This window comes from Pseudomonas kulmbachensis (assembly GCF_963681935.1).
In the GTDB taxonomy this organism is placed as follows: domain Bacteria; phylum Pseudomonadota; class Gammaproteobacteria; order Pseudomonadales; family Pseudomonadaceae; genus Aquipseudomonas; species Aquipseudomonas kulmbachensis.
On the sequence record NZ_OY817088.1, the window covers coordinates 1,936,084 to 1,992,859 of the forward strand.

The window sequence follows — 56,776 nt, forward strand, 5'->3', positions numbered from 1 at the left end:
TTCCAGGTCATGTTCAACCATCAGCAAAGTCGCCCCGGCGCACTCGGCGGGATGCTTGCCGGGCTTGAGGTTCAAAGCCTGGCGTGGCCGGGGCGCACGGCGCAGTTTGACCTGCAACTGGATACTCACGAAGAAGGCGAGCGGCTGCTGGCCAGCCTGACTTATGCCACCGATTTGTTTGATACCGAGCGCATCGAGTGCCTGGCCGGGCACTGGCGCAACCTGCTGGGAAGTATCGTGGCCGATCCCGAATGCGCGATTGGCGAACTGGCGATGCTGTCGGCGGCTGAAGTCGAGGCCACCTTGCTCGGCCTGAATGCCACGCAGCAGGTCTATCCCGGCCCCGAGTGCGTGCACCAGCATATCGAGGCGCAGGCTGGCGCGACCCCGGATGGTTGCGCGCTGGTGTTTGGCCAGCAGCGTCTGAGTTATGGCGAGCTAAATCAGCGAGCCAATCGTCTGGCGCACCATTTGCGTGAATTGGGCGTCGGCCCGGAAGTCCGGGTCGGGGTTGCCTGCGAGCGCTCACTGGAACTGGTAATCGGCCTGCTGGCGATCCTCAAGGCGGGTGGTGCCTATGTGCCGCTGGACCCGCAATACCCGGCCGAGCGACTGGCCTATATGTTCGAGGACAGCGGCATCAGCCTGTTGCTGACCCAGACACCGGTGTTGGCCAACCTGGCGCTACCGGTGGGGCTGGCCAGTCTGTGCCTTGAAAGCACGGCGCATTGGCTGGCCGAGTACAGCGCCGCGAACCTGGCAAATGTGGCCAGCGCACAAAACCTGGCCTATGTGATTTACACCTCGGGCTCCACCGGTCGCCCGAAAGGCGCGGGCAATAGCCATGGCGCCTTGTATAACCGTCTGGCCTGGATGCAACAGGCCTATGAACTGAACACCGCGGATCGGGTGTTGCAGAAAACCCCGTTCAGCTTTGACGTGTCGGTGTGGGAGTTTTTCTGGCCGCTGATGCACGGCGCAACCCTGGTGGTGGCTGCTCCCGGCGCTCATCGCGACCCGCAGCAACTGGCGGCATTGATCGTCGAGCAGGCGATCACCACTCTGCATTTTGTTCCGTCGATGTTGCAAGCCTTTATCAGCGCTGACGAAGCGGCGCAGTGCAGCTCGTTGCGGCGCATTGTGTGCAGCGGTGAAGCGTTGCCGATGGCGTTGCAGCGCCAGACTCTTGAGCGCCTGCCGCATGCGCAGTTGTACAACCTGTACGGGCCGACCGAAGCCGCCATCGACGTAACTCACTGGACTTGCGTCGAGGAGGGCCGCGACAGCGTGCCGATCGGACGGCCAATCGCCAACCTGCGCACCTATATTCTGAGTGCCGAGCTGCAGCCATTGCCGAACGGTGCGATTGGCGAGTTGTACCTGGCGGGCGCCGGGCTGGCGCGGGGTTATCATGCCCGCCCGGCTCTGACTGCCGAGCGCTTTGTGGTCGACCCGTTGGGCAGTGGCGAACGCTTGTATCGCACGGGCGATCTGGCGCGCTATCGCGTTGACGGCGCTATTGAGTACTGCGGTCGCATCGACCACCAGGTGAAAATTCGCGGGCTGCGTATCGAACTGGGCGAAATCGAAGCGCGCCTGCAAGAGCATCCCCAGGTGCAAGAGGCCGTGGTGCTGGCGTTGGACAACCAACTGGTGGCGTATCTGGTGCCGGTTGTTGCCCCGCAAGATCCGGCCAGCTGGCGCGAAGAACTGAAAGCGCATTTGCTGGTGAGCTTGCCGGATTACATGGTGCCCACGCACCTGATGCTGATCGATTGCATGCCGCTGAGCCCCAACGGCAAGCTGGAACGCAAATTGTTGCCGTCGCCGCTGATTAATGTCAGCCAGCGTATTTTTGAAGCGCCGCGCAGTGCCAATGAACGGCAGTTGGCGGCAATCTGGCAAGACGTGCTGGGCCTGGAGCAGGTCGGGCGTCAGGACAATTTCTTTGAGCTGGGTGGCGACTCGATCATCTCCATTCAAGTGGTCAGCCGCGCTCGCCGCGCGGGTCTGGGTTTGCAGCCACGTGATCTGTTTCAGCAACCGACCCTGCATGCGCTGGCCGCGGTGGTTAGCCAGCAAGTCGCGGCGCCAATCGCCCAGGGCCCGGTGTTGGGCGCACAAGTGTTGACCCCGGTGCAACAGTGGTTCTTTGCCCAGCAGACGGTGCAAAACCAGCACTGGAACCAGTCGGTTTTGCTTGCCGTGCGTGAGCCGCTCGACTTGCTGCGCCTGCAAACTGCGCTGCAACAGGTGCTGGCCCAGCATGACGCGCTGCGTTTGCAGTTCCGTCAGCAGGACGGGCAGTGGGCCGCGCACTACCGGCCATTGGACGGTGTGGCCGCCACCGATTTGCTGTGGACCGCACAAGTGCAAAGTGACGAGGCCCTGCAAGGTCTGTGCGACGAAGCTCAGCGCAGCCTGTCGCTGCACGATGGCCCATTGCTGCGCGCGGTGCTGATTGATCATGACGACGGCAACCAGCGTTTGCTGCTGGTGATCCACCACTTGGTGGTCGATGGCGTGTCCTGGCGGGTGCTGCTTGAAGACCTGCAAGCGGCTTATGCCTCTCAGGCGCTGGGGGAAAAAACCAGCTCGCTGCAGGATTGGGCGTTGCAGTTGAATGCTTATGCGCAAAGCGAGGATCTGGCGGCGCAATTGCTGTGGTGGCAGCAACAGTTGCAGGGTGTCAGCGGCGAGTTGCCGGATGCGCGTGCCAACGCCAGTCAGGCAGTGCGGCATCGGCAGGTGGTCAGCCTGGGGCTGGATCGCGAACAAACCCGCCAATTGCTGCAACAGGCGCCAGCGGCCTATCGCACCCAGGTCAATGATTTGCTGCTGACCGCCCTGGCCCGTGCATTGTGCGACTGGACCGGCGAACCGACGGCGTTGATCCAGCTCGAAGGTCACGGGCGTGAGGACTTGTTCGAGAACATTGACCTGACCCGTACCCTGGGCTGGTTTACCAGCCTGTTCCCGGTGAAGTTGACCCCGGCAGCCGGACTTGGCGAGTCCATCAAGGCAATCAAGCAGCAACTGCGTGAAGTACCGGGCAAGGGCCTGGGGTTTGGATTGCTGCGCTATCAGGGGGATGCGCAGGCACAAGCCAGCCTTGCGGCTTTGCCAGCAGCGCGGGTGACGTTCAACTACCTGGGCCAGTTCGACCAGAGCTTCAGCGAGGACGCGCTGTTTGTGCCGGCCCAAGAGGCCAGCGGCGCCGCGCAAAGCCCCGATTCGCCGCTGGCCAACTGGCTCTCGGTGGACGGCCAGGTGTTTGGCGGCGAATTGAAACTGGACCTGAGCTTCAGTCAGGAGTGCTTCGACAAACATCAGATTGAGGGCCTGGCCGCGGGCATTCAGATGCATTTGCAGGCGCTGGTAGAGCATTGCCTGAACCCGCAGCACAGCGGCGTGACCCCCGCGGACTTTGCGCTGGCGAATTTGACCCAGGCGCAACTGGACCAACTGCCGGTCACGCCACGGCAGATTGAAGACCTGTATCCACTGTCGCCGATGCAGAGCGGTTTGCTGTTTCACAGCCTGTACGAGCCGCAGGCTGGGGCTTACGTCAATCAACTCAGCGTGGAGGCCAAAGGTCTGGACGCGGCGCGCTTGGCCCAAGCCTGGCAAGCGACGCTGGATGCGCATCCGATTTTGCGCAGCGGGTTTCACTGGCCTCAGGGCGCAACCGCCCCGGTGCAACTGGTACAGCGTTCGCTGCAATTACCGCTGACCGTGCTCGACTGGCGCGGGCGTGCCGATCAGGCTAGCGAATTGCAATTGTTGGCCCGCAGCGAGCGTTTGCAGTTCGATCCGGCGCAGCCGCCGCTATTGCGTCTGGCGCTGGTGCGCCTTGACGAACAACGTCAGCAGTTGATCTACACCCACCACCACTTGTTGCTCGATGGCTGGAGCAATGCGTTGCTGCTCGGCGAGGTGTTGCAGCGCTACGCCGGGATAGAAGTAGCTCCCGCGCAGGGCCGCTTTGGTGACTATATCGGCTGGCTGCAAGCCCAGGATCCGGTGGCCGACGAAGCCTTCTGGCGCGCGCAACTGGCGCCACTGCAGAGCCCGACCCTGTTGGCGCAGAGCCTGCCCCATACGCCTTCAAACGGTGTCGACTACGCCGACCATCACCAACTGTTCGATACACAACTGAGCGCCGACTTTGCGGCGTTTGCCCGCCAGCACAACATCACCCTCAACACGCTGGTGCAAGGCGCCTGGGCCGTGCTGTTGCAGCGCTATAGCGGCCAGCAGAGCGTGGCATTTGGCGCCACTGTGGCGGGGCGGCCGGTGGATTTACCGGGGGCGGAGCACCAGCTCGGGCTGTTTATCAACACGTTGGCGGTGATCACTCAACCGCAAGCGGCCGAGAGCGTGGCGCACTGGTTGAGCCGCTTGCAGGCACACAACCTGGAACTGCGTGAGCATGAATTTACCGCGCTCAGTGATGTGCAGCGCTGGGCGGGACGCGCCGGTGAGCCGCTGTTCGACAGTTTGCTGGTATTTGAAAACTTCCCCATTGGCGAGGCCTTGCAGCAGGGTGCGCCACAGGGGTTGAGCTTTTCGTTGCCGGACAACCATGAGCGCACCAACTACCCGCTGACCCTGGCCGCGGTCAGTGAAGGCCAGTTGCGCCTGACCTGGAGCTTTTTACTCAGTCACTTTACGCCGTCAGTGATTGCCCGCATGAGTGAGCACCTGGCCTGCCTGCTGCGGGGCATGATTGCCGCGCCGCAAGCCAGTCTTGGCGAGTTGCAGTTGTTGAGCGCTGCCGAACAACACCAGCAATTGCAGGACTGGAACCGCCAGCCGGGAGCCGCGAGCGAGCTGTGCGTGCATCAGTTGATCGAAGCGCAGGCGGCTATTCGCCCTGAGGCAACGGCGTTGATCTTTGACCGGACTACGTTCACCTACGCCGACCTCAATCAGCGCGCCAACCGTTTGGCCCATCGCCTGCGTGAGTTGGGAGTGGGCCCGGAAGTGAGGGTGGGGCTGGCGTTGGAACGCTCGCCACAGATGATTATCGGCTTGCTGGCAATTCTTAAGGCCGGTGGCGCCTATGTACCGCTGGACCCGGCTTACCCGGCCGAGCGCCTGAGCTATTTGATGCAGGACAGCGGTATTGCGTTGTTACTCAGCCAGTCCTGGTTGCGCAAGGGACTGCCGCATATCGACGGTTTGCCGGTGCTGGAGCTGGACCGCGAAGACATCGCTTGGCTGCCTGCGAGCAATCCGCCCAACCTCACGCAACCACAGAACCTGGCCTATCTGATCTACACCTCGGGCTCCACTGGCCGCCCCAAAGGCGTGAGCGTGGCCCACGGTCCGCTGGCCATGCATTGCCTGTCAATTGGCGAGTTGTATGGCATGACCCCGGATGACCGCGAGCTGCAATTTGCCTCCATCAGTTTCGACGGTGCCCACGAGCGCTGGCTGACCCCGCTGGTCTTCGGCTCGGCGTTGATGCCGCGCGATGACGAAGTATGGAGCGCCCAGCGCACCTGCGAAGAAATCGAGCGCCACGGCATCACAATTGCCTGTTTTACCCCAAGTTACTTGCTGCAAATGGCCGATTACATGGGCGAAGCCGGGCGCAAGCTGCCGATTCGTTCTTACACCGTGGGCGGTGAAGGCATGCCCAAGCACGCGTTTGATGAGGTGCAGCGAGTGCTGCAACCACCGCGCATTATCAACGGCTACGGCCCGACCGAAACCGTGATTACGCCGCTGATTTGGTGCGCCTACCCGGACACCCGATTCGAGTCGGCGTTCTTGCCCATAGGTCGCCCGGTGGGCGAGCGCAGTGCCTATGTGCTGGACGCCAGCTTGCAGCCGCTGCCGGTAGGGGTGGCCGGTGAGTTGTATCTGGGTGGCGAAGGTGTCGCCCGTGGCTACCATCAGCGCCCGGCCCTGACCGCCGAACGCTTTGTGCCCGATCCATTTGTGGCGGGCGCGAGGCTGTATCGCAGTGGCGACCTGGCACGGTTGCGTGACGACGGTGTGGTCGAGTATCTGGGGCGTATCGATCAGCAGGTGAAAATTCGCGGGTTCCGCATCGAACTGGGCGAAATCGAGGCCTGCCTGTTGGAGCACGATGGCGTGCGCGAGGCCTTTGTAGTCGATCGCGATGGCCCGGTGAGTCGTCAGTTGGTCGGTTATATCGTGGCCCGTGATCCGCTGGCCGACGAGGTCGGGTTGCGTGAACATTTGATTGCTCATCTGCGCAGCCGCTTGCCGGCGCATATGCTGCCCGCGCACCTGATGTGCCTGGCGGCCTTGCCGTTGACCCCCAACGGCAAGCTTGATCGTCAGGCCCTGCCTGCCCCTGAGGCCAGTCGCCAGGTGCTTGACCGAGTGCTGCCGGAAACGGCGGCCGAAGTACTGTTGGCCGATATCTGGCAAGACTTGCTGGGGTTGGAGGCAATCAGCGTCACGGAAAATTTTTTTGAACTGGGCGGCGATTCGATTATTTCGTTGCAGGCGGTGAGCCGTGCCGGGGCGCAAGGGTTGGTCTTTACTCCCAAGCAACTGTTCGAAGCACAAACCATCCGAGCCTTGGCGGCGGTTGCGATCAATACCGGGCCGCAAGCGCTGCAGCGCATCGAGACCTTGCCCTTTGCCCTGGTGCCCCATGCCGTGGCGGTGGACCGCAGTGCGCTGGATGATCTGTATCCGCTGTCGCCGATGCAGCAGGGCATGTTGTTCCACTGTATTGAATCGCCAGAGCTGAACCTTTACGTCAACCAGCTCAGCGTGGCGGTAGAGGGGTTGCAGGTGCAGCGGTTTTGCAGCGCCTGGCAAACCCTGCTGGAACGTCACGAAGTGCTGCGCACCGCCTTTATGTGGCGCGACGGCCTGGCTGACCCGTTGCAGGCGGTGTATCAGCACGCCGAGTTGCCGATTGTCGAACTGGACTGGCGTGAGCATGCGGCCCCTGAGTCGGCATTGCTGGCGTTGGCGGCTGATGATCAGGCCCGGGGTTTTGACCTCAGCTGCCCGCCGTTGATGCGCTTTACCCTGGTGCGTCTGGACGACAACCGGTTCCAGATGATCTGGACCTACCATCATTTGTTGCTGGACGGTTGGAGCGCTTCGCGCCTGCTCGGCGAAATGCTGCGCTTGTACGCCAAACAAACACTGCCGTGCATGAGCGGGCGTTATGCCGACTACATCAGTTGGCTGGCGCGCCAGGACGTGACGGCAGCCGAAGGCTTCTGGCGTGAGCGTCTGGACGTATTGCAAGCGCCGACAATCCTGGCCAATGCGGCCAATACCGATGGCAGCGGGCATGGTGTGCTCTACAGCTATCTGGATAGTGCTGCGAGCCGTCGATTGCATGCATTTGCCAGCAGCCAGAGAGTGACGCTGAACACGGTGGTGCAAGCAGCCTGGCTGTTGCTGCTGCAACGTCACACCGGGCAACGCAGCGTGGCCTTTGGTGCCACGGTTGCCGGGCGGCCGACGCAACTGGCCGGGGCGCAAGACATGCTCGGGCTGTTTATCAATACCCTGCCGGTAATTCAGACCCTCGATCCGCAACAGGCGCTGGGCGACTGGCTGCGCCAGTTACAGGACTACAACCTGGCGATCCGCGATTTTGAACATACGCCGCTGGCGGATATTCAGCGCTGGGCCGGGCAGGGCGGGCAAGGGTTGTTCGACAGCATTATCGTGTTTGAAAACCACCCGGTGGACCGTGCCTTGCGCGGCGAGCAGGACGGCGAGCTGAAGTTTGCCGAGGTGGGCAGCGGTGGGGTGACTAACTTCCCGATGGACTTGATGATCAGCGCCACCGACCAGGGGCTTGAGGTGGAATACCTGTACCTGCGCGAGCGTTTCGATGCTGTAACGGTAGAGCGCATTCGCAGCCAGTTTGAAGGCTTGCTGGCGCGCTTGCCGCTGGATGGCAATTGCCTGATCGGTGAGATCGGCCTGCCCCATGGACGGATCGAAATGGCGCAGGTCCCGGCGCCAGTGCGGGATCTGGTGCAGGGCTTTATGGCACAGGTTGCAGTGCAGCCGCAGGCGTTGGCCTTGATCTGCGATGGCCGCGAGTTGAGCTATGCCGAACTTGACCGTCAGGCCGATGCGCTGGCGCTGCACTTGCAGGCGCGGGGGATTGGGCCGGAGCAATTGGTAGCCGTCGCACTGCCGCGTTCGGAGCAAACCATTGTGGCGTTTTTGGCGGTGCTCAAGGCAGGGGCAGCCTACTTGCCGCTGGACCTGGATTACCCGGCCGAGCGCCTCGGGTTTATGTTGGCAGACTCGGGAGCGAGCCTGTTGCTGTGCCACAGCGATGTCGATCAACGCGTGGCGTTTAACGGCGTCACGCCACGGCTGTTGCTCGATCAGTTGCCGGTACGGGATGGCACGCCGCGTGCGGTGCGGTCGTTGCCCGGGCATCTGGCGTATCTGATTTACACCTCGGGTTCTACTGGCCAGCCCAAGGGCGTGGCGGTGGCCCGCGAGCCGATTGCGCGGCATTGCCAAGGGATTATCGACCTCTATGAGTTGAGCCCGGCCAGTCGCGAACTGCACTTTATGTCGTTCGCCTTTGACGGTGCCCAGGAGCGCTGGCTTGGCGTGCTGCTGGCAGGCGGTAGCCTGGTGATTCGCGACGACAATCTGTGGACCCCGGAGCAGACCCTGCAGGTATTGCATCAGCAGCGGGTGACCGTGGCGTGCTTCCCGCCAGCCTATCTGCAACAACTGGCTGAAGTGGCCCTGGCGCAGGGCAATCCACCGGCGGTGCACACTTATTGCTTTGGTGGCGATGCAGTACCGCACGCCAGTTTTGAGCTGGTCAAACGTGCCCTGCAACCCCAGCGGCTGGTCAATGGTTATGGCCCGACCGAGACCGTGGTTACGCCTTTGCTGTGGCGGGCCGAAGCGAGCGAGTGTTGTGACGCCGCTTACGCCCCGATTGGCCGCAGTGTGGCCGGGCGGGGCGTGTATGTACTCGATGCGGACATGAATCCGTTGCCGGTGGGGGTCAGTGGTGAGTTGTACTTGGGCGGCGAATGTCTGGCCCGTGGCTACCATCGCCAGCCGGGGTTGAGCGCCGAGCGCTTTGTACCAGATCCGTTCGTCGCCAGTGGCGGACGCATGTACCGCACTGGCGACCTGGTACGCCAGCGTGAATGCGGGCTGATCGACTATCTGGGCCGTCTGGACCAACAAGTAAAAATTCGTGGCTTCCGTATCGAACCGGGGGAAATCGAAGCGCGTTTGCGTCAGTGCGACGGTGTGCAGGATGCGGCGGTCAAGGTCATCGAGGGCGCGAGCGGCAAACAGTTGGTGGGCTATGTGGTGGCGGCGCGCGGCACGATTTCGGAGCGCCAACTGAAAGCGCAATTACAGGCACAACTGCCGGACTACATGGTGCCCAGCCATATCGTGCTACTGGAGCGTTTTGCGCTATCGGCCAATGGCAAATTGGATCGCCGTGCATTACCCGAGCCGCAATTGCTTCAGGGCCACTATCGAGCACCGCGTAATGCGCTGGAACAGGCGTTGGCCGGGATCTGGCAGGAGGTGCTGGGGCTGGAGCAGGTGGGCATCGACGATAACTTCTTTGAGCTGGGTGGTGATTCGCTACAGGTGCTTAAGGTCATCTCGCGAGTGCGCAATCAGCCAGAGTTGGGTTTGAGCCTCAAGCTGCGCGACCTGATGCAAAAGCCGTGTATTGCCGAACTCAGCGGCTTTGAACCTGTGGTTACAGGCCAAGCACCTGATCCGTTGCTGGCACTTAACAGTCGAGTCGAAGCAGTGCCGCCGTTGTTCTGCCTGCATGCAGGTTTTGGCACGGTGTTCGACTACGAACCGCTGGCGCGTAAATTGGACGGGCGGCGCAGCGTCTATGGAGTGCAATGCCGCATGTTGCTGGACCCCGAATGGCAGGATGGGTCGTTGCAGAGCATGGCGCAGGCCTATGCCGAGCGCATCCGCCAGCAGCAGGCGCACGGCCCCTATCACTTGCTGGGCTGGTCACTAGGCGGGGCGTTGACGGTGCTGGTGGCCCAGGCCCTCGAGGCTCAAGGTCAGCAAGTGGCATTTGCCGGGCTGGTAGACAGCTATGTAGCGGGCACTGCTGAAGCCAGTGACGGGCGTGAAGACTTGCAGGACTTTTTGCGCTTTGTGCTGGGCGTGCCGCAAGCCGAGGCGCAGCTGTTGACGGCGACTGGCGCCGGTGCCGAGCAGGTGATCGAGGCGGCCATGGCTGAGCCGCGCAGCAATCTGGGTGAGCATGGATTACTGGGCGCGGCGGAGTTGAGTCACATCTTTGCCGTGGGTACACGTCTCAAACAATTGGCCCTGGACCAGCGCTCACTGCCTCGGACTCGGGTAGCGGCACATCACTGGTGGGTGGTCGGGCGTGAAGACGAGCGTCGGGTACATGCGGCGCAAATGGGTCCCGGGGCGGGGCATGAGGTGTTGAGCGGTGGCCATTATGAGCTGCTGCGTCACGCCACCTTGCTCAAGCAACTGGATGAATTGTTGGAGCCTGAACTGGCTTGATCTTTGTTGAGCAAGAAGGAAACCGAAATGCCTGTATTACCCGAACTGGAAGCGTTTTTGGAACTGGCTGAATTCAGCCGCATGACCGGCAAGAGCCAGCCCATGCACACGCTGACCCCGGCCCAGGCCCGCAGTGAATTTGAGCTCAGCTCGGGGGTATTTGATGTGCCAGTGCCCGAGGTCGACAGCTACGACCTGCGCATCCCGGCGCGGGATGGTTTCAGTCTGCCTGCGCGGTTGTATCGTGGTGCGCAGCTGGATGGTTCGCGGCTGCCGGTAGTGATTTATTTTCACGGTGGCGGCTATGTGATCGGCAGTCTCGACAGTCATGACGCGCTGTGCCGACGTTTGGCGGCAGCGGGGCACTTTGCAGTGCTGGCGGTGGATTACCGGCTGGCGCCGGAGTGGGTATTCCCCACGGCACTGCACGACGCCTGCGATGCGGTGAACTGGCTGCTGCGCGACGGTGCCAGGCACGGGCTGGATGCCACGCGAGTGGCGTTTGCCGGAGACAGCGCAGGGGGCACGTTGAGCACGGTACTCGCGATTCTGGCGGTGCGCGAACCGCAGGAAGTCGCCATCGTGCCGCGTGCGCAGGTGCTGCTTTACCCGGTGACGGATGGCAGCTGCAAGCGTGATTCCCATGTGCGGTATGCCGAGGGCTACCTGCTCGAAACCGCGTGCATGGACTGGTTTTACCGGCTCTACAGTCGCACTCCGGCTGACGTGCAGGATTGGCGTATTTCGCCCTTGCTGGCACCGGATGTCAGTGGCCTGGCCCCGGCGCTGGTGTACCTGGCCGGTTACGATCCGCTGCACGACGAAGGGTTGGCCTATGCGGAAAAACTCAAGCGGGCGGGCAATCAAGTGCTGCTGTGCGAAGAGCCCGGCATGACCCACGACTTTATGCGCATGAGCGGGTTGCTGGAGGAGGTGCCGGTGATTCATGGACGGGTGGCGAGCTGGCTGGATGGGCAGCTCGGGTGTTAGTCCCCGAACCCGAGCTGCGCAATCAGCCAGACGTTGGCGCAGCTGATCAGCGCAAACAGAAACCAGGCCAACAACCGGGTTGGTAGGCGGTTGGCGAAGGGGCCCATGAGTTTCTGGTCGCTGGTCATGCGGATCAGCGGGTACAGCGCAAACGGCAATTGCAGGCTGAGCACGACCTGGCTGAGTATCAGCAACTTGCCCACTGCGCCGTCGCCCATCAGCCAGACCCCGAGAAACGCCGGGATCAGCGCCAGTCCGCGGGTGATCAGGCGGCGTTGCCAGCAGGGGATATGCAGGTCCAGGTAGCCTTCCATGATCACCTGCCCGGCGATGGTGCCGGTGAAGGTCGAGCTTTGCCCGGAGGCCAGCAGCGCCACGCCGAACAGGACACTGGCCATGGCGCCGCCCACCAGCGGGTCGAGCATGCGGTAGGCGTCCTGGATTTCGACCACATCGCTGTGACCGGTCTGGTGAAAGGCGGCAGCCGCGAGGATCAGGATCGCCGCGTTGACCAGCAACGCCAGGGCCAGCGAGCCGATGGTGTCGATGCGTGACAGGCGCACCGCGTCCAGTTTGCTGGCGTAGTCGGTGCCGGTCAGGCGTGTTTGTACAATGGAGCTGTGCAGGTACAGATTGTGCGGCATGACGGTGGCGCCAATGATGCCGATGGCAATGTACAGCGGCGCTGCGTCACTGATGGCTGACAGTGACGGTTTGAAACCTTGGAACACGTCCGGCCAGTAAGGCTTGATCAGCACCAGTTCGACAAAAAAGCACCCGACGATAGTCAACACCAGCGCCAGCATGATGGCTTCCAGGCGGCGGAAACCCTTGCCTTGCAAGGCAAGCACCAGCAGCGTGTCGAAGGCAGTGAGGGCGATGCCGACGGTCATCGAACAACCCAGTAGCAGGTGGAAGGCCAGCGCGCAGCCGAGCACTTCGGCGAGGTCGGTGGCGATGATCGATATTTCCGCCAATAGCCATTGCACTCGTGCCGAGCGCTTGCTGTAGCGTTCGCGGCACAGTTGCGCCAGATCGCGGCCAGTGGCGATCCCGAGTCGCGAACACAGGCACTGCACGGCCATCCCGGCGAGGCTGGCGAGCAGTACCACAAACAACAGGTTGTAGCCGTATCGCGAACCGGCTTCGATGGCGGTGGCCCAGTTGCCGGGGTCCATGTAGCCGATGCTGATCAGCAAGCCGGGCCCGGCAAAGCGCAGTACGCGTTTAAACAACGGCGCGCTGGCATCGACGGCAACGCTACCGCTGACTTCGGAAGGGCAGAAGGGCGCGGTGGCGGTTTTAGGCAGGCTGAATTTCAAGCTCGGGCTCCACTGGACAGTCAGACAGGCGTGGGCAACCGCACAGGTGTGAGGACCGGTTGCCCGGAGAAATACGCCAGCAGGTTGTTGACGACCAATTGCACGGTGCCTTGTGCGGCTTCTGGCGATTGACCGCCCATGTGCGGGGTCATGACCACGTTGCCGAGGGTTTTGAGGGCATCGGGAACCTGGGGTTCGTGATCGAAGACGTCGAGCCCGGCGCCGGCGATTCGGGCGCTGGCCAGTGCAGCAATCAGCGCGTCGGTGTCAATCACGCTGCCGCGCGCAATATTGATCAGGTAGCCATGCGGCCCCAGGGCATCGAGCACCGGGGCATCGACCAGATGCCGGGTGTCGCTGCCGCCCGGTGTGGCCACGATCAGGAAGTCCACGGCAGCGGCCAGTTCGGCCACGCTGGCGCAGTAGGTATAGGGGGTGTCAGGTCGCGGCTGGCGGTTGTGATAGCTGATGCTCATGTCAAAACCGTTCGCTGCACGCTTGGCAATGGCCAGCCCGACGGCGCCCAGCCCGATGATACCCAGGCGTTTTGCGGCCACAGAGGGCTGGCGCAGTTTGTTCCATTCACCCCGGCGGATACCGGCATCGGCCTGGGGAATGCCGCGTACCAGTGACAGCAGCAGCGCCATCGCATGGTCGGCCACGGACGAGGCATTGGCTCCGGCGCCGTTGGTAACGGTAATCCCTCGATTGCTGGCGGCTTGCAAGTCCACTTGCTCATAGCCTGCACCGATCACGCAGATGATCTTGAGCAAGGGCAGGGCGGCCATTTCTTCGGCGAACAGGCCCAAGGGGCCGCGGGTTAAAACGGCATCGATACGTGCGCCATGTTCGGCAATTGCCGCCGCGCGGCTGGCCATGGTCGGTGCAAGGATCAGCTCGAAACCCTCATGTTCGAGCAGTGGCAGGTAATCGTTAACGGTTTCAACCAGCACCAGTACAACGTGGGACATAGGTGTCTCCAGCCAGAGAATGTCGGGAATGGTCCGAGATTAGCACCACTGCCGGGTGCTTTTCCCTGTATCAATTCGATACAAACGCTCTATTTCAGGTTTTTTCAGCCGTGTGGCGGCTGGGCCGAGTCCTGCGCTGGAGCCAAGCAGGGTCGGCCTGTTACCATTCGCCCTTTGTTTTATCTCCATTTCGAGACCGCCCATGACCACCGTTCGCACGCGCATCGCGCCATCGCCTACCGGCGACCCCCACGTCGGCACCGCTTACATCGCTTTGTTCAACTACTGCTTTGCCAAGCAGCATGGCGGCGAATTCATCCTGCGGATCGAAGATACCGACCAGTTGCGCTCGACCCGCGAGTCCGAGCAGCAGATCTACGACGCCCTGCGCTGGTTGGGTATCACCTGGAGCGAAGGCCCGGACGTTGGCGGCCCGCACGGCCCGTACCGTCAAAGCGAGCGTAGCGAGATCTACAAGAAGTACACCCAGCAACTGGTCGAAATGGGCCATGCCTTTCCGTGCTTCTGCACCAGCGAAGAATTGGACCAGATGCGCGCCGAGCAAATGGCCAAGGGCGAGACCCCGCGCTACGACGGTCGAGCGCTGCTGTTGTCCAAGGAAGAAGTCGCGCAGCGCTTGGCCGCTGGCGAACCGCATGTGATCCGCATGAAAGTGCCGACCGAAGGCGTATGCGTGGTGCCGGACCTGCTGCGCGGTGATGTCGAGATCCCGTGGGATCGTATGGACATGCAAGTGCTGATGAAGACCGACGGTCTGCCGACGTACTTCCTGGCCAACGTGGTCGACGATCACCTGATGGGCATCACCCATGTACTGCGTGGCGAAGAATGGCTGCCATCGGCACCCAAGCTGATCCTGCTGTACGAATACTTTGGCTGGGAACAACCGCAGCTGTGCTACATGCCGCTGTTGCGTAACCCGGACAAGAGCAAACTGTCCAAGCGCAAGAACCCGACTTCGGTGACGTTCTACGAGCGCATGGGCTTTATGCCTGAAGCGATGCTCAACTACCTGGGCCGTATGGGCTGGTCGATGCCGGACGAGCGCGAGAAGTTCTCGCTGCAGGAAATGGTCGACAACTTTGACCTGTCCCGCGTCTCGCTGGGCGGGCCGATCTTTGACGTTGAGAAACTGTCCTGGCTTAACGGCCAATGGTTGCGCGATCTGCCTCTGGAAGAGTTCGCCAGCCGCGTGCAGCAATGGGCGCTGAACCCTGAGTACATGATGAAGATCGCGCCGCTGGTGCAAGGCCGGGTTGAAACCTTCAGCCAGATCGCGCCATTGGCCGGGTTCTTCTTCTCCGGCGGCTTGCAGCTGGATGCCAAGCTGTTTGAGCACAAGAAGCTGTCCAATGAGCAAGTGCGTCAGTTGATGCAACTGATCCTGTGGAAGCTCGAGAGCCTGCGTCAGTGGGAAAAAGACGCGATCACGGGGTGCATCCAGACCGTGGTTGAGTCCCTGGAGCTGAAGCTGCGTGATGCCATGCCGCTGATGTTCGCCTCGATCACAGGGCAAGCCAGCTCGGTGTCGGTGCTGGACGCGATGGAGATTCTGGGACCGGACCTGACCCGCTTCCGTCTGCGTCAGGCGCTGGACCTGCTGGGCGGCGTGTCGAAGAAAGAAAATAAAGAGTGGGAAAAGCTGTTTAACGCGATTGGTTAACTGCTTTTATTTGTAGCCGCTGCCGCAGGCTGCGATGGACTGCGCAGCAGTCCTGAGGGGGTGAAGGTCCTTCGGCCCTTATCGCAGCCTTCGGCAGCGGCTACAGATTTCGTGGGTTTGGCCCAGTATTTACAGGGCGGGGAGGGTAAGTGGTTGTTCTCACGGCAAATTTTTTTAAAAAACTTTGAAAATAAGTTTGACAGCCTACCCATCCAGTCTTAATATGCGCCCCGTCCACACAGCAACACGAAACAAGCAGCAAGAAACACGCTGCAGTGTCTGTTTGGGGCTATAGCTCAGCTGGGAGAGCGCTTGCATGGCATGCAAGAGGTCAACGGTTCGATCCCGTTTAGCTCCACCAATTTACAGTTCAATGCCTGGCCACACCGGCATTGAATCGATCAACACTCAGTGTTGATCAGTTAGAAGGTTTGTGTCCCCTTCGTCTAGTGGCCTAGGACACCGCCCTTTCACGGCGGTAACAGGGGTTCGAGTCCCCTAGGGGACGCCAGTTTTACAGAAGCAGCACTTCGGTGATGCTCCGCCGCCAGGCGATAAATCGGGGCTATAGCTCAGCTGGGAGAGCGCTTGCATGGCATGCAAGAGGTCAACGGTTCGATCCCGTTTAGCTCCACCAATTTACAGTTCAATGCTTGGCCACACCGGCATTGAATCGATCAGCACTCAGTGCTGATCACTGTTAGAAGGGTTTGTGTCCCCTTCGTCTAGTGGCCTAGGACACCGCCCTTTCACGGCGGTAACAGGGGTTCGAGTCCCCTAGGGGACGCCACGATTACCCGCTTTGCGGGATTTATAAGGGTCATTCGATTATTGAATGACCCTTTTGTTTGTCTGCAGTTTTTATATTCCTCGCCTGCAAGCTTGCAGCAGCCCCCTCTGCGTTACACTGCTCTCCTTATTTGTGTACCGGGAGACAAGGCATGAGTTGGGATTTGGCAGCGCCGTTTATCATTGACCTGCACGTGCAGGCTGAAGACATCGACGGGTTTGGCCATGCCAATAACGCGGCCTATGTGGTCTGGCTGGAACGTTGTGCCTGGCGCCATTCGCAGCGCCTGGGGCTGGACCTCACCGAGTACCGTCGTCTTGATCGCGCCATGGCGGTATCCCGGCATGAAATCGATTACCTTGCCAGCGCCTATGAAGACGACGAGCTGCAACTGGCGACCTGGATTGTCGATTGCGACCAGCGCCTGCGCATGACCCGTCATTTTCAACTGGTCCGCCCCAGCGATGGTGTGACCCTGTTGCGTGCGCAAACCACCTTTGTCTGCATCGAGCTGTCCACCGGCAAGCCCAAGCGCCTGCCGCCCGAGTTTCTTGAAGGTTATGGTCCGGCTGTCGTGACAGCCTGACAGGCAGCGCCTGCTCATACCGATTGCCCGCAGAACCACGTAAACTGCCCCACGTTTTTGATGAGAGTCACCCATGCAAATTGCTTTGGCGCCGATGGAGGGGTTGGTCGACAACATCCTGCGTGATGTCCTGACCCGCACCGGCGGTATTGATTGGTGTGTGACCGAATTTATTCGGGTCACCGAACGGCTGTTACCTGAAGCCTACTTCCATAAATTCGCCCCTGAACTGCAGCACGGAGCAAAAACCCGCTCTGGCGTGCCCCTGCGTGTGCAGTTGCTGGGTTCTGATCCTGCCTGTCTGGCCGATAACGCGGCGCTGGCCTGTGAGTTGGGTTCCGGGGTGATTGACCTCAACTTTGGCTGCCCGGCCAAAACCGTGAACAAGTCCCGTGGCGGAGCGGTGCTGCTCAAGGAGCCCGAGCTGCTGCACGCGATCCTGCTGCAAGTGCGCCGCACCGTGCCAGCGCATATCCCGGTCACCGCCAAGATGCGTCTGGGCTTTGATACGCCAGACAGCGCCAATGAGTGCGCGATTGCCTTGGCCGAAGGCGGCGCCAGTCAGATTGTGGTGCATGCGCGGACCAAGATGGATGGCTACAAGCCGCCTGCGCATTGGGAATACATCGCCCAGGTGCAGGAAGCGGTCAAGGTGCCGGTGTTTGCCAATGGCGATATCTGGTCGGTTGAAGACTGGCGCCGTTGCCGCGAAATCAGTGGGGCTGAAGACATCATGCTCGGTCGCGGTCTGGTGTCGCGCCCCGATCTGGCCCGGCAAATCGCCGCAGCCCGTGCCGGTGAGGAAGTGGTTGAAATGACCTGGGCCGATTTACAGCCCATGATCCGCGACTTCTGGGCCCAGGCCGAGGCTCAGCTGACGCCGCGTTCAGCTCCGGGCCGACTCAAGCAGTGGCTGGCGATGCTGACCCGCAACTACCCTGAAGCTGTCGTACTGTTCAATGCCATGCGCCGGGAAACCGACTGTGAAAAGGTTAGGCATATGGTCAATAACCCGCCAGCAGACGCTGCCTGAAACAGCTGAAAAAAATTAAAAAAAGCTCTTGAAATGGTTTTTACGGTCCTTATCTAGTGTCCTGTCTCGCAAGTACTGATCCTTTTTGTGAGACAGGACACTCGGGTACGCGATGCCGAAACCGGGTCGCGTAACAATATCTCGCTGAAATCAGGAGGATAAAATTATGAGCAACGCATTTTCCATGGCGCCACTGTTCCGCAATTCTGTCGGCTTTGACCGTTTTAGTGATTTGTTTGAAACCGCTTTGCGCAACGACTCGAGCGGCGGCTACCCACCTTACAACGTTGAAAAACGTGGTGAAGACAGCTATCGCATCGTGGTTGCAGCAGCAGGCTTCCAGCAAGATGATCTGGACCTGCAAGTAGAGAAGGGCGTGCTGACCGTGAGCGGCAGCAAACGTGAAAGCATGAGCGATGAAGGTGTGACCTTCTTGCATCAGGGCATTGCACAGCGGGCCTTTAAATTGTCCTTCCGTCTCGACGATCATATCGAGATCAAAGGCGCCAACCTGAGTAATGGCTTGTTGAGCATTGACTTGCAACGGGTGGTGCCGGAAGAGGCAAAAGCCAAGCGCATCCCGATTAATGGGGATTCGCAGCCTGCTCTGCAACACTAATCTGAGCACGCGCTAGCCAAGAACCCCGTCTTTGTGGCGGGGTTCTTGCTATCCGGGTGTTCGTGGCGGGCAGTACGCAGGCATTTGTCCCCGATCTCTCCCCGGGGCAAGTGCCTGCATTTTATCCGCAATCCGTCACTTGGCAGGCTGGCCTGCTGTCAGTTGGTGTTTTTGCAGATTCTTGTCAGCTTTGTAGCGCAAGGCTACATCGGGCACGCTGCCGCTTTTGCCGGTTTCCAGCCAGTTACGGATCCGCCCTGCGTCGGCGAAGTGGGTGTATTTGCCAAAGGCATCCAGAATAACCAGCGAAACCGGGCGACCGCCCATTTCAGTCACCAGCACCAAACAATGACCAGCCTGATTGGTAAAGCCGGTTTTGGTGATCTTGATATTCCACTTGTCCTTGTTCACCAGATGGTCGGTGTTATGGAAACCCAGGGTGTAGTTGGGTTTGCGAAATGCCACGGTTTTTTCCTTGGTGGTGCTCAACTGGCTGAGCATCGGGTAATGCCGAGCGGCGGCCAGCAACTTGCTCAGGTCACGTGCGGTAGACACGTTGTGAATCGACAAACCGGTCGGCTCTACGTAATGGGTACTCATCATGCCCAGGCTCTTGGCCTTGGCATTCATCGCTGCGATAAATGCCACATAACCGCCCGGATAGTGATGGGCCAGGCTTGCTGCGGCGCGGTTTTCCGATGACATCAAGGTGATCAGCATCATTTCGTGACGCGACAGCTCACTGCCCAGTTTGACCCGGGAGAACACGCCTTTCATTTCCGGGGTGTCGCTGATGTTGACCGAAATGTACTCATCCATCGACTGCTTGGCGTCCAGTACCACCATGGCGGTCATCAGTTTGGTCACTGAGGCGATAGGAACGATGGCGTCGGGGTTGCTGGCAAAAATGACCTTGTTGGTTTGCAGATCGATCAGCATCGCACTGCCTGAGGCGATATGCAGTTGTGAGGTATCCCTTGGGGCCGAAGTGCTTTCAGCCGCTGCGGCGATTGAAGAAGCACTGGTGCCTGCCAGAACGAAACACAGGCTTAAAATAGAAAGATGAATTTTCACGCAGAATGACTCAAAAAGGGTTGGGAAATACCGGGTTGTAACGGCCGTTACACACATGACGTTACATTTTGTGAGTATGGATCAATAGCGGCAGAAATGCCTGATTTTGCTGGGGTTTGCGCAATAAACAGGTTTTTTACCGGTGCTTTGCTGTTCATGCAGCGCCCGGCGCCGAAATTAGCAGTTGGATGCTGTGCGCAAGCTGAACAGGACTTAAAGATTGCGGGCTGACCTGCGGCCGCTGAGGGCTTGCCTTCACATGCTTGCAGGCGGCGCAATTGTGTAAAATGCCGGCCCCTGAAATTGACCGGCCGGCCCGATGACTCCTGAAGCGTTAACCACCTTGCACCTGCACTTATTGACTGCTCTGCAGACTGCACCCAGCGAAACCCGGCGTTTGTTCCACGGGCGCGGACGGTGCTGGCCGGGGCTTGAGCAGTTGACGGTGGACTGGCTACAAGGCGTGGTACTGGTCTCGCTGTTCAAGGAGCCGGAGGCTGAACCTCTGGATGCCTTGAAGCAATTGCTGCTGAGCATCGCCCAATCGCCGGAGTGGCAAGCCAGCGGCGCGCATACGCTGGTGCTGCAACATCGCTACACGCTGCAGAGCGACACCGAATGGCTGGTGGGCGAGGCGATTGATGAGTGCACGCTGACTGAAGGCGGATTGAGTTATCGAGTGGATCTGGGCCGCAAGCAGAACAACGGCCTGTTTCTGGACATGCGCTATGGTCGTGACTGGGTACGGGCCAACGCCGAGGGCAAGCGGGTATTGAATCTGTTCGCCTACACCTGCGGTTTTTCAGTGGCAGCGATAGAGGGCGGGGCACAGCATGTGGTCAACCTCGATATGTCCCGTGCGGCGTTGAGCCGTGGGCGTGACAACCATCGCTTGAACGGGCATGACATGAGCAAGGTGACGTTTCTGGGTCATGACCTGTTCAAGTCCTGGGGCAAGGTAAAAAGCACCGGCCCTTACGATCTGGTGATCATCGACCCGCCGTCGTTCCAGAAGGGCAGCTTTCTGTTGACCAAGGATTACCAGCGCGTGGTGCGGCGTTTGCCGGAGTTGCTCAGCGAAAACGGCACGGTGCTGGCCTGTATGAACGATCCTGCACTGGGTTCGGACTTTTTGATTGATGGCGTGACCCAGGATGCGCCGAGCCTGCACTTTGTTCAGCGTCTGGACAACCCGCCGGAGTTCCCGGATGCCGACGTCGAGTGTGGCCTCAAGGCGCTGGTGTTCAAGCAGGGCGTTTGACGGGCAAAAAAAAGCCCGCGGGGGAGGGGGCGGGCCAAGGGTTCATTGAATGAGCAATGAGCGCGGCGAATATACCCTTCGCAGCGCTTATGGAAGATGAAACAAAATTCATCGACTCAAACAGGAATCGCACTGTAGCCGCTGCCGGAGGCTGCGATCGAGGGCGGAGCCCTGGCAAACCGGTCTTAGCCTCGCAGCTCTCCTCAGCGGCTACAGAATTTTGGGTTACTTGGTGCGCGACGACTCAAACAGGAACCACACGCGGCGTTCTGCTTCGTCGATCCAATTTTCCAGCAGGCTGGTGGTGGCCACGTCTCCGAGTTCGGAACACATGTCGTGGGTCTCACGCATGTAGGCGGCCAGCTGGATATTGTCTTCGCGCAGCTCTGCCAGCATGTCTTCGGGGGTTACGAAGTCAGCATCGTTATCCAGCAGGCGCTGCAGTTTCTTGATATGGCCGATGGAGCGAAGGGTGGTACGCCCCAGTTTGCGCACGCGTTCGGCAATAGCGTCGGTGGTGGCGTAAATTTGATCGGCTTGCTCGTCCAGCAGCAGATGGAAGTCACGGAAATGCGGGCCGGACATATGCCAGTGGAAGTTCTTGGTTTTCATGTAAATGGCGAAAGTGTCAGCCAGCAGTGCATTTACTTCTGCCGCAATGTTGATACAGGCTTTTTCGCTTAGTGCCGTAGGTGTCCGCAGATCGGCCTTTCTGCTTTCCTTGGCGGATTTCAGGTCTGACATGGTGGTTCCTCGTGGCAGCGGTGGATGGGCAACAACGCAACTTGAATGCGCCTGACTAAAGACCAGGATCAGCCTCTCGTCAAACGCGCCGGGCCTTTTCAAGCAGGCCGCGTAAAGTTTTGAGGGGCGCAGAGCAAGATCGTTCAAGACTTTATTCACGCAAGTTGCGACCCTTTGCCGCTGCTTACTGCCGGATTGTTTCTGATGCCTGATTCCCTTGCTCGAACCGCGTTTTTTCGCGGCACCATAGCCTGCCTTCCGTTGACGCTGGCGTGCGCGCCCTGGGGGTTGTTGGCCGGCTCCACGGCGATTGATGCGCAGTTAACGCCTGCACAAAGTCAGGGGCTGTCGCTGTTTGTGTTTGCCGGTGCGGCGCAACTGGTCGCGATCGGCATGATCAAGGGTGGCGCCAGTGCGATCTCGATTCTGGTAACGACCTTGCTGCTGACCTCGCAGCACTTGCTCTATGCGATGCATCTGCGACCGCTGGTATCGCCGTTGCAACCCAAGTGGCGATTTGGGCTGGGCTTTTTGCTGACCGATGAGTTCTTTGCCCTGGTCAGCCCGTTTGACCAGAAGACATTCAATCGCTGGTATGCGCTGGGCGTAGGGCTGTGCATGTACGTGGGCTGGAATATTTTCACCCTTCTGGGCGTGGTGCTGGGCAAGAGCATTCCGGGGCTGGATCAACTGGGGCTGGAATTCTCGATTGCCGCGACCTTTATCGCGTTAATCACACCCATCGTGCGCACTGTCCCGACGATTGTCTGCGTGGCGGTCTCGTTGTTGACCGTTGTGCTGTTCAGTTACTGGCAGTGGGAGTCGGCCATTGTGCTGGCAGGGTTGGCGGGCATGGTTGCAGGCTATCTGTGCAAGCGTCTGGGAGGGTACTGGGCATGATCTGGACGATTATTGGCGGGATGACGCTGATTCTGTTTTTCAACCGCTACCTGTTTCTGGAGCCGCGGTTGCCGATTCGCTTGAATCGCGGGGTCAAGGAGTTCCTGGGCTTTGCAGTGCCGGGAATGCTGACGGCGATCTGCGGGCCGATCATCTTCGTCAAGGATCACGGGCTCGACTTGAGCCTGAGCAACCCATACCTGTTGGCCGGGTTGTGCGCCATAGGTCTGATGCTTTGGCGACGCAACGTATTGCTCAGTGTCGCGTTGAGTGTCGCGTTGTTTTATCTGTTTCGCTGGTGGCTTTGAGTTGTGCCGCAGCGCGTGAGGTAAAGGGGCCGCTGACGGCAACGCCGTCACTGACCACATACCAGCACGCCAACAGGCCGTCGGCGCGAAGTGGGGCCGGTACGGCACTGCCGATGACTGACATGACATGAATCGTGGGCATAAAAACCTCCTTCAAACAATGTCGCTACCTTACGGCCCGGGCCGCTACGCAAGAAATCATTGCGCGTGATAGTCGTCATTGATGGCGGTGAGGTATCAGTCAACCACCAGATCGAGCATGTGCATGACTTCCTGATCGCTCAACAACCCTTCGCGGACAAGGTGCTGGGTCAATAGAGAAACCAGCTTGGCGGTGCGATGGCCTTCGAGCTGCTTGAGCTCGGTCAGAGTGTTGTAAACCTTGCTGGAGGTGCATAGCCCGACGATATGATGCGGGTTTTGTGTAGGCATAAAGGTCGTCCTTGTTTTTATGATTGTGCCGATGATCGAGCAGATTACGCTCCATAATGCCGTACTTGGGGTCAGTACGGTGTCTCATCCGCGACATTCACATTGTCTATTAGGACCCGTCGGCAGCTGAAAAAGCCTGCCGGTTTGCGCGCACCGGTATCACCAGCGTGGCGGGCCGTAATAACCACGTGGCGGGCCGTAGTACACCGGGTGTGGCCGGCCGTAGTAACCCTGATAGTAGACGGGCTGAGGTGGCTGTACATACACCGGTTGCGGTTGGTAATACACCGGCGGTGCCTGTACGTAGACCGGTTGCGGTTGGGCATAGACCGGTTGTTGAACGTAAACCGGACGCGGTTCCTGGCCTGCTATGACTGAACCCACAACCGCAGCGCCGACTACCGCGCCAAAAAGGACAGGGCCGGCACCCCAGCCGCCATGGGCGGATGCCTGACCCGCTACAGCCAGTGCGCCGATAAGCAAAGCCACTTTGGGGATGGTACGCATCATGACGATTCCTCGAATTCCAGCCCCGACGTTTCGGTCTGCACCAGACCACAGATAATCGCGGGGATAACCTTAAGACACTGCTTTTTTAAAAAACTGCGAAGCGTTTTGGTAAATTTTGTGTAAGGTCTGGCAGGCGCTGAGACGTTTCAGCGCAAGCGACCGCAGTATGATCCAACAAATTTCTCGGTACGGCGTGTGCCGTCCATCTAAAAGCATTCAGCAAGGAGATGATCATGCAAATGAATCCGAATAAAGACACCCAGCTGTGCATATCGCTGTCGGGTCGGCCGGGTAACTTCGGACTGCGTTTTCATAATCATCTATACGAACAGCTGGGCCTGAACTTTTACTACAAGGCTTTCAGCAGCAAGGATCTTACGGGCGCCGTAACGGGTATCCGGGCCCTGGGGATTCGTGGTTGCGGGGTATCGATGCCTTTCAAGGAGGCGTGTATTGCGCTGGTGGATGAGCTGGATGCATCGGCCCAAGCCATTGCGTCGATCAACACCATCGTCAACACGGACGGCCACCTCAAGGCCTACAACACTGACTACATCGCTATTGCGCAACTGCTGGCCAGCCATAAAGTCGCCCAAGACACCACCTTTGCCCTGCGTGGCAGCGGCGGCATGGCCAAGGCGGTGGCTTCGGCGTTGCGTGATGGCGGCTATCGCAATGGGCTGATCGTGGCGCGTAACGAGGCGACAGGGGCCGCACTGGCGGCAAGCTGCGGTTATGAGTGGCAGCCGGAGCTGGCTGCACAGCGGCCACAGATGCTGATCAACGTGACGCCGGTGGGCATGGCGGGCGGCGCTGAGGCGGATGATCTGGCCTTTGAAGCGGATGCCATTGATCGTGCCGATATCGTCTTCGATGTGGTGGCGATCCCGGTTGAAACGCCATTGATCATTCGTGGTCGTGCCCAGGGCAAACAGGTGATCACGGGGCTTGAGGTTATTGCGATTCAGGCGCTCGAGCAGTTCGTGCTGTACACCGGTGTCCGGCCTACAACGGAGCAGTTCCAGGCTGCGGTGGCATTTGCCCGTAGTTGATTGCAGTGTCGGGCGAGTTGCCTCGCCCGATATCGGCTTTACTCCAGCTCTGCCAGACGCGCTTCCAGAGCGGCAATGCGCGCCTCAAGAGCTTCAAAACGCTCCAGCGAGACCCCGGACCCACTGCTGCGTTCTGCGGGTTGCTGGCGCGCGGCCATAATCACTTCGATATCTGCCGGATCGCCCAGTGCATGGGTATAGCGGTCCTCGCGCTGGCCGCTCTGGCGTGGCAATAACAGCGCCAGGTCCCGGGCAATCAAGCGTTCGAGCTGGTGCTGCACTTGCTCGATGTCTTCGAAGTCGTGCATGCGGGAGCTGCGGGTCAATAGCTCGTTCAGGGTTTGCGGACCGCGCAGAAACAGCAATCCCAGCAGCACTACTTGTGCAGGCACCAGCTCCAGCGCCTTGTCGACTTTATGTTCCCAGCGATCGGCACGGCTGCCCATGACCAGTCGGGTAAAGCCGCGGCCTTCCAGTGCGCGCAGGCTTTGCCCGACTTGCCCTTGTGTAAGGCTCATCACCGGTTCGCGACTGGTCTTCTGATTGCAGGCCAGTACCAGTGCGTTGAGCGTCAAGGGATAGGTTTCAGGGTTGGTGGTCTGTTTCTCGATCAACGAGCCGAGGATGCGGATCTCGGTGCTGTTGAGCTGAGGCCCTGCATCAGACTCGATCTGCGTGCTTTGTGGGAACTGACTCGCGGGGACTTCCATTTTCTTCTCCAATTTGAGCAACCGTTGCCAGCAACCATTGTGGAGTCTTTTGCGCGGTAGAGCGACAGCCATGTAACCCCCGCTGTGGGAGCGAGCCTGCTTGCTCCCACAGGTTGTTTCTTATTGTCTGTCAGCGATTGACCAGCTTGGCAGGCAGGGCAATCACCAGCAGGCTGCTCAGTAGCAGGCAGCAGGCGAAAAACCACAGCGCGCCGGAGCCGCTGCCCGTCACGTCGATGGCGATGCCCATCAGCGAGTTGCTCACCAGTCCGGCGATATTGGCCAGCGAGCAGGCGAGGGCAAACCCGGTTGCGGCTGCACGGCCCTTGAGAAAGGTCGCCGGTAAACTGAAAAACACCGGTACAGCGCCAATGATCGCGGCCGATGCAATGGCAAACAGCACCACGGTTGCCACAACGTTATGGCTGAAGAAGGTGCTGCCAGCCATGGCGGCCGCGCCAACCAGAAAAGGCACGATGATATGCCAGCGCCGCTCGCGATGACGGTCGGAGCTGGCCCCAATCATCAGCATGCCGATCAGGGCTGCGGCGCTGGGCAGAGCCGTCAATACGCCAATATGGAAGTTGTCGGCGACTCCCGCATTGCGAATGAAAGTGGGCATCCAGAAGGCCATCGCATAGGCGCTGAGCAGGATGGAGAAGTCGATCCCGCCGAGCATCCACACCTTCAGGTTAAAAAAACCGTCGCGAAAGCTGTGCTTGCTGTTTTTGCCTTCGACGTCATCTTTGCGCAGCTCGTTTTCAAGCAACTCTTTTTCTTTGGTATTCAGCCATTTGGCGCTGTGATGGCTATTGGGTAGGGCCCAGAACGTCAGAATCCCGAGCAATATGCTGGGGATCGCCTCGATGATAAACAGCCATTGCCAGCCCCTGAGCCCGGCCGTGTTGTCGAAAGCACCCATGATCCAGCCCGACAGCGGCCCGCCGATCACACTGGAAAGCGGCATGCCGATCATGAATAGGGCAATGATGCGTCCCCGTCGCTGCGTCGGGAACCAGGTGGTCAGGTAATACAGCACGCCCGGTAGAAACCCGGCTTCGGCCGCGCCCAGCAAGAAGCGCACGATGTAGAACTGGGCCGGGGTGGTGACCAGCATGGTGCAGGCCGAGAGCAGGCCCCAGGTGATCATGATCCGGGCAATCCAGACCTTGGCGCCGACCTTTTCCAGGACCAGATTGCTCGGCACCTCGAAAATGATATAGCCGACGAAAAACAACCCTGCGCCCAAGCCGAAGGCGGTTTCACTGAACTGCAGGTCGCCGAGCATTTGCAGCTTGGCGAAGCCAATGTTGATCCGGTCCAGATAGGCGGCCAGATAACAGAAGCAAAGGAAGGGGATGAGTTTCCAGGTGATCTTGCGATAGAGCACCTGGACCGGGTCTTCCATTGCCATGACTGGAGGTGTACCAAAACTTGCAGAAGGCATGCGTGTTATTCCGGCAGTGACCTTAAGGTTGATCTTCATACGCCACAAGAGGACAGGCGTGTCTATAATCGCCGCACATTCAATTCCCGCCCACAGACTGTCGAGACTTTCATGACTATCTCTCTGTACGCTGCTTCCATCCCTGTGTTCAAGCAAATGCTCAACGCCCTGAGCGGTGTTCTGACCAAGGCTGAAGCTCATGCAACCGCCAAGAACATCGACCCGAGCGTGTTTTTGCAAGCGCGTCTGGCACCGGACATGTTCCCGCTGGTACGTCAGGTGCAAATCGCAGTTGATTTTGCCAAGGGTGTGTCGGCCCGTCTGGCTGAAATCGAATTGCCGAAGTATGACGACAGCGAAGTGACCTTCGCCGATCTGCAAGCGCTCATCAGCAAAGTGCTGGCATTTGTTGATTCGATCAAGCCTGAGCAAATCGACGGCAAGGAAGGTATCGAAATCATCACCCGTCAGGGCACGCCGAAAGAGAAACGCTTCACCGGCCAAGCTTACCTGCTGACCTACGGCTTGCCACAGTTCTTCTTCCACGTGACCACTGCTTACGCGATCCTGCGCCACTACGGCGTTGAAGTCGGCAAGCGTGACTACATGGGCGCTTTCTAAGCAAGCCCTCTGTGGGAGCGGGTAAGTCCGGCTCCCACAGATTTGGTTGGTTGTCTTAGCTCTGTTGCACAGCCTTGTCTTGCTGGGCCATGCAAGCAGCAGCCGTAAACAGTACATCAGTGGATGAGTTGAGCGCGGTTTCGGCCGAATCTTGCAGGATGCCAATGATGAAGCCCACAGCTACCACTTGCATCGCAATCTCGCTCGGGATGCCGAACAGGCTGCACGCCAACGGGATCAACAGCAGCGACCCGCCCGCCACGCCCGATGCGCCGCACGCGCAAATGGCTGCCACGACACTCAGCAAAATGGCTGTCGGTATATCGACCGTAATTCCCAGCGTATGCACGGCTGCTAGGCTCAATACCGTAATGGTGATCGCCGCGCCTGCCATATTGATAGTGGCACCCAGCGGGATGGATACCGAGTAGGTGTCTTCATGCAGACCCAAACGCTCGCTCAACGCCATGTTCACTGGAATATTGGCCGCCGAACTGCGGGTGAAGAACGCGGTAATCCCGCTCTCGCGCAGGCACAGGAACACCAGCGGGTACGGGTTGCGACGCAGCTTCCAGAACACGATCAGCGGGTTGACCACCAGTGCCACAAAGAGCATGCAGCCAATCAGCACGGTGAGCAGGTGCAGGTAGCCCAGCAACGCGCCGAAGCCCGAAGTGGCTAGGGTTGAAGCCACCAGGCCGAAAATACCCAGCGGTGCAAAACGGATGACCACACGCACAATCAGGGTGACGCCGTTGGACAGGTCGCTGAGCACGGTGCGAGTGGCATCGCCAGCATGGCGAATGGCAATCCCCATCCCGATAGCCCACGCCAGAATGCCGATAAAGTTGGCGTTGATCAGCGCGTTGACCGGGTTATCCACCACACTCAATAACAGGCTTTGCAACACTTCGCTGATACCACCCGGCGCTGCAATGGCGATGTCTTCGGTGACCAGTACCAGGCTCGATGGAAACAACATGCTGGCGATAACGGCCACTACGGCAGCGGCAAAGGTGCCGAACAGGTAGAGCACCAGGATCGGGCGGATATGGGTTTCTTGTCCGTGTTTATGGTTGGCAATCGATGCCATGACCAGGACAAATACCAGAATCGGTGCCACGGCTTTCAAGGCGCTGACGAACACCTTGCCGATAAAGGCCACCGAAAGCGCAGCCGCAGGTGCAAGCCAGGCCAGCAAAATACCGGCGATCAGACCGATCACAATCTGGGTCACCAGGCTGGTGCTCTTGAGCTTTTGCAGCAGGGTAGGTGGAGCGTCAGTCATAGGGTTTTCTCTAGTTGTTCTGGGTGGTGCATTGAAAAACTATGGGGCGATCAGCAGCAAGCGGGCAGGCTGATCGACGCAAGTCGGCGGGGTTAAACGTTTTGATTAAAGCAGAGTCAGCGGCCGGGGCTGGTCTTGCGTGCTGAACACGTCTGTGTGACTAAAACCACGGCGGGGGGCGAACTTTAACATAGTGATGTAGGTGCATTCTTAAGCAGGGGCAATCTGCCACATCTCATGGCGGGCTTCTATCGAGGGTAACGTGGCTTCGCGTAGAAGCACTCTGTTACTATCACTCATCCCCATTCTTCTTCAAATCAGCGGGCCCCTGGGCTTTCGCTGGCCTCGTTGTCTCTGGAGTTATTCATGCTGTTGCCCATCCTGCTGCTGTCTGCGGCCGGTTTTACCGTGCTCACTACCGAGTTCATCATTGTCGGCCTGCTGCCGTCGATTGCCCGTGACCTTGAGGTCAGCGTGCCCCAGGCCGGTTTGCTGGTGACCCTGTTCGCCTTCACCGTAGCCGCCCTTGGGCCATTTTTGACCGCGTACTTTGCGCGTTTTCCACGCAAGCGGCTGTTTATTACTATTTTGCTGATGTTCGCCTTCGCCAACACCGTGGCGGCGTTGGCGCCGAATATTTGGGTGATGGCATTTGCTCGACTGTTACCCGCGTTGGGTTTGCCGGTGTTCTGGGCCCTGGCCAGCGAAACAGCGGTAGACATCGTAGGCCCGGATTACGCCGGGCGGGCGATTGCCAAAATTGGTTTCGGAATTGTCTGTGCGACAGTATTTGGTATCCCTGTAGGCACCTTGATCTCCGATGCGTGGGGCTGGCGCAGTGCCTTCGGCATTCTGGCGGTGGTAGCACTGGCCAAGGCCTTGCTGCTGTGGATCTACTTACCCACGACCCGAACGGTCAAGGAAGTCGTCACCCTGCGCTCACAATTTGGTTTGTTGCGCAGCCCGCTGATGATTGGCCATATCGTATTGTCGGTGCTGGTGTTTAGCGGCATGTTCACGGCTTACACCTACCTGGCCGACATCCTTGAGCGGTTGGCGGGTTTTGACGGCACCCTGGTGGGTTGGTGTCTGATGGGTTTTGGTGCGGTCGGATTGATCGGCAACTCGTTGGGCGGACGCATGGTGGACCGTCATCCGCTGATTGCTTCGATGGTGTTTTGTGCCTTTATGATTGGCGGCCTGGTGGCGCTGGTGCCGAGTATTCACTCGACCCTGGGCCTTGCTGCGGCGATGGGTATTTGGGGTGTGACGCAGGCGGCGATGTTTCTGGTCAGTCACGTGCGGTTGATGAAAGCCGCGCCCCATGCCCCGGCATTTGCTGCGTCGCTGAACATTGCCGGGGGCAATCTCGGGATTGGCCTGGGCGCGATGGTCGGTGGGCGCGTGATCGATAACTATGGTTTGGGCAGCCTGGGGTTCGTCGCCGCCGGGTTTATTCTGATAGCGATTCTGCTGGCGCTGTTGTTGATGTCCGCCAAGCCTCGCCCTGTGTGCGCTAACGCGGGGTAAACAGCTCGCGCCTGGCTCCCTCGGTAATCGCAACGATGCCGGGGTGGCGGATTTTGCGTTCGACGGTGATGGCGTAAAACGATTCAGTGACCGCTTCGGTGTGACCGATCAGCTCAACGTCAAACTGGCGCATCACCTCCTGAGCAATCACGCTGGGGGCGATAAATACACCGATTCCGGATTGGCCGAAGGCCTGCATCAGTGCGCTGTCATCAAATTCGCCCACGATCCGCGGTTGTATTTGCTGCTCGGCCAGCCAGCGCAGCAAGCGGCTGCGCAGTACGGTCTCGGGGCCAGGGATCAGCAGCGGGGCGCCTTGCAGGCAGTGCGGGAAGTTCTCGGTGTAATCTTTGGCGAGTGTCGGTGCGGCAAAAAAGCTGATGCCGCACTCGCCCAGTTTTTGGCTAAAGCCCTTGATGTCGAGGTGAGAGGGCATAGGGCTGTCGGAAATCACCAGATCCAGACGTTGAATCGCAAGGTCCGCCAGTAGCCGATCGAGTTTGTCTTCACGACAGGTAATACGGATCGGCTCGTTGAGCTCCATGGTGGGTGCGATCAAACGATACACAATCGACTTGGGCACCACATCGGCCACGCCAACCCGAAACAGAATTTGTTGCTCCTTGGGCGCCATGCGCAGCATGCTTTCCAGCTCGCTGCCGAGCTGAAAGATCTGCTCGGCATAGGGCAGCACCTGACGCCCGGTTTCGGTTAACTCCAACTGGCGGCCGACCCGGCGAAACAATGGCAGGCCATAGGTATCTTCCAGCAGGCTGATTTGCCCGCTGATTGTCTGCGGCGTGAGATTGAGTTGTTCGCAGGCGCGAACGATACTGCCGGTTTTGGCAACGACCCAAAAGTAGTGAAGTTGGCGGTAATTAAGCATCGGCGCATCAACAGTTCGTAAAAACCGAAGTATAGCGCTTAAAAATACGAATTTTACTGAAGTGTTTGATTCTCTAGAATCCCGCGTTATGCGCAAGCCACCCCGGTGGCCGTCGGTTTAGAGAGGAAAGAGACCATGAACATTAAAAAATCTGCTGTTGCCGTGTTGTTGGTGTCGGGCCTGGTGCTGATGAGCGGTTGCGATCAGGCAGAAAAAGCTGCCCAACAAATGTTGAGCAAAACCGCTGAGTCCGCCAAACAGGCGATTGATGACACGCACAAGGCGGCTGAACAGGCGCTTAGTGATGCCACTGGCGGGCTGGTTGAAAAAGAGCAGCCTGAACAAGAAAACAAAGACTCATCCAAAGCCATTTAACGCGTCCTACTGCAGAGTCCGAACACACCTATGGAATATCTTTTACAACTGGCTGCCAGCCCCGCAGCCTGGGTTGCCTTGGCCACGTTGATCGTGATGGAAATCGTGCTGGGCATCGATAACCTGATCTTTATCTCGATTTTGACCAACAAACTGCCTGAGCAATACCGCACCAAGGCACGTCGTATCGGTATCGGCATGGCGCTGATTTTACGCCTGGGTCTGCTGGGTACTATCGCCTACATTGTTCAGTTGACCACGCCAGTGTTTGAAGTGCTGGGCAAGGCCTTTTCGTGGAAGGACATGATTCTGATTGCCGGTGGTCTGTTCCTGGTATGGAAAGCCACCAGTGAAATCCACCACAGCATGACCCCGCAACCGGAAGAAAAGACCGAGAGCGTGTCGTCGAAAGTAACCTTGGGTTTTGCGGCGGCCATCGGGCAGATTTTGATGCTGGACCTGGTGTTCTCCATCGACAGCATCATTACCGCAGTCGGCATGACCGAACACTTGCCAATCATGGTGATTGCAGTAGTGGTCGCGGTAATGGTGATGTTGCTGGCTTCGGAGCCTCTGGCCAAATTCATCAATGACAACCCGACCGTGGTGATGCTGGCGCTGGCCTTCCTGATCATGATCGGTATGACCCTGATCGCCGAAGGCTTCGGTGCCCATGTACCTAAAGGCTACGTGTATGCGGCGATGGCGTTCTCGGCCACTGTTGAAACACTGAACATTGTGGCGCGCCAGATTCGGGAAAAACGCCAGGCTGCCCTGGTGAAGTAAGCGTAAGTAACTGCTAAAAAGCCGTCCACCCTGTTTGGGGTGGGCGGCTTTTTGTTTAATGGGCGTTTGCTGCGCCAGCTACCGGTTTTTCAGGGGTGTCTTGCGGTTTTGGCTGCACCTGCGGGTGGTGATGGCGGCTAATGCGCATCAGGCCCCAGAGCATAGCGCCAGCGACAGTCAGCCAGCCGGTGATCAGCAGGACAATCGTGAGTATCGGGCTCATCAGTGCCTCCTTTGCCCCCAACGGGCTCAAACACACGCCAAGCAATGGACAGTCTAGCCTCAGCAGTGTTGCAGTCTATTGACCGAAGGTCGTGCTGGACTAACCATTTTGCTCTATCTCAACGATAGTGCTGTGGCTAAAGGCTATACCTCGTCCTGTTGGCACCCTATGATCGTCACCCTTGGCGGGCCTGATGGTCCGACACTCATTCAAGGCGAGGGAATATGCAGGGAGTGACTGGGTTGAGATCAGCGCGACTGTTGCTGACAGGGTTCCTGGTATTGGTGATGGCGGGATGCGCTAGTGTTGAGTCTCCGCAAATTCAGCGTTTGCCTGAACGGGTCGAGCTCAATGGCGTACCCTTTTTTCGCGGTAATGCCAATCAAGGCGGCCCGCAAACATTGGCCGGGATGCTCGGTGAGCAACGGGTCAGAATTACCCCGGGTCTTTTGATCAAACCGCTTAAGCTGCCGGGCGCCGAAGCTGCATTGCAAGGCAATATGGAGCAACTGGCTGCTGGCTACGGGTTGATGGTCTATCCGTTGGACTCGTCGCTTTCTGCGCTCTTGACCCAAGTCGCTGCAGGCTATCCGGTCATGCTGCGTTTCAGCGATGGCACGCTCTGGTCCGAGCCGCGCTACGCGATGCTTGTAGGTTATAACCGCGCCAAGCGTACGGTAATGCTGCGTGCGGGCATGGAGCGGCGGCGACTGATGAACATCAACACGTTCGAGTCGGCCTGGAAAGATGCCGGAGGCTGGGCGGTACTGATCCTGTCGCCGACACAATTGCCGGCCAATGTCGACAAGGCGCGCTGGTTGAAAGCGGCTAATGACCTGTCCCGCTCGGGACAGGAGCAGGCCGGGGCCACCGCCATCAAGACCCTTGAATCCAATAAATAGACAAACTCTGTGGGAGCGGGCTTGCTCGCGATGTAAACAACGCGGTTTCACTGAAGGATCGCGTCGCGCCTATCGTGAGCAAGCCCGTTCCCACAATGGGTTAAAACCCGAACTTGTCCCGCAGGCTGTAGTACCACGCGCCCAAAGCGGTCAGTGGTGTACGCAGCAGCTGTCCGCCGGGGAAAGGATAGTGCGGCAAGTCGGCAAACGCATCAAAGCGCTCTGCTTGGCCGCGCAAGGCCTCGGCCAGCACTTTGCCTGCCAGATGGGTGTAAGTCACTCCGTGACCGCTGCAACCCTGCGAGTAATAAATGTTGTCACCGATACGGCCAACCTGAGGCAGGCGTGACAGCGTCAGCAGGAAGTTACCCGTCCATGCGTAGTCAATTTTCACGTCCTTGAGCTGCGGGAAAGCCTTGAGCATTTTTGGCCGGATAATCGCTTCAATGTTGGCCGGGTCCCGCGCGCCATACACCACGCCGCCGCCGAAGATCAGGCGCTTGTCGCCGGACAGGCGATAGTAATCGAGCAGGTAGTTACAGTCTTCGACGCAGTAATCCTGCGGCAACAGGGTTTTGGCCAGTTCTTCGCTCAACGGTTCGGTGGTGATTACCTGAGTACCGCACGGCATGGATTTGGACGCCAGTTCGGGTACCAGATTACCCAGATAAGCATTGCCCGCGACGATGATGAACTTGGCGCGCACCTTGCCTTGTGGCGTATGCACCACAGGATTGGCACCGCGCTCAATCCGAATCGCCGGTGACTGCTCGTAAATCGTACCGCCCAGCGACTCAACGGCGGCGGCCTCGCCCAGCGCCAGATTCAGCGGGTGAATATGCCCGCCGCTCATGTCCAGCAGCCCCCCCTGATACTGATCGCAGTCCACAACCTCACGAATCCGGCGCTGATCCAGCAACTCCAGATGCGTGTTGCCATAACGCTCCCAGAGTTTTTTTTGTGCTTCCAGATGGCCCATCTGCTTGGCGGTGATCGCTGCAAACACACCGCCGTCTTTCAAGTCGCACTGGATCTGATACTTGGCCACGCGTTCACGAATGATCTTGGCGCCTTCAAAGGCCATCTGCCCCAGCAACTGCGCCTGCTTGGCCCCCACAGTGCGCTCGATCACATCTATATCGCGGCTGTAACTATTAACGATCTGCCCGCCATTGCGTCCGGAAGCGCCGAACCCCACCTTTGCGGCTTCCAGCACAGTGACCTTGAAACCGGCCTCCAGCAAAAACAGCGCACTCGACAGCCCGGTATAGCCAGCGCCGATTACACAGACATCCGTCTCGACCTCACCCTGCAGGGCAGGGCGTTCAGGAGTCGGATTAGCTGAAGCCGCATAGTAGGACTGGGGATAGGGAGTGTTCGACATTCTGCAGCCTCTGTTTTATATTTTTTACGAGTGCGGCCGATGCTACCTGAGTTGAAAACCGCCCGCCAGCTACCGGCGGATGAGCTTTTTTGCGGTGAAAATAAATAATTCGACTATTCATAGGGTTAGCTGCAAAAAAGGTGTTGACACCCCTCCGCAAATCTATAGAATGCGACCCCACAGCAGGCACGTAGCTCAGTTGGTTAGAGCACCACCTTGACATGGTGGGGGTCGTTGGTTCGAGTCCAATCGCGCCTACCAAACAAAATCCGCTCTGCTGGGCGGTCTAGAAGGGCTCACCGAAAGGTGGGCCCTTTTTTGTTGTCTGCGATTTGCAAAACCCCCGCTTCAGAACGCCAGATCAGCTCCCACCTCCAGGTACTCGATACCTTTCTCTGTGTGCCCATCCTGATAGTGTTTGGTCATCTTCGCGTCCGCGTGACCCATCAGTGCCTGGATGTATTCCTGCGGGAAATTTTGCTGCTCATATAGCCAAGCACCCAAAGCGCGTATCTCGTGAAAGGTGGGCCGCTCGGTGGCCGGAATATGGTCATACGCATGCGCCCCGTCCCGGGCCTTGCTGAACTCGTTGCTCAGATAGTTCGGAGTGACCGAGGTCCAGTGATCCTTGGCGGCTATCTGCTCGCGCTTGCGCGCCTTGGGTCTGTAATGGATCGGGTAGGGCGAAGCCACGGGGGAGCGCAAACACTCGCTCACAACCTCCCGTAGGGCTTTACCCATCTTGATCTGTAAATGAATCGGGTTGTCATAGCCCTGGGTCTTGCCGGGCGAAACCTTGATCGTGTTGTTCTCAAGGTCGACTGCGGACTTGAGCCACGAAACGATATCGTCACGTCGCTGCAGGCTGGCCAGCGCCAGGCGGATAGCGCGCTTCAACCAGATTGGCGTGGTGTCCGCGTCCACAATCGTCATCAGGCCCGCCAGCGTGTGTCGCTGACGCTTCTTCTCTGCTTCTTTTTTGATCAGCGTCAGCTCGGCCACGTTGCGCTCAGCCAAACCCTTGGCCACCGCGAAGGCAAAAATCTGGATCAACAAACCGCGGTGCTTGGTGTAAGCGTTGTTACTGAAGCCATCCAGGTACTCCGCGATGCTAAGCACATCGAGCTGGCCGACCAACTGATCTCCCAAGTCCTGCCGGTAGCGCTCAAGCTTGAACTGGATCTCAACCAGAGTACGGGCGGCATAGCCACGGTCTTTCAGCCATTCGGCCTCAAAGCGCTCAACCAGGTTGCGCATCGTGGGCAGGCGATCGCCTGTCAGGATCATGAGCAACTCACCGTCACCGGCCATCACAGGGGCCAGCTTTGCGTTGGCAGCCCTGGCCAGCTTGATGGCGTCTTCGAGCGGGCGGTTAATGCTGGTCATCAGGCCGGTGATGGGATTGCGGTACCGCCAGTATTTGCCGTTGGGGTAGAGGTTGGGGGGAAGCTGCGGTTCTTGATGCTGCGTGGCCGGGAAGCCATTACCCAAGCTCCATCATCTGAGCGAGCAGTGGATCGTTCGAGCCCATAATTGCTGCCTGCAGGTCTACGAAATACATCCCGCCTTTTACCTCCCCCAACACTTCGCCTTCCTCTATCCATTTTTTGAGTTGTTGCAAGCTCGGCTTGCCGCCTGCGTAACGCAGTTTTCTGTATTCACCCGCCTCCATCAAGCGAGGGAGGCGGGCAGTGATCTGAGCAAAGATCTTTGCCATGTCTGATTCCTTTCCCCTAGTGGGGCGATGGTGGGCTAGGGGGCGAGTGGGTTTTTACGGAATACCCAGTCGTGACCACATTGGCGGCAACGGCCGAAAAGGCGGCCAGTAGGTTTAAGCGAGTCGACAGACGTCAAGGCGCTAACCTTGCCGGCCTGCACCTCGTAGTTGCCTGAACCAATAAATTCTTCGGTGATTTGCATGTTGCGGGCACCGCAGCGTGTGCAGCGGGCGTCAATGCACGCGCCGATGGGTTTTGCGGTCATTATTTATTCCTTGCGCGCAGCTTAGATACTTTGGCTTGATTGCTGTAGGGTATTTGTAGTGTTGCCATTAATGCATATATCATGTCCTTTTTGCTGGTTGTGAGTGGTGTCTGTGAAGCTTATAAATGATGATTTTTTTCTTCGTTCTAGATATTTATTTATAGACTCAAGTATTTATCATTCTAATAACTTTCAGTTTTTATTGAGGGATCTTGAAGCCCTTACACGGCTTTTAAATTTGGATCAGGCTAATCTAATTTTAACCAGTATAACTGTTGCGGAAGTTAAGCGGCACTTGAGGGTCCAATCCAAGGAGGCGGCAAGCGCTGCGCAGTCTTTTAGAACTAAGGGTAAGGTTTTACGAAATATACCTTCGTTTTCTTCGTCGATTATATTTAATGCTGTTTCGGCCAAGGAAATTGAGGATGAGTTGGTTGCAGGGTTTGAGTATTTTCTATCAGCTAAAAATGTCGAGGTTGTATCTGTTGATGTGGGCTCCGCTGAAAAGGTATTTGAAAGGTACTTTTCTATTCTTCCTCCGTTTTCAGAAAAGAAACCTGATGAGTTTAGAGATGCTTTCGTTCTAGAGGCGCTAAGGGCGCATGCAGCTGAAAATAACATCAGAATACACGTCGTTAGCACTGATAACGATATGCGCGCATATTGTGAAGATCACGTTGATCTATTTTGGTCGGGAAGTCTTGAAGAGATTGTCAGTGCTCTCACTCTTTCGGTGCGTGAGGAACCAATAATTTTTGCTGAAAGAGCCTATGGCGCTGTAAAGCATACATTCTTGAAAATTACTAAAGAATGGGTGGATATTCAGGATTTCGGAGTGGTGCTAGATGGGGGGGAGAAGATATATGATTACAAATATTCTGTAGGTGAACTTCATCCTGTAAATGAAAGGGTCTTCCATGCTGACGCAGGTGGTTCTGTGCATGGTGTCGATTTTGAGTTTAAAGTTTCTGTTGAGTACTCTAAGGCTGGGGAGTATTTGGGTTATCTTTCTGAGCGTGATACGAATCCTACCTATCAAAAAGAAATACATACCAAAAGTTTTAATAAAATTCTAGAGTGTCAGGTTGAGCTTTCATTTGCTGAAGGTGATACGGATTCTGTTACTTTGGATGGTTGGGATTATGTTTTGGTGGATGGTGATAATTTGATGTATCCATTCGCTTCAACTGTGGTTAAGCCCGCCATGCATCCGGAATATGAGTAGTAGAGTTTTGGTGGTTCAAGGATGTTGTGTGTTTAGATTTCCTTGGGTTTTTAAGCGCTCACCAATCCATCTCATAATAGTCACAGCTTTGCTGTTTCCAACGGCCTTATAGCGTAGGCCGTCGGGGCACTCACTAGCAGGCCTGCCCCGCCAAGGAATTCGAGTGTAATTATCAATGAAGCCTTGGCATCGCTCCCACTCGATTATGCTGGTTCGGCGTACGCCTTGGGGCTCCAATACATATGCCTCTCGGTCATCGAGAGAGCCTCCCCCTTGTGCCGTGAGAGTAGGATGAAGTGTGTGCTTCGGTGTCCGTCTCGGCGGGCAATCCCGGCGAGAGCCCTCGTGCTCAAAAAGTACCTTGAGGGGATCAAACCCGTCTCTAGCACTTGCAATAAGGAACACGCGACGGCGTCGTTGGGCCAAGCCGAAATATTGGGCGTCCAAGATCCGCCATGCGATTGTTCTCTTGGGGCCATACACACAACCAGCGTTCTCCCATCTTTTCCCTGGAGGCTGCAGCTCGCCGTTTTCCCCAGCAAGCGCGCCAAGAAAGCATCCGAAGGCGTTGTCTTTGTCGCTGAGGACGCCGGGAACGTTTTCCCAGACGATGATGGAGGTAGGTTTACCGCTATTGGCTCGAACATAGTCAATTGCATCTGCAAGCTCCGCATATTTGATAGTGAGAGCGCCGCGTGGGTCAGTAAGGCCTTTGCGCATGCCCGCGACCGAAAAGGCTTGGCATGGTGTGCCTCCTACGAGTACGTCGGGTGCAGGGACTTTGCCGGCTAACACTAATGCTGCAAGGCGGGCCATGTCTCCGTAATTCGGCACGCTGGGGTAGTGATGTGCCAAGACTGCTGAGGGAAACGCTTCTATCTCGGCGAACCAAGCAGCGCGCATGCCCAGAGGGTGCCACGCTTGCGTTGCGGCCTCGATGCCGGAGCACACAGAGCCGTAGGTGATGGTCATGATGAATCTCGACTTTCGAGTTGATAATGCGACCTCTAGGGTCAGATATGGTGTGTAATTAGTGGAAGGGACCAGTTATATTTGCCGCCGGAATTTCACGGGGCGACAAGAAATGCATTGGATAAGCTTTAAGTCTTTTTTTCAGGAATGGTGCTCTGCTCAGAGTGTTTGCTTGTTCCTGTTTGCTATTTATCTTATTGCGCTGATGGTTAGAGTTTTTGAGCTAGATAGTGCTGATATAGCTAGCTGGGTTCAGGCCGTCGGCGCAATTATTTCCATATGGGCTGCGTGGTGGATAGCAGGGCGGCAAAGTAAGAGATCCGAAGCAGAAAGCAGAGGGCAGGATCTCGCAAAATGCTTCGCCATCATTGGGTTGCTTGAGTATGTTCTGCGAGTTGTTCAGCACGAACCCAGGGCAGGTGAGGGTACAATTAGTGGGGCTGAAGTTAGATCGGGGCTTAAAAAGGTTATTGTGATGCTAGATAAAATAGATGTTCTGACACTTCCAGATAGTGTTCTTGTGTGCTCGATCTTTGAGGCGCGGCACTCTGTCGAGATGCTTGATTTAAAGGTAAAAAATTATATACGTCCTACGAACGATGTAATCATGTTTTATGCTTATCAACGTGGAATAAGTACATCATGCTTAGAGCTTTTGAAGCGGCAAATAACTTTATGCAAAGAGGTGGCCTGTCGATACTCATAGTATGCTTTTGGATATAGGTTGTCGGTCTTGGTGAGTTAATCAAGCTATTGCAACTGCTATTTAGTTAGCAAGGAGTATATCGCGACACAGGCAGGCTTTTCGGGTGGGCTGCGACCAAGTTGATTGTGAGGGTGCTGAACGTTTCTTGCTACGCCTCAAAATAGTGGAGCCTGACAAGCACGATCAGGGCAGTTTCCATTGTGGGGGGATGATGGTCAGTTTGTTCGCGCCAATGTATGCAAGCCCCTTCTTATCTTTGGCGCATTTGTCCCGCTGGATTTGCGTATTATCTTTTGCTATTGGCAAGTTTTTGGATAGAGCTAAATGTGCTGATATTAGATTTGGCTAATGCGGTGTTTTATTAAGATATTTTTGCTTTTCACAGATGACTGCCGAAGAAAACAAACACGGCCAGTATTGCGCCGATGCGTAATGCCCAATTTTGCAGGAGTTTGCCGAATTGCTTTATGTCGAACTGAGCTGCTTTGGCTTCCAGTTCCTGGGCGTGCTTGGTGGCATTGTTGTGGCCGAAGCGTTCGGCTACTACCACGCCAGTAGCCCGATTAATCAGCGAGAAAGTGTTGTTCCCGCTTGGGCGCACGATGATCAGCGGTGCCAGTGGCGGCGGTTGAACACCGGGCTTTTGGTAGAACTCGGCAGTGGCCTGGCGTGTGCGTTCGCGCAACCCTTCAAGAATTGCGTAGCGCTTGGCGAAAGATATATGCATGGTCGATCCTCGACAGGGTTACGGTTATTCGTCAGCACTCAGGTATCGAGCTGTTTGCCGATGGCCGCGCAAGGGAGTGCTGACGGATAAACGCAGGTATTAAAAAGCCCAGTCGAAACCGTGCTGTGTTGCACTCTTAAAACACCACCGTATGTAAGAGCCTGGCTGTGCGGGCGTGCCCGTCTTTGTTTACTTGGACATGGCTGAATCCTCCGTTTTTGGCGTCAGCAGGGAAGGGGTGATGCAGGTGTCCAGCGACTGCTGGGTTGGCGTCCGCATCGGTCTGTACTCTGGTCGGAATATGCCGAAGATCAGACCGATACGACCTGGTGCTGGGGAGTACCAAGGGCTTAGGCAGTTAGCGACAGGCTGTCGTGGCGCTGGTTGATTCGGGTTAGACGGTCAGCTCAAGCGCTTCGGCGCGTCGTACCAGACGCATTTCCGCAAAGCGGCGTTCTGAGGGGCGGCGGTCGCGGCGTGACATTTGGCTATCTGTAGCTGCATGCATTGCTATCAGGCCGGCCAGTAACAAGCAGAGCGGGGTGATGATCTGCCGGCGCATCGCTTCGGCAACCATCGCGCCCTGGCGGTGAACGCCGAGCTTGTACATGGCGCAGGCCAGTCGTTTGACCACTGTGCCCGGTGCAATGCCGAACGCACTGGCGATCTCTTTGGCGGTCAGTCCTTGGGCAACTGAAAGCACGAATTGCAGTTCTCGCGGCGCAAGGCCTCGGCCGAGGTGGCCTTTCCATGCACCGTCTACGATTGTCGATTCCATGATGTCTTCCCGGTTGTTTTCCCGATGCACCCGGCAAGCCAGGTGCAGCAGTGAAAGTGTCCGTTGGCAAGCTTGAACGCCGAATAACTGTGGTGTAAGCGATGCCTTGTCAGGTGTTGGTCCCTGAACTCGAAACCGTATGGCGCCAGAGCGGATCGAGGTCGGCAAGGACTTGGGCAAGCTCAAGACCTTTGTAAACACGACGCTGGGCGCGCTCAAGATTGGCCAGGGGCTGGTCAATCTGGCCCGGGGCGGGTTGGGCGGTGGTGGCGGTGCAGGTCGTGCCGGCGTGCAGTCGGTCTTTGTCACCAACGCCAAGGACGCACTGGGCGGCGGTGACGATGACGGGGACGGCAAGGGGGACGCGGTCAAGTCGCTGGTCTCGGCAGGCCTCAATGCGCTGATGGGCCGCAAGGATGACGGGGGAGAGGGTGAAGGTGCTGCAGATACCAAGCTGGACCCGGTAGAAACAGGCCTGAAGCTGCTCGATGTGATCCGGGAGGCCAAGGGCGGTGACGACGGTGAAAGCTCCGAGCCGCAAAAGGTCTTTGTGGTCAACACCCGGGAAATCGGCGGCGGTGGCCCGGGTGGTGGAGGTCGCGGTGGTCGTCGATCGCGGCGCCGAGGGCCGCCACGCCCGCCGGCACCGCCACCCGTACCGCCGCGTTTGGGCGCTCGATTGATGAACGCCGTGGGCACTATCAGCAAGGCGGGGAAAGCCATCCCTGCCGGCTCGCTATTTGAGGCGGGCATCAAGGCCTTTGACACCTACACCACGGCCAAGACCGCCGAAGAAAAGGCCGAGGGCTACGGTGGTGCTGCAGCCGGCGCCGCGATCGGCTCGGTGGTGCCGATCATCGGCACGGCAATGGGTGGTCTGGTCGGCGCGTTTCTGGGGGGCATGGGTGGCGAGACCGTGGGCGGTATGTTCGGCAAAACGTCGTTTGCCAAGTCGCTGTTTGGCAACGATGCAGAGCCGGGTGATGTAGTGCGCTCGATGAGCGCGAAGGCGGGCAGCTCGCAAGCCCCGTCGCCGCTGATGCTCAAGTCGGAGGCCAAGCCGGCGCCGATTGATCAAACGTTCACCTTTGCCCCGCATATGCCCATCACCATTGAGGGGGATGTGAAAGACCCCGACGAGCTGATGCGCAAGCTGCAACCCATGATGCAGGGCCAGTTGAATGACTTCGCCCGGCAGATGGAAGACAACGCCCGCCGGGCCAATGACCGCAAGTTATACGACGCCCCGCATATCGGGTAAGGAGGGGATATGGCCTACATGGAGCAGATGCAAAGCACCGTCAGTTACCTGGCCACTGCAGGGGAGGCAGGGCGGCGAAGCCTGGACGGGATGATGGGGCCGGTAAACGGGGCGATCAGTGAAATCAGCGGCGCCGCTTCGGAGCTGGAGACCCTGCCGATCATTGGCCCGATGTTGGCGTAAATCAGTGAGGCTTTGTCTGCCAGGCGTGCTCGGGCTGCAGCAAACAAAACTAAATAACTCTTCAGGCCCCTCCTTGGAGGTAAAGTGTGGTAAGAGCTTGGTCAGGTTTTGATCGATTAAAAAAAATCATCGAATGCATTTGCAAAAAAAATGAACGTTAGCTATACCCACTGTCATAGTTAGTACGTATTGATTGAATCGAATTAGCCCTGATGAGGTGACGAAAGGTAGCCAAAAGGGGGGGCGTAAACAATGAAGCCATATTGACACTACGGGTTGCACTGGTAGAATCCATGTCCCGAATCAGGCCAAGGAATGGGTGTTTAAACGTTCGTGCCTGCCGGTCGTATAGATCAGTAAGGCGAAAAATGAACGATTTTACAGAGTTACTTCCTAGTGGATTGCTGCCTGAAACGGTCGACGAAGCCCTTGAAGCTGTTATGCATGTGGCAAACAGAGTGCTTCAGAAATGCAACGTTTTCTCTCTGGCTGCTTTGAAAGAAGGTACGCCATCGATTCGAGAAATCGCTCTCAGCTTGAGAGCAGTCTGCGGTTTGATTGAAAAACTGCAGGAAATGGGTGCCCCTACAGCGGATGGTTTTACTGCTGAAAAGGCCCATGAGTACACAGACCACGTTGAGGCAATTGCTCGGGCAATTGAGCGGGAAGACGAGGCCGAATTGAAATTACAAATTATTTCGCTAGATAGCCGGAGTTTTATCCTATGAGCAAAGAGATGATGATCCGCATCGCCACTAAGCAAATGCAGGCCGAATTCATCAAGATCGCAGGACTTTTAAAGGAGCTGGATAAGCAGCTGCCTGTGGAAGAGAATGCCAAAGCTGCTTGATGTACCCTGTGAAAAAAACCGCTGCTAACGCAGCGGTTTTTTTTTTGCTTATAATTTCTAGGGTGCAAGTAGTCATAATAGAATAATTCTATCGTTCTCAGATTCGACTGAAGAAATGCCTACCTCTCTACTTTTTCAAGCTTTCAGTCGGTTCCCACCGCTGGCCGCAGATTACACGGTGGAACCCATCTAAATCGACGATTTTTTCAGTATTTGTGCGCCGAGTGTTTACCAGGTGTCCGTCGACGGTGACATCATGAAAGGTACGGTGATATTTTCATGTATTGAAATAGTCTATGAAGCTCGCACACGATCATGTGGGAATAACATTTCTTAATACGTACTGCTATGGAAGGCGAATTTGTATATCTGTATAAATGAGGAGAAAGTCATCGCGTGAGGAATGTTTACCTATACTTTACGAAGTTACTGATGCTGAAGATTTTGGTTCTTAGTCTGGATGGCATTGTAAGGAGGGAGAGCTGAAGGTCCGGATGGTCATGCAGGGATCCACGACCATCTTAGCTTTGCACCTTTGACATAATAGGGGAGAGTATAATTCAGAATCCGTCAAATAATCTCTTAGTGGGTACTATCCCGCGGTTGGGAAGATTGCGGATGAGCAAATTGTATTTGCCATTGCAGCAACTGGCGAAGTTCCCATGATCACTGACCTACCGCCCGCTGGAACCAGAGCCCAAGTATATCCAGCGTAAGCGCCGTAGCCATTTTTACCATTTATTTCAATACACCAAGAGTCTTTCGATTTATCCCGGGCTTCTCCTCTAGCATCTGAAGTCACGAAAAAAGTGTCACGGAATTTTGCACTTTCCGGGTCTTTCAGGTTGTGACTTGCCATCGTGTGGGCAAGCAGAGCAGCATTTTCACTCATTGGGTATCGGTAGAGGGTCATCGGTGCTTGCCTAGGTGGCGCGGCGCAGCCAACCAAGGTGAATGCGAGCATAGATAGGGCTAGTTTTTTCATCCGGAGATTCCTTTATTTATTGTCTTGTATGGGGACTTTCCATGCTACACGTTCTAGGGTACTTGATTCCAACGCTGAAAATGGAATTACACATAGCAGCCGCTACTGCCCGTGATTACCATTTGTATGTTCATGAAAATACTGTGATTTAGAGTCTTGTGTGGATGTTAAGTACCTCCAATATGGTTCACTGCTGGGGTTGGGCGCAGGATAAGGATGTCGATTTACTGAAGGCCCTTAACCCCGATCAAACTTAGTGTAAGTTCAATGTCATACCATCGGCTTCTTGTCGTCCTTTGAGGAGAGCTACTGCTGTAGCAAAATACAGCGCTAAGTAATTGATTCTTATAGGGTAATACTCATCGTTTCAGATACAGTAAATAATCAGTATTTTCTTTATATTTCAAGTAGTTACGATCTGTCGACGTTCAACCTTGACATGGTGGGGGTCGTTGGTTCGAGTCCAATCGCGCCTACCAAACAAAATCCGCTCTGCTGGGCGGTCTAGAAGGGCTCACCGAAAGGTGGGCCCTTTTTTGTTGTCTGCGATTTGCAAAACCCCCGCTTCAGAACGCCCAATGCTCGCTATAGCTGTTGTTGTCGATGCAGGGCTCTGTGAATAAGCCGCTCAAGTAATCTATATCGATGCCTCCGGGAGCTCCACGACTGGTCGCCGTAGCACCCTCAACGAAGTGCATGCAGGCCAGGCCAGATTTAGCTTGTTCAGTTCGTGTTTTAGATACCCGAACAGACCCATGACGTTGCTGACTGGTGGAGTGTTTCCAGCGTCAGGCGCGACCACCGCCTTCAGGGCGTCGATCGTGAATATATGAGCTGATGAAGGCACCTGGCGCGGCGCGGCCCGGGATGATGGCGGACTGGCTTGCAGTGATGTGTACGCATCGGAGTACGATCTGGCTGGCGTATGTCGGCCGTTGGCTACTCAGATCACACTCCGATGCGACCTCCCGTGAGGGATCGGGCAGTTAGCGACAGGCTGTCGTTGGCGCTGGTTGTTCAGTAAGAACCTTTATAGGTAAGTGAAGCTCGGTCGCGCTAACTTGCACTGTTTTCTGCAGATTTATTTGCGTGCAGCTACTCTGCGTAGCCATCCCGCTGTATGGTCACTTTGCCCGGGGAACGCCGGGCTTGAATGACGCCTGCATTGTTTCGCAGAAGGCGCAAGCCGACTTGCGCGGGCTCATCTACGAGGTTTCTCCGTTGCTCTATGCTGGTTCTGTGCTCACGCTGTTAATAAATAAGGTTAATTTTTGGGGGAGATTTTGCGTTATGGAAAATGCATTCAAACAGCCATTATTCGTAGTCGGGGTCTCGCTGTCTGCTGTAGGTCTCGCCACTTCAATACCCGGAATCTGGATACCTGGGTGCGTCTTTATGGTTATCGGGCTTACGAAAAGAACGAAGGGTTGAGGTAATTTGTGTTCTGCACTTTCTGTCTCTGTGAAGAGGGGGTTATTGTATTGAACGTGAAGTCCGTCGGCGGCCGGGCTTCTTGTTTTTATTGAAGGTTTTTAAGTTACAGGCGTGTGCAAGCTGCCTGTTTAAACTAGGAGGGTAGTAACGCTGATACTGCTTTTACAGAGCTGTGTTGTTTGCCAATGGCTGGGCCCTCTTGTGTGTGGATAAAAGAAACGTTGACCGGGGTTCGGGTTTTCCGAATGTATAAACACCTGAAGAACTGACGCCGTTGTACTGGGGGTGAGGGCTTAATGAATTGTCTACGCTAGAGCCCCGATAGCCGCCAACACAATGATTACCCGCATGAAAACCACGTTCGCTATCACCATGCTTTGTTCGCGTGCGCGGTGTGAGCGTCAGTGTAGTTGTGAATTTTCGAAGTGGGCAGTTTACAACGGGCGTTGCAAGAGAAACTCGCCATCTGTGTACGTTGTTTTTATTACAACTGTCATAAATCAGGTGAGCTTAGCCATTTATCGGAAAGAAATCATAGTGCGGGCCCGTTGGGTGCTGTGCTTCCTGAATAGATGTAATTACAAACTTGCGTTTGTTATTCGTGGCACTACACTCCGGCTCCCTGCAGGTAAGCAGGCTTTGGAAAAGCCGAATAAGCATTGCATCTTTAATTCAAAGATACGCAGTTCATTAATACTCAAGGATAGAGGTATATATGACGAAGCAAATACAATCACAGTTGGTACTCAAGAACGAAGATGCTGCACTTCACTTGCTGGATCAAACGATGGGTTATACCTATCAGGCAGCCCTACGGGCAGTAGCACAACTTGGGGTCGCCGATTATCTGGCCGACGGGCCAAAGTCAGTGGTGGATCTGGCGCAGGCCGTGGGCGCGGAGCCTCAGAAGTTGCAGCGATTGCTGCGAGTTACTGCAACACGGGATATTTTTCGCGAGGTTGAGCCCGGTGTTTTTGAGCTCACGCCGGCGGCAGATTATCTGCGTACCGATGCTGATCATTCACTGCGTTCTGCTGTGCTGATGCTTACCGATGAGACGTTCTGGCGGCCCATCGGTGAACTGATCGAGAGTGCCCGTGGTAATCCCCCGTTCAGGCACCTGTATGGCAAATCCTTTTTCGAGTACTGGTCGCAGGCTGGTGCCCAGGCAGAGGATTTTCACGTCGGCATGTCCTCCATGTCGGAAGTGGAGAACATTTTCCTGGTGCGCAGTTATGAGTTCCCTGACGGAGCCACAGTTGCGGATATTGCGGGAGGCTTTGGCGGTTTGCTGCTGCGTGTGCTGCAGACCAATCCCAGTCTCCACGGAATCTTGTACGACCAGCCGCACGTTCTGGAAAGGAACCGCTTGGGTGAGCTGGCAGACAACTCCCGGTGGGAGCTGAGTTCGGGTGATTTCTTCAAGTCCGCACCGAAGGCGGATATTTATCTTCTCAAGTACATCATGCATGACTGGCCTGATGAGCAGGCATCGCTGATCCTGAAGAACATCCGCAAAGCCATGAACCCCGGCGCACGCATCCTCATCATGGATCCCCTCATTCCGGAGGGAAACACGCCGCACTCCGGGAAGTTGATGGACCTGTTGTGCATGGGTATCTACGAAGGCGGCAGGGAGCGGACCAAAAAAGAGTTCGAACAGTTGTTGGCAAGCGCCGATATGCGCTTGAACCGCACTATTGATACGGGCTGCTACGTATCAATTATCGAGGCATGCGCGGTGTAGTGAATCGTGCGTAAAGCCGCATTGGCAAATGATCAATGCGGCTTTGCCTGTGTGGTCAGCCACTGCGTTCTTACTCTTTTCAGAGGCAATCCCATGAATAGACTTGCCATAGTCGGTGCCGGAGCTGCCGGCGTTGCGACTTTCATCGCTGCGGTCAGGGCGGGTGTTGCGCGAACCATCTATATGGTCGATCCGCACCCCGTCGGCCCGGGAACAGCATTCTCGAATACGGATCGCGACATTCTCTGTAATACCTCGGTTGATACCATGTCGGTGTTGCACGACGTGCCCCTGGATTTTCTTGAACACTTGAGTTGCGAAGGCTACGCCTCTACGGCCGAGAGCTTTGTGCCGCGGTTTTTGGTGGGCCGATACCTGGCGAACCGCTTTGTGCAGTATTCCGCCATGGCGCGGGAGCAGGGGGTGGTCGTCAAATATGTATCGAGTACGTTCAAGGCCCTGAAAATTCATGGCCACCGCCGCTATGAACTGGAGTTTGTTGACTCCCCTCAGGTGCCGTCCTCATCTCTGATGGTCACTGATGTGGTGTTCTGCACGGGCTTTGGGCCGCCTCGTTTACCGCTTGTTGCGCAACCTTTTTTCAACCATTCGAGCTTCATCAAGAATCCGTACCCTGAAGCCAGCATGCTGGCGATGATTCCTGAAAAATCCCGTGTGCTTGTGATGGGTAGCAAACTGTCGGCCATCGACAGTGCGATCGTTCTCTGTCGCGACGGGCATCAAGTGACCATGCTGTCCCCGTCGGGAGAGTTCCCCGCCGTACGTGCGCGTTTCATGCGCAGCCCAAAGGCAGCATTCGTTGGCGAAGACATCGCATCCGTCATGGCGCCAGGGGAGGAGGGCTGCAAGACGTACAGTCCTTCGCTGCACTATAGGTACGTCAAATACTTCTCCAAGGTATTGCGCCAGAACATTGGCAAAGACTGGAGTCAGCAGTTCTCCTATTCATCGACTGTTCTCGGCAGGTTGAAGGAAGAAGTCGAAATTGCAGAGAGTGGTGATAGCCAGTGGCAGGAATACGTTGTTGATTTCATGCATGCCATTAACGGCGTGCACAACAAGGAAGACGTCTATTTCGACGGCTCTTTCCACCCTCGCTTCGAGCGTCTGCTTTACAGGTACATTACGGCACTCGCACTGCCCAACGCCCGCAAACTGTTGAAGTACATTGAAGACGGTGTTCTCTGCGTAGAGGGCGGTGAAATCAGCGCGATGGATTACTCGGACAGGCGCCCCAATGCATGGAATGTCAGTTGGGGTGGGGAGGTGCATGGCTTTGACACCATTGTTGCAGCCACGGGCTACTACCAGTCCAGGTATGTCATGAGCGATGACGGCAGGGTCGAGCTGGACGTGACAGGTGAGCGGGGCAGGCATGCGATCACTATCTTGCCGAGCATGGCCGGTGCGCATGAGAGTTTTGGCGGCAAGGAGAGCATCTGGTTCGTCGGCGCGCCGGCCCGCCCGCGTATCTGGGTACCGAATGCCCTTGTTGTGGTTACACCATTGGCAAACCAGGTCATCGAGAGCATGCGTCAGCTTCCACGAGTGGGGGCGGCCGCTTGATGTCATGAGCTGAGCTGTCAGTCAGTGCCTGCGCGCGGCTTGTAGCTGCGCGTTGGCATTTCTCGTCCCTCCGCTCATTCAACCTCAAGCGCGGCCTGTATCTGATCGGCATATTTGCCCAGATTATCCAGCTCCCATTCAAGCTGGGCAGGGCCGCTTGAGTTTAAAACCTTGGACTGGATCAAGGTCAAAGCAGCGGCAACGGCAAGCTCTCGTCTATTCTGCGGGCTTGCTGCACCAAAGGGGGTGTCGCCTCTGTCGCTCACCGGGTTGTGAATGTTGATCAGCAATTCGCGCTTTGCGAATCGGTAAAGTCGAGACATGAAAGCGAGCTGTATCCTGCACGTTGAAGGTTTCACCTCTTCAATCACATGATTTTGAAGTCGTTGATCATCTTCGGAGTGATGTCTTGGATTGGCTGGGTGAAATGTCTGCCGAGGTGCTCAACTACCTTTAGTGCGTGTTGATAGCTGCCTTTACCTTTGAGCATGGTTTCGCAGTAGGTCATGCCCAGCGTATAGATGGTGTGGTGCTTGCGATCCATCGTCACGGCTTCAATCTGGCTAGCCCATGACTCTGCTTCAGCTCTGGTGCTGAAGGTTTTGGATTGGGGAGATTTACCTTTGACTCGTACCTGGGCGTTCCAGTTGCCGGATGGAAGTAAGCGGAAATTGGCCATTTTTAACGCCTCATAATGTGAATGGGCGTTCTGTGAAACCCAAGAGCACCAAGGCTTGCAGCTTGCTCAAGCAGACCTTGACATGGTGGGGGTCGTTGGTTCGAGTCCAATCGCGCCTACCAAACAAAATCCGCTCTGCTGGGCGGTCTAGAAGGGCTCACCGAAAGGTGGGCCCTTTTTTGTTGTCTGCGATTTGCAAAACTTTTGCAAAACCCCCACCTCAGGCGCATTACGCGCCGGATAGAGTGCGTATCAAGCGAGCAGGCCTGTTACAGACGATTGTGGGGGCGATCATCGGTGGGTCGATCTACGCCGAAGACAAGATGTAAGCGATTAAGGAAGATCGGTCGACGACGGCTTGGGCTGCACTCTGAAGCGTGAAGTCCGCACGTATCTTCCAAGCAGCCACATACCGTAGGCAATACTTGCCGAGAGCACGCAAAATAGCCAGACGCCCAGCACTTCTCCGAATCGATAGGGTGTCAAATGCGTCGTAAAAACCAGCACGGCAGACTTGAAAACGGTTTTCGAAACTTGGACCCATATCAAAATGGCTACGGCGTATATCGGTAACGAGGCCGCCAATCGAAGCCAGTAAAGCGCTTTGTTCATGAGTAACGTCTTCCTTGAGGGGGCGTTTAAAGCACGGCATGTTAAGGGCTTCATACGCCAAGTCTACCCCTGGGCTGTGTTCTGCTTAGACAGGGTTGCGCGAGTGACTTTCCTTGTGGCAATCACAACCGAAGAGTCTTCTTGCATTTTTATGCGCAATTCACCGTACAGAGCCAATGAGCTTCATGACGGTATGACCATCAATGGGGGCGGTGTATGCAGTGGTCAGTCGATCGCCTTGCTAACTGCTGCGCCAATCAGCACGAACGGCGACAGCACAACCATGAACACGGTCATCCAGGCTCCCGTGTAGGCGTCGTCGACCTTCTTTCCCAATCCTGATGTCGAGGTCGCGGGTTCCTGACGCTTGGACACGCTTAGGGCATAACGATAGTGTTCGGCCTGGTCACCTTGGTGAACGCGGCATGCTTCGTGACTGAGGCTGACATAGCGTCCTCTCGGTGTATGCGTATCTCTCTCCGACTGAGCGATCGTGTTGTTGTGGCTGTCGATATTTTGTTGCAGGTCGCTCATCTGCGTCTTGAGCTCGGACTTGCATTCGCCCTCACTGGTGAACACGCGGCTAGTCTTGTTGATCACGCTGGGGCGATTTCGGCTATCCAGGAACACGTTGATTTCACCGCTGTGCCCATCATCCCGTTGAAATACCCTGGCCCCCGCGAGCGTTTCGAAACCGGTATTGGTGAGCGCGTTGAGTTCATCGCTGGAGAGCGGCTTATATAAGGTGTAGCCATAAATCTGCGGCCCGCTGATGGGCGCCTTGGCCGCAGGTGTGGCGCACGCCGTTAGTGACGAAGCAATAATCGAAAGGCTTAACACGACACAAAAGGTCCTGTTCATGACTTCATCCATTGACTGTTTGGATCACCGATAATCAGGCGCAGGTTACCTGAGCCCCGTGCCATCGAGGTAGTGCGCGAGTTGTTGGTCGGGACGCCTCCCAACATGCAGGTGATAGGTTCGGCTGCTATGGAAACAGCCGAAAGTAGCTGATAAGTCGCGACAGTGATGCCTGCACGGGTTGCCTACCGTTTGGGGAGACCATGCTTATCACTTCGTTGCTTTTCATGATGGGTTAGCGCCGGATACGGATCTTTTGCCAGCTCACATCGTTGTTAAATGCTCCCGTATCGCCTCGTATCACATACAGGGTGGCCCTGTAGGCGGAGGTCAGTGGTGTGCATTGCAGTCCTCGAATTTTTCGATATGCCCATACCCAGCCGTGAGTCTTGCTGGCGTTCATCCTTCTTCCTGCTTTTTGATCTTCATGTTTCTAAGCTATCCAGGAAAATTATCTGAGTTTTCTTGGACTCTCACTTCTGCGCTAGTTCAATTATTAAGTACGTTTTGTATTTTTTGAGAGATTTAAATCCCCGTCACGGCGCAGCACTTACTTTAGATCCTCCGAACGCCAGCGACATGGGGGCCTGGCCGCACATCGGCTGGCCGTACGCATTCCGCAACCGGTTGGCGATCGGCGCGATAAAAAGGTTGGCTTGGACAATAACGAACTTGCGAATGTCTTGTGCAACTCGTTTGCCATATCCTTTTTACGGCCGAAAGCGCTTTTATCAAGGATTACCCGTCAACATTACGGCTTGAGTGACCCGGTCTTGAATAAGTCGAAAGAGTAGGGGTTATCGGCGGATACGAATCTTCTGCCAAGTACGGCTGTTGTAAAAAGCCCCGGTATCACCTCGAATAGCATACAGGGTGGCTCTATAAGCAGAGGTTAGTCTGGAGCACAGAAGGCTGCGCATCTTGCGATAAGCCCACATCCAATCGCGTTTAAATAGTTTGCTCATATATCTGCCTTGATTTGGTAAAGCTCGCCTGTTGTGTCATTTAATGCGCTGAAAAATGATTCAGTAGGTTATGGGGGCGATGGCTGTTCACCGATGACATTAGTCCGTTCATGTCTGTATGCTCTCTGGTGTTCTTGATGTGGTTATAAAAGGGTTGCTGAGCTTTAGGTGGCTGGGTGTGTCAGCTCGGTAGTGGTTTAGCGATGCAGGCACGTTGTTATAAATGCCTTCGTTGGCCAGGTTAATATAATGTCTGCAGCTGCCTGTTTCGAGTTTATGAATGGGCGTGTGGGATATTCACTGATCGTATTGGCGTAACCAGGGAAAAATTCCGGAGCAAATGATAGTGCTGAAACCGTTCGTCTGTAACCATTTCAAAAAATATTTTTACACTTTTTATTATGGCTTGACGGGTTGTTGGCGCCATTCGGCTGGCTGCAAATTTTCTTGATTTTATGTCTTCTATATATAGCGCTGACGATTGTTTGTTCTGGTTTTTTGCTTTGACGGATTGCTGGCGCCACTCAACTGGCTTGGTGACGTTATAAAATGAATTTTGGTGTATATGACTTTTCTTTTATTTGGTTTTTTTATAAATTGGCATTGATCACGTCTTGCTTGGGCTCCCGGTTAATGAAGGGCTGGTTGAGTCGCTTCTGGGTTCAGGGCCACCCATAACAATAAAAATTTTGTCGGCTAACAGTAATCATGCCTCAGTGCGAGGCCCTTCGGCCCCTGGCGTGCGATGCTGACATTTTTGTCAGTTCAGAATAGACCCGGTCCAGGTGGGCGCAGGTTTCACCGTTGAGAGCGATACATTCAGCTTCAGGTATCAGCCTTGTAATTAAGGGGGGCGGCTTGACTTGGTAAGTTGTCCTTCGCGTTGCGTAAGTGCTCACGTGTCACACAGGGATGGGAATAGAAAGTATGGAGCGTGGACATTTTGTACAAGTTATCGCCGTTACAAGCGGGAAGGGAGGGGTGGGCAAGACCGTTGTTGCTGTAAACCTGTCTTTGGCATTGGCAGAACTTGGCAAACGGGTTGTATTGCTGGAAGCCGATCTGGGATTGTCGAATATCGCCGTTCTGTTGGGGCTTACCCCGACGTACACACTTGCCGATTTAATTGAGGAACGCTGCGAGTTATCCGATATATTGATGCCAGGGCCTGGGGGAGTGCGCATTGCCCACGCCGTGTCAGGCAGTCAGAACTTGGCGCATTTATCGCCTGCGCAGTATGCAGGCTTGATCCAGGCTTTCAGCGATGTCGCTGACACACTCGATGTATTGGTGATTGATACTGCCTCGGGTATTGGAACATCAGTAGTTACCTTCGTTCGAGCAGCCCGAGAGGTTTTGCTGGTTGTGTGTGACGAGCCAACCTCAATTGCTGATGCCTACGCACTCATAAAGTTGCTTAATCGTGACTACGGAATAAGTCGCTTCCGGATCCTGGCCAACATGCAGCACAATCCGCTTGACGGCCAAAGGCTGTTCGCCAAATTGATCAGGATAACTGACGATTTTCTAAGCGTAACGCTGCAGTATGTAGGGGCAATTCCATACGACCAGGATATACGCAAGGCCGCCTGTTTGCAGCGAGCAGTCTACCGAAACTTCCCTCGCTCCAAGAGCACAACGGCATTTAGGGCCATTGCTAAAAAAATTGATGCCTGGTCAATTTCCAGCAGTCCTCGAGGGCATATAGAGTTCTTTATAGAAGGCCTGGTCAATAATTCGAGACGTTAATACGAGCTGCTCTATTGCACGTGTTTAATATCGTCACTGGCACGTACAGTTTTAGGCTGAGAGCCGACACGGTCATTACATAAAGGAAACGGTGCATGCAGGCGTTCAATCATCAGGACGGCGAGTACATAGAGATAGATCAGGCAAGTCTCTACTACGAACAGCAGGGGAACATGGAGGGCCCAGCCCTTGTATTTCTCCATGGAGGGTTTGGTGATATCGAGACGTTTAATGCCATCACGCCACGTCTGAGCCAAACCTACAGGTTGATCGCAATTGATAGCAGGGGCCAGGGGAAGTCCACCCTTGGCTCATCACGACTCAGCTACAAGCGCCTGCAGCAGGATGTTGAGGCGGTGCTCGGGTCTTTGGGGATTGAACGTTGCAGCATTATTGGCCATAGCGATGGCGGCATCGCTGCGCTACGGGTTGCCGTGGCCAACAATGTACATATTGAGAAGCTGGTAACAATTGGCGCGCATTGGATGCTGAGCGCGGACGATCCTGCTCGTGGCAGGTATGCCGAGGTCACCGCCCAGAGCTGGCGCGAGATGTTTGCGCATAGTTACGATCGTTACCAGGCCCTGAATCCTGCGCCAGATTTCGAGCGGCTGACGGGAGCACTGAAGTCGCTCTGGCTCGACTCCGGAGAAGAAGGCTACCCGAACGAATCTGTGGGCAACATTACTGCCGACTTGCTGGTGGTCAGGGGCGACGAAGACATGATTGTTTCGCGCACCAACGCAGTAGAGCTGGCCGATAGGGTGCCAAACGCGAGGCTCCTGAACGTTCCTTTCGCAGATCACTCAGCCCATGAAGACCGCCCGGAATGGTTACTGGCAATTCTGGAGGTTTTTTTGACGACGAATGAGCGGGTCATGGCTGAGCGATAAACGCCTTCCTGAACAAGATGTGCTTCTGGTCATCCGATCCCCCTGATCGGATGACCTATTGAGCCCTGTCTGCTTGCAGGCGGGATCAAAGCTTGCGCGTCATCAGCCACTGCTCCTTTCCCCAGGCCTGGAAACACTCCAGCACCTGCCACCCACGTTTCGCGTAATAGTCTTGGCGATCATGGGTGTGCAGGTACAGCAGTGAAGTACCCCTGTTTTTTGCTTCGCTGCAGATACCTTCGATCAGTTGCTCCGCCAGGCCTCGTTTCCTTGCGTGCGGGGCGATGAATACGCATGCGAGCCAAGGGCCCGTTTTCGGGCGTTCTGGCAGGTCGTCTGCGGCGAGTGCCGCGCCACCCAGCAGTTGCCCATTCTCTAGCGCTATCAGGCATTGCCAGTCGCAGCTAGCCTGGCCCTGAGCGAACTCTTGTTGCCAGTCAGCCAATGGCTGCCCACTGAATTCGTAAGCGAACTGTCGATGCAGCCACTGCGCCATTGTGTCGCTGTGTTGCATATGGTCGCGCAGCCAGACTAACTGGAGCATTGGGTTCTTCCTTGTCTATTTTCGATGGGCGCGCACCGTCAAGCATAAGACCCGTGCAGGCCGAGTGATATTAAGCGGACTACAACGACGTCTCCACCGAGAAATCGAGTGATCTGACTGCCAGAAGACCTTGTCTGTGGGAGCGAGCCTGCGCGCTCCCACAGCGGTACCGCCCGCTTAAGTGCCATTAAGGTTCGGTTGATCATTTATTGATGTTGATCATAATCAAAAAGCTTGACGGTTTAGATTTCAGTCATCATCATAAATCCTGTCTTCAGCAAAAAACCTCAGCTACACCAAACCAGGCCTGCTTAATCAGTGATGTCAAAGGTGCTATATGTCCGATAAAACTCTGTTCGACTCTTACCGCTTGGGAGATCTCACTCTGCCTAATCGCATTGTTATGGCGCCCCTCACTCGCAATCGTGCGGGTATTGGTCTGACACCCACCGAGTTGACTGCCACTTATTACAGCCAGCGCGCTTCGGCCGGGCTGCTCATCACTGAGGCAACCCAGGTTTCTGAGCAGGCTCAGGGCTATCAAGATACGCCCGGCATTTACACCCAGGCGCAGATTGATGGGTGGCGTAAAGTTACCGAAGCCGTGCATGCAAATGGAGGTCGGATTTTCGTGCAGTTGTGGCACGTTGGGCGAATTTCCCACGTTGACTTACAGCCTGGCGGTGCAGCCCCTGTCGCCCCATCAGCCCTTCGTGCTGAAACCAAAACCTTCGTGAACAATGGCTTTGCTGATGTTTCCGAGCCTCGAGCGTTGGCCCTGAACGAGCTGCCGGGAATCGTGAATGACTTCCGTCAGGCTGCCGCCAATGCAATGGCTGCCGGTTTTGACGGGGTGGAGATTCATGGCGCCAATGGCTACCTGTTGGAGCAGTTCATCAAGGATGGCGCTAACAAGCGTACCGATGCCTACGGCGGTTCAATAGAGAACCGTGCACGGCTATTGCTGGAAGTCACCGCTGCTGTCGCCGATGAAATCGGCGCCAAGCGCACAGGTGTGCGTATCTCGCCAGTATCGCCAGCAAATGGCATTACCAGCACGGATCCTCAACCGCAGTACAACTA

Annotated in this window: 46 protein-coding genes, 6 tRNA genes and 4 pseudogenes (2 of these 56 running past the window's edge); 32 read left to right on the top strand and 24 right to left on the bottom strand. The window is 56.5% G+C overall.

Annotated elements, in window-relative coordinates:
• Positions 1–10,524 carry the 3' portion of a non-ribosomal peptide synthetase gene (locus U5A05_RS08845; RefSeq protein ID WP_321836133.1) on the top strand. The gene continues 1,188 nt to the left of window position 1, outside the view, so the window shows 10,524 of its 11,712 coding nt (coding positions 1,189–11,712); the start codon falls outside the window, past its left edge; its stop codon occupies positions 10,522–10,524.
• Positions 10,525–10,551: 27 nt separating this feature from the next.
• Complete coding sequence (locus tag U5A05_RS08850) at positions 10,552–11,514, top strand: alpha/beta hydrolase (protein ID WP_321836134.1); 963 nt, start codon at positions 10,552–10,554, stop codon at positions 11,512–11,514.
• Here U5A05_RS08850 and U5A05_RS08855 read toward each other — a convergent pair.
• Both U5A05_RS08855 and U5A05_RS08860 read right to left on the bottom strand, forming a co-directional pair.
• Positions 11,511–12,836, bottom strand: a complete 1,326-nt coding sequence (locus tag U5A05_RS08855; protein WP_261741751.1) for an Nramp family divalent metal transporter — start codon at positions 12,834–12,836, stop codon at positions 11,511–11,513. The two genes, U5A05_RS08850 and U5A05_RS08855, sit on opposite strands and share 4 nt — an antisense overlap.
• Positions 12,837–12,856: 20 nt before the next feature.
• Entirely contained in the window at positions 12,857–13,807 is a 951-nt protein-coding gene (locus U5A05_RS08860; protein WP_261741752.1) for a 2-hydroxyacid dehydrogenase, read from the bottom strand.
• 202 nt (positions 13,808–14,009) lie between these two features.
• Between U5A05_RS08860 and gltX the strand changes: the two genes are divergently transcribed.
• From gltX to U5A05_RS08900, 8 genes are all read left to right on the top strand, one after another.
• On the top strand, positions 14,010–15,491 hold the full coding sequence (gene gltX / locus U5A05_RS08865; RefSeq protein WP_261741753.1) for a glutamate--tRNA ligase: 1,482 nt from the start codon (positions 14,010–14,012) through the stop codon (positions 15,489–15,491).
• A gap of 285 nt (positions 15,492–15,776) precedes the next feature.
• Positions 15,777–15,852, top strand: a tRNA-Ala gene (locus U5A05_RS08870).
• Positions 15,853–15,926: 74 nt separating this feature from the next.
• A tRNA-Glu gene (locus U5A05_RS08875) sits at positions 15,927–16,002 on the top strand.
• Between the two features lie 50 nt (positions 16,003–16,052).
• Positions 16,053–16,128 (top strand) — tRNA-Ala (locus U5A05_RS08880).
• Between the two features lie 77 nt (positions 16,129–16,205).
• Positions 16,206–16,281 (top strand) — tRNA-Glu (locus U5A05_RS08885).
• A 151-nt stretch (positions 16,282–16,432) separates the two neighbouring features.
• Positions 16,433–16,867: an acyl-CoA thioesterase gene (locus tag U5A05_RS08890; protein ID WP_261741754.1), complete on the top strand. Its 435-nt coding sequence runs from the start codon at positions 16,433–16,435 to the stop codon at positions 16,865–16,867.
• Positions 16,868–16,940: 73 nt separating this feature from the next.
• Positions 16,941–17,900, top strand: coding sequence for a tRNA dihydrouridine synthase (locus tag U5A05_RS08895; RefSeq protein WP_261741755.1), 960 nt, complete (start codon positions 16,941–16,943; stop codon positions 17,898–17,900).
• 166 nt (positions 17,901–18,066) lie between these two features.
• The gene (locus tag U5A05_RS08900) at positions 18,067–18,519 is read left to right on the top strand and encodes an Hsp20 family protein (RefSeq protein ID WP_261741756.1); all 453 of its coding nucleotides are present in this window, start codon (positions 18,067–18,069) and stop codon (positions 18,517–18,519) included.
• Between the two features lie 135 nt (positions 18,520–18,654).
• On the opposite strand, the gene pbpG is transcribed toward U5A05_RS08900, so the two are convergent.
• Positions 18,655–19,593 (bottom strand): D-alanyl-D-alanine endopeptidase, encoded by a 939-nt coding sequence (pbpG, locus tag U5A05_RS08905; RefSeq protein WP_261741757.1) that lies wholly within the window; start codon positions 19,591–19,593, stop codon positions 18,655–18,657.
• Positions 19,594–19,912: 319 nt separating this feature from the next.
• On the opposite strand from pbpG, the gene U5A05_RS08910 reads away from it, so the two are divergent.
• A complete protein-coding gene (locus U5A05_RS08910; protein ID WP_321836135.1) occupies positions 19,913–20,854 on the top strand; it encodes a class I SAM-dependent methyltransferase in 942 nt (313 codons plus the stop codon).
• Positions 20,855–21,079: 225 nt separating this feature from the next.
• Here the strand turns inward: U5A05_RS08910 and U5A05_RS08915 are convergent, their stop codons facing one another.
• Positions 21,080–21,598 (bottom strand): Dps family protein, encoded by a 519-nt coding sequence (locus U5A05_RS08915; protein ID WP_261741759.1) that lies wholly within the window; start codon positions 21,596–21,598, stop codon positions 21,080–21,082.
• 204 nt (positions 21,599–21,802) lie between these two features.
• On the opposite strand from U5A05_RS08915, the gene U5A05_RS08920 reads away from it, so the two are divergent.
• The gene (locus tag U5A05_RS08920; RefSeq protein WP_321836136.1) at positions 21,803–22,498 is read left to right on the top strand and encodes an AzlC family ABC transporter permease; all 696 of its coding nucleotides are present in this window, start codon (positions 21,803–21,805) and stop codon (positions 22,496–22,498) included.
• A complete protein-coding gene (locus tag U5A05_RS08925; RefSeq protein WP_261741761.1) occupies positions 22,495–22,806 on the top strand; it encodes an AzlD domain-containing protein in 312 nt (103 codons plus the stop codon). Before U5A05_RS08920 ends, U5A05_RS08925 begins: the two co-directional genes overlap by 4 nt.
• Here the strand turns inward: U5A05_RS08925 and U5A05_RS08930 are convergent.
• From U5A05_RS08930 to U5A05_RS08940, 3 genes are all read right to left on the bottom strand, one after another.
• Positions 22,754–22,948 (bottom strand): hypothetical protein, encoded by a 195-nt coding sequence (locus U5A05_RS08930; protein WP_261741762.1) that lies wholly within the window; start codon positions 22,946–22,948, stop codon positions 22,754–22,756. The two genes, U5A05_RS08925 and U5A05_RS08930, sit on opposite strands and share 53 nt — an antisense overlap.
• A 95-nt stretch (positions 22,949–23,043) precedes the next feature.
• Positions 23,044–23,238, bottom strand: coding sequence for a hypothetical protein (locus U5A05_RS08935; RefSeq protein ID WP_261741763.1), 195 nt, complete (start codon positions 23,236–23,238; stop codon positions 23,044–23,046).
• 159 nt (positions 23,239–23,397) lie between these two features.
• On the bottom strand, positions 23,398–23,748 hold the full coding sequence (locus tag U5A05_RS08940) for a hypothetical protein (RefSeq protein WP_261741764.1): 351 nt from the start codon (positions 23,746–23,748) through the stop codon (positions 23,398–23,400).
• A gap of 233 nt (positions 23,749–23,981) precedes the next feature.
• Here U5A05_RS08940 and U5A05_RS08945 point away from each other — a divergent pair, with 233 nt between their 5' ends.
• Positions 23,982–24,800: a shikimate 5-dehydrogenase gene (locus tag U5A05_RS08945; RefSeq protein ID WP_261741765.1), complete on the top strand. Its 819-nt coding sequence runs from the start codon at positions 23,982–23,984 to the stop codon at positions 24,798–24,800.
• Positions 24,801–24,838: 38 nt separating this feature from the next.
• On the opposite strand, the gene U5A05_RS08950 is transcribed toward U5A05_RS08945, so the two are convergent.
• The gene (locus U5A05_RS08950) at positions 24,839–25,510 is read right to left on the bottom strand and encodes a YceH family protein (protein ID WP_261741766.1); all 672 of its coding nucleotides are present in this window, start codon (positions 25,508–25,510) and stop codon (positions 24,839–24,841) included.
• Positions 25,511–25,640: 130 nt separating this feature from the next.
• Positions 25,641–26,957, bottom strand: a complete 1,317-nt coding sequence (locus tag U5A05_RS08955; protein ID WP_321836137.1) for an MFS transporter — start codon at positions 26,955–26,957, stop codon at positions 25,641–25,643.
• 111 nt (positions 26,958–27,068) lie between these two features.
• Between U5A05_RS08955 and U5A05_RS08960 the strand changes: the two genes are divergently transcribed.
• On the top strand, positions 27,069–27,578 hold the full coding sequence (locus tag U5A05_RS08960) for a DUF1993 domain-containing protein (protein WP_321836138.1): 510 nt from the start codon (positions 27,069–27,071) through the stop codon (positions 27,576–27,578).
• A 55-nt stretch (positions 27,579–27,633) separates the two neighbouring features.
• Here the strand turns inward: U5A05_RS08960 and sstT are convergent, their stop codons facing one another.
• On the bottom strand, positions 27,634–28,866 hold the full coding sequence (gene sstT, locus U5A05_RS08965; protein ID WP_321836139.1) for a serine/threonine transporter SstT: 1,233 nt from the start codon (positions 28,864–28,866) through the stop codon (positions 27,634–27,636).
• Between the two features lie 366 nt (positions 28,867–29,232).
• On the opposite strand from sstT, the gene U5A05_RS08970 reads away from it, so the two are divergent.
• Positions 29,233–30,396 (top strand): MFS transporter, encoded by a 1,164-nt coding sequence (locus U5A05_RS08970; protein ID WP_321836140.1) that lies wholly within the window; start codon positions 29,233–29,235, stop codon positions 30,394–30,396.
• Here U5A05_RS08970 and nhaR read toward each other — a convergent pair.
• Positions 30,383–31,282, bottom strand: coding sequence for a transcriptional activator NhaR (gene nhaR, locus U5A05_RS08975; RefSeq protein WP_321836141.1), 900 nt, complete (start codon positions 31,280–31,282; stop codon positions 30,383–30,385). The genes U5A05_RS08970 and nhaR overlap by 14 nt on opposite strands.
• Before the next feature lie 135 nt (positions 31,283–31,417).
• On the opposite strand from nhaR, the gene U5A05_RS08980 reads away from it, so the two are divergent.
• Together U5A05_RS08980 and U5A05_RS08985 are read left to right on the top strand one after the other, a co-directional pair.
• Entirely contained in the window at positions 31,418–31,657 is a 240-nt protein-coding gene (locus tag U5A05_RS08980) for a hypothetical protein (RefSeq protein ID WP_261741772.1), read from the top strand.
• A gap of 30 nt (positions 31,658–31,687) precedes the next feature.
• Positions 31,688–32,443 (top strand): TerC family protein, encoded by a 756-nt coding sequence (locus tag U5A05_RS08985; RefSeq protein WP_261741773.1) that lies wholly within the window; start codon positions 31,688–31,690, stop codon positions 32,441–32,443.
• A gap of 55 nt (positions 32,444–32,498) precedes the next feature.
• On the opposite strand, the gene U5A05_RS08990 is transcribed toward U5A05_RS08985, so the two are convergent.
• Positions 32,499–32,666 (bottom strand): hypothetical protein, encoded by a 168-nt coding sequence (locus U5A05_RS08990; protein WP_261741774.1) that lies wholly within the window; start codon positions 32,664–32,666, stop codon positions 32,499–32,501.
• Between the two features lie 224 nt (positions 32,667–32,890).
• Here U5A05_RS08990 and U5A05_RS08995 point away from each other — a divergent pair, with 224 nt between their 5' ends.
• Complete coding sequence (locus tag U5A05_RS08995) at positions 32,891–33,568, top strand: peptidase C39 family protein (protein ID WP_321836142.1); 678 nt, start codon at positions 32,891–32,893, stop codon at positions 33,566–33,568.
• 100 nt (positions 33,569–33,668) lie between these two features.
• Here the strand turns inward: U5A05_RS08995 and U5A05_RS09000 are convergent, their stop codons facing one another.
• On the bottom strand, positions 33,669–34,952 hold the full coding sequence (locus U5A05_RS09000; RefSeq protein WP_261741776.1) for an NAD(P)/FAD-dependent oxidoreductase: 1,284 nt from the start codon (positions 34,950–34,952) through the stop codon (positions 33,669–33,671).
• A 184-nt stretch (positions 34,953–35,136) separates the two neighbouring features.
• On the opposite strand from U5A05_RS09000, the gene U5A05_RS09005 reads away from it, so the two are divergent.
• Positions 35,137–35,213 (top strand) — tRNA-Val (locus tag U5A05_RS09005).
• Positions 35,214–35,300: 87 nt separating this feature from the next.
• Here U5A05_RS09005 and U5A05_RS09010 read toward each other — a convergent pair.
• From U5A05_RS09010 to U5A05_RS09020, 3 genes are read right to left on the bottom strand one after another with little or no spacing between them, the layout of a single operon-like run.
• Complete coding sequence (locus U5A05_RS09010) at positions 35,301–36,443, bottom strand: tyrosine-type recombinase/integrase (RefSeq protein WP_321836143.1); 1,143 nt, start codon at positions 36,441–36,443, stop codon at positions 35,301–35,303.
• Complete coding sequence (locus U5A05_RS09015) at positions 36,436–36,669, bottom strand: hypothetical protein (RefSeq protein WP_321836144.1); 234 nt, start codon at positions 36,667–36,669, stop codon at positions 36,436–36,438. Before U5A05_RS09015 ends, U5A05_RS09010 begins: the two co-directional genes overlap by 8 nt.
• Positions 36,670–36,704: 35 nt before the next feature.
• Positions 36,705–36,935, bottom strand: a complete 231-nt coding sequence (locus U5A05_RS09020; protein WP_321836145.1) for a hypothetical protein — start codon at positions 36,933–36,935, stop codon at positions 36,705–36,707.
• Positions 36,936–37,047: 112 nt separating this feature from the next.
• Here U5A05_RS09020 and U5A05_RS09025 point away from each other — a divergent pair, with 112 nt between their 5' ends.
• A complete protein-coding gene (locus U5A05_RS09025; RefSeq protein WP_321836146.1) occupies positions 37,048–38,160 on the top strand; it encodes a PIN domain-containing protein in 1,113 nt (370 codons plus the stop codon).
• Positions 38,161–38,472: 312 nt separating this feature from the next.
• Here U5A05_RS09025 and U5A05_RS09030 read toward each other — a convergent pair.
• Positions 38,473–39,132: pseudogene (locus tag U5A05_RS09030) on the bottom strand (DNA cytosine methyltransferase); the annotation flags it as partial.
• A 61-nt stretch (positions 39,133–39,193) separates the two neighbouring features.
• Here U5A05_RS09030 and U5A05_RS09035 point away from each other — a divergent pair.
• Entirely contained in the window at positions 39,194–39,838 is a 645-nt protein-coding gene (locus tag U5A05_RS09035) for a hypothetical protein (protein ID WP_321836148.1), read from the top strand.
• Between the two features lie 379 nt (positions 39,839–40,217).
• On the opposite strand, the gene U5A05_RS09040 is transcribed toward U5A05_RS09035, so the two are convergent.
• Both U5A05_RS09040 and U5A05_RS09045 read right to left on the bottom strand, forming a co-directional pair.
• The gene (locus U5A05_RS09040; RefSeq protein WP_321836149.1) at positions 40,218–40,565 is read right to left on the bottom strand and encodes a hypothetical protein; all 348 of its coding nucleotides are present in this window, start codon (positions 40,563–40,565) and stop codon (positions 40,218–40,220) included.
• A 394-nt stretch (positions 40,566–40,959) separates the two neighbouring features.
• On the bottom strand, positions 40,960–41,343 hold the full coding sequence (locus tag U5A05_RS09045; RefSeq protein WP_321836150.1) for a LuxR C-terminal-related transcriptional regulator: 384 nt from the start codon (positions 41,341–41,343) through the stop codon (positions 40,960–40,962).
• A 139-nt stretch (positions 41,344–41,482) separates the two neighbouring features.
• On the opposite strand from U5A05_RS09045, the gene U5A05_RS09050 reads away from it, so the two are divergent.
• From U5A05_RS09050 to U5A05_RS09065, 4 genes and pseudogenes are all read left to right on the top strand, one after another.
• Complete coding sequence (locus tag U5A05_RS09050) at positions 41,483–42,604, top strand: hypothetical protein (RefSeq protein WP_321836151.1); 1,122 nt, start codon at positions 41,483–41,485, stop codon at positions 42,602–42,604.
• 9 nt (positions 42,605–42,613) lie between these two features.
• Positions 42,614–42,781: pseudogene (locus U5A05_RS09055) on the top strand (phage tail protein); the annotation flags it as partial.
• 374 nt (positions 42,782–43,155) lie between these two features.
• Entirely contained in the window at positions 43,156–43,515 is a 360-nt protein-coding gene (locus tag U5A05_RS09060) for a hypothetical protein (protein WP_321836152.1), read from the top strand.
• Positions 43,512–43,637 carry a hypothetical protein gene (locus tag U5A05_RS09065; RefSeq protein ID WP_321836153.1) on the top strand — a complete coding sequence of 42 codons (126 nt, stop codon included), beginning with the start codon at positions 43,512–43,514 and terminating at the stop codon, positions 43,635–43,637. Before U5A05_RS09060 ends, U5A05_RS09065 begins: the two co-directional genes overlap by 4 nt.
• A 592-nt stretch (positions 43,638–44,229) precedes the next feature.
• On the opposite strand, the gene U5A05_RS09070 is transcribed toward U5A05_RS09065, so the two are convergent.
• Together U5A05_RS09070 and U5A05_RS09075 are read right to left on the bottom strand one after the other, a co-directional pair.
• Positions 44,230–44,622: a hypothetical protein gene (locus U5A05_RS09070; protein WP_321836154.1), complete on the bottom strand. Its 393-nt coding sequence runs from the start codon at positions 44,620–44,622 to the stop codon at positions 44,230–44,232.
• A gap of 587 nt (positions 44,623–45,209) precedes the next feature.
• Positions 45,210–45,421: pseudogene (locus tag U5A05_RS09075) on the bottom strand (alkene reductase); the annotation flags it as partial.
• Positions 45,422–46,771: 1,350 nt separating this feature from the next.
• On the opposite strand from U5A05_RS09075, the gene U5A05_RS09080 reads away from it, so the two are divergent.
• Both U5A05_RS09080 and U5A05_RS09085 read left to right on the top strand, forming a co-directional pair.
• Entirely contained in the window at positions 46,772–47,803 is a 1,032-nt protein-coding gene (locus U5A05_RS09080) for an acetylserotonin O-methyltransferase (RefSeq protein ID WP_261741777.1), read from the top strand.
• A gap of 93 nt (positions 47,804–47,896) precedes the next feature.
• A complete protein-coding gene (locus U5A05_RS09085) occupies positions 47,897–49,390 on the top strand; it encodes an FAD/NAD(P)-binding protein (RefSeq protein WP_321836155.1) in 1,494 nt (497 codons plus the stop codon).
• 257 nt (positions 49,391–49,647) lie between these two features.
• Here the strand turns inward: U5A05_RS09085 and U5A05_RS09090 are convergent.
• A pseudogene (locus U5A05_RS09090) lies at positions 49,648–50,069 on the bottom strand (tyrosine-type recombinase/integrase); the annotation flags it as partial.
• 51 nt (positions 50,070–50,120) lie between these two features.
• Here U5A05_RS09090 and U5A05_RS09095 point away from each other — a divergent pair.
• A tRNA-Val gene (locus U5A05_RS09095) sits at positions 50,121–50,191 on the top strand.
• Between the two features lie 715 nt (positions 50,192–50,906).
• Here the strand turns inward: U5A05_RS09095 and U5A05_RS09100 are convergent.
• The gene (locus U5A05_RS09100) at positions 50,907–51,542 is read right to left on the bottom strand and encodes a hypothetical protein (RefSeq protein ID WP_321836156.1); all 636 of its coding nucleotides are present in this window, start codon (positions 51,540–51,542) and stop codon (positions 50,907–50,909) included.
• A gap of 1,892 nt (positions 51,543–53,434) precedes the next feature.
• Between U5A05_RS09100 and U5A05_RS09105 the strand changes: the two genes are divergently transcribed.
• Both U5A05_RS09105 and U5A05_RS09110 read left to right on the top strand, forming a co-directional pair.
• Positions 53,435–54,256, top strand: coding sequence for a MinD/ParA family protein (locus U5A05_RS09105; RefSeq protein ID WP_321836157.1), 822 nt, complete (start codon positions 53,435–53,437; stop codon positions 54,254–54,256).
• 95 nt (positions 54,257–54,351) lie between these two features.
• Positions 54,352–55,149, top strand: a complete 798-nt coding sequence (locus tag U5A05_RS09110) for an alpha/beta fold hydrolase (RefSeq protein ID WP_321836158.1) — start codon at positions 54,352–54,354, stop codon at positions 55,147–55,149.
• A gap of 85 nt (positions 55,150–55,234) precedes the next feature.
• On the opposite strand, the gene U5A05_RS09115 is transcribed toward U5A05_RS09110, so the two are convergent.
• Entirely contained in the window at positions 55,235–55,693 is a 459-nt protein-coding gene (locus tag U5A05_RS09115; protein ID WP_261741785.1) for a GNAT family N-acetyltransferase, read from the bottom strand.
• Positions 55,694–56,030: 337 nt separating this feature from the next.
• Here U5A05_RS09115 and U5A05_RS09120 point away from each other — a divergent pair, with 337 nt between their 5' ends.
• Positions 56,031–56,776, top strand: the 5' portion of a protein-coding gene (locus U5A05_RS09120) for an alkene reductase (protein ID WP_321836159.1). It continues 349 nt past the right edge of the window; 746 of the gene's 1,095 nt are visible here — the first part of the coding sequence; its start codon is at positions 56,031–56,033; its stop codon lies off the right edge, out of view.

Excerpts from the sequence above, each read along its gene's own strand:
- U5A05_RS08850 (WP_321836134.1), top strand. The coding sequence starts at position 10,552 with ATGCCTGTATTACCCGAACTGGAAGCGTTTTTGGAACTGGCTGAATTC.
- U5A05_RS08860 (WP_261741752.1), bottom strand. The coding sequence starts at position 13,807 with ATGTCCCACGTTGTACTGGTGCTGGTTGAAACCGTTAACGATTACCTG.
- gltX (WP_261741753.1), top strand. The coding sequence starts at position 14,010 with ATGACCACCGTTCGCACGCGCATCGCGCCATCGCCTACCGGCGACCCC.
- U5A05_RS08890 (WP_261741754.1), top strand. The coding sequence starts at position 16,433 with ATGAGTTGGGATTTGGCAGCGCCGTTTATCATTGACCTGCACGTGCAG.
- U5A05_RS08895 (WP_261741755.1), top strand. The coding sequence starts at position 16,941 with ATGCAAATTGCTTTGGCGCCGATGGAGGGGTTGGTCGACAACATCCTG.
- U5A05_RS08900 (WP_261741756.1), top strand. The coding sequence starts at position 18,067 with ATGAGCAACGCATTTTCCATGGCGCCACTGTTCCGCAATTCTGTCGGC.
- U5A05_RS08910 (WP_321836135.1), top strand. The coding sequence starts at position 19,913 with ATGACTCCTGAAGCGTTAACCACCTTGCACCTGCACTTATTGACTGCT.
- U5A05_RS08915 (WP_261741759.1), bottom strand. The coding sequence starts at position 21,598 with ATGTCAGACCTGAAATCCGCCAAGGAAAGCAGAAAGGCCGATCTGCGG.
- U5A05_RS08920 (WP_321836136.1), top strand. The coding sequence starts at position 21,803 with ATGCCTGATTCCCTTGCTCGAACCGCGTTTTTTCGCGGCACCATAGCC.
- U5A05_RS08925 (WP_261741761.1), top strand. The coding sequence starts at position 22,495 with ATGATCTGGACGATTATTGGCGGGATGACGCTGATTCTGTTTTTCAAC.
- U5A05_RS08930 (WP_261741762.1), bottom strand. The coding sequence starts at position 22,948 with ATGCCCACGATTCATGTCATGTCAGTCATCGGCAGTGCCGTACCGGCC.
- U5A05_RS08935 (WP_261741763.1), bottom strand. The coding sequence starts at position 23,238 with ATGCCTACACAAAACCCGCATCATATCGTCGGGCTATGCACCTCCAGC.
- U5A05_RS08940 (WP_261741764.1), bottom strand. The coding sequence starts at position 23,748 with ATGATGCGTACCATCCCCAAAGTGGCTTTGCTTATCGGCGCACTGGCT.
- U5A05_RS08945 (WP_261741765.1), top strand. The coding sequence starts at position 23,982 with ATGCAAATGAATCCGAATAAAGACACCCAGCTGTGCATATCGCTGTCG.
- U5A05_RS08950 (WP_261741766.1), bottom strand. The coding sequence starts at position 25,510 with ATGGAAGTCCCCGCGAGTCAGTTCCCACAAAGCACGCAGATCGAGTCT.
- U5A05_RS08955 (WP_321836137.1), bottom strand. The coding sequence starts at position 26,957 with ATGCCTTCTGCAAGTTTTGGTACACCTCCAGTCATGGCAATGGAAGAC.
- U5A05_RS08960 (WP_321836138.1), top strand. The coding sequence starts at position 27,069 with ATGACTATCTCTCTGTACGCTGCTTCCATCCCTGTGTTCAAGCAAATG.
- sstT (WP_321836139.1), bottom strand. The coding sequence starts at position 28,866 with ATGACTGACGCTCCACCTACCCTGCTGCAAAAGCTCAAGAGCACCAGC.
- U5A05_RS08970 (WP_321836140.1), top strand. The coding sequence starts at position 29,233 with ATGCTGTTGCCCATCCTGCTGCTGTCTGCGGCCGGTTTTACCGTGCTC.
- nhaR (WP_321836141.1), bottom strand. The coding sequence starts at position 31,282 with ATGCTTAATTACCGCCAACTTCACTACTTTTGGGTCGTTGCCAAAACC.
- U5A05_RS08980 (WP_261741772.1), top strand. The coding sequence starts at position 31,418 with ATGAACATTAAAAAATCTGCTGTTGCCGTGTTGTTGGTGTCGGGCCTG.
- U5A05_RS08985 (WP_261741773.1), top strand. The coding sequence starts at position 31,688 with ATGGAATATCTTTTACAACTGGCTGCCAGCCCCGCAGCCTGGGTTGCC.
- U5A05_RS08990 (WP_261741774.1), bottom strand. The coding sequence starts at position 32,666 with ATGAGCCCGATACTCACGATTGTCCTGCTGATCACCGGCTGGCTGACT.
- U5A05_RS08995 (WP_321836142.1), top strand. The coding sequence starts at position 32,891 with ATGCAGGGAGTGACTGGGTTGAGATCAGCGCGACTGTTGCTGACAGGG.
- U5A05_RS09000 (WP_261741776.1), bottom strand. The coding sequence starts at position 34,952 with ATGTCGAACACTCCCTATCCCCAGTCCTACTATGCGGCTTCAGCTAAT.
- U5A05_RS09015 (WP_321836144.1), bottom strand. The coding sequence starts at position 36,669 with ATGGCAAAGATCTTTGCTCAGATCACTGCCCGCCTCCCTCGCTTGATG.
- U5A05_RS09020 (WP_321836145.1), bottom strand. The coding sequence starts at position 36,935 with ATGACCGCAAAACCCATCGGCGCGTGCATTGACGCCCGCTGCACACGC.
- U5A05_RS09040 (WP_321836149.1), bottom strand. The coding sequence starts at position 40,565 with ATGCATATATCTTTCGCCAAGCGCTACGCAATTCTTGAAGGGTTGCGC.
- U5A05_RS09045 (WP_321836150.1), bottom strand. The coding sequence starts at position 41,343 with ATGGAATCGACAATCGTAGACGGTGCATGGAAAGGCCACCTCGGCCGA.
- U5A05_RS09050 (WP_321836151.1), top strand. The coding sequence starts at position 41,483 with ATGGCGCCAGAGCGGATCGAGGTCGGCAAGGACTTGGGCAAGCTCAAG.
- U5A05_RS09060 (WP_321836152.1), top strand. The coding sequence starts at position 43,156 with ATGAACGATTTTACAGAGTTACTTCCTAGTGGATTGCTGCCTGAAACG.
- U5A05_RS09065 (WP_321836153.1), top strand. The coding sequence starts at position 43,512 with ATGAGCAAAGAGATGATGATCCGCATCGCCACTAAGCAAATGCAGGCC.
- U5A05_RS09070 (WP_321836154.1), bottom strand. The coding sequence starts at position 44,622 with ATGAAAAAACTAGCCCTATCTATGCTCGCATTCACCTTGGTTGGCTGC.
- U5A05_RS09080 (WP_261741777.1), top strand. The coding sequence starts at position 46,772 with ATGACGAAGCAAATACAATCACAGTTGGTACTCAAGAACGAAGATGCT.
- U5A05_RS09085 (WP_321836155.1), top strand. The coding sequence starts at position 47,897 with ATGAATAGACTTGCCATAGTCGGTGCCGGAGCTGCCGGCGTTGCGACT.
- U5A05_RS09100 (WP_321836156.1), bottom strand. The coding sequence starts at position 51,542 with ATGAACAGGACCTTTTGTGTCGTGTTAAGCCTTTCGATTATTGCTTCG.
- U5A05_RS09105 (WP_321836157.1), top strand. The coding sequence starts at position 53,435 with ATGGAGCGTGGACATTTTGTACAAGTTATCGCCGTTACAAGCGGGAAG.
- U5A05_RS09110 (WP_321836158.1), top strand. The coding sequence starts at position 54,352 with ATGCAGGCGTTCAATCATCAGGACGGCGAGTACATAGAGATAGATCAG.
- U5A05_RS09115 (WP_261741785.1), bottom strand. The coding sequence starts at position 55,693 with ATGCTCCAGTTAGTCTGGCTGCGCGACCATATGCAACACAGCGACACA.